Annotated in this window: 50 protein-coding genes and 1 pseudogene (1 of these 51 running past the window's edge); 19 read left to right on the top strand and 32 right to left on the bottom strand. The window is 40.2% G+C overall.

From position 1 onward, the window contains the following. Both AAEU30_RS17880 and AAEU30_RS17875 read left to right on the top strand, forming a co-directional pair. Positions 1–148, top strand: the 3' portion of a protein-coding gene (locus tag AAEU30_RS17880; protein WP_421961698.1) for a LysR family transcriptional regulator. 731 nt of this gene lie to the left of the window's left edge; 148 of the gene's 879 nt are visible here — the last part of the coding sequence; the start codon falls outside the window, past its left edge; it ends in the stop codon at positions 146–148. 157 nt (positions 149–305) lie between these two features. Next, positions 306–782, top strand: coding sequence for a hypothetical protein (locus tag AAEU30_RS17875; RefSeq protein WP_421961697.1), 477 nt, complete (start codon positions 306–308; stop codon positions 780–782). A 55-nt stretch (positions 783–837) separates the two neighbouring features. Here the strand turns inward: AAEU30_RS17875 and msrA are convergent, their stop codons facing one another. Continuing rightward, the gene (msrA, locus tag AAEU30_RS17870) at positions 838–2,112 is read right to left on the bottom strand and encodes a peptide-methionine (S)-S-oxide reductase MsrA (RefSeq protein ID WP_421961746.1); all 1,275 of its coding nucleotides are present in this window, start codon (positions 2,110–2,112) and stop codon (positions 838–840) included. Between the two features lie 191 nt (positions 2,113–2,303). Here msrA and AAEU30_RS17865 point away from each other — a divergent pair, with 191 nt between their 5' ends. The 5 genes from AAEU30_RS17865 (at position 2,304) to AAEU30_RS17845 (ending at position 8,348) form a co-directional block, all read left to right on the top strand. After that, the gene (locus AAEU30_RS17865) at positions 2,304–3,821 is read left to right on the top strand and encodes a leucyl aminopeptidase (protein ID WP_421961696.1); all 1,518 of its coding nucleotides are present in this window, start codon (positions 2,304–2,306) and stop codon (positions 3,819–3,821) included. Between the two features lie 177 nt (positions 3,822–3,998). After that, on the top strand, positions 3,999–4,658 hold the full coding sequence (gene pxpB, locus AAEU30_RS17860) for a 5-oxoprolinase subunit PxpB (RefSeq protein ID WP_421961695.1): 660 nt from the start codon (positions 3,999–4,001) through the stop codon (positions 4,656–4,658). Positions 4,659–4,660: 2 nt separating this feature from the next. After that, on the top strand, positions 4,661–5,593 hold the full coding sequence (locus tag AAEU30_RS17855; protein WP_421961694.1) for a 5-oxoprolinase subunit C family protein: 933 nt from the start codon (positions 4,661–4,663) through the stop codon (positions 5,591–5,593). A 273-nt stretch (positions 5,594–5,866) separates the two neighbouring features. Continuing rightward, a complete protein-coding gene (gene asnB, locus AAEU30_RS17850) occupies positions 5,867–7,537 on the top strand; it encodes an asparagine synthase B (protein WP_421961693.1) in 1,671 nt (556 codons plus the stop codon). A gap of 55 nt (positions 7,538–7,592) precedes the next feature. Continuing rightward, entirely contained in the window at positions 7,593–8,348 is a 756-nt protein-coding gene (locus AAEU30_RS17845) for a PhzF family phenazine biosynthesis protein (RefSeq protein WP_421961692.1), read from the top strand. On the opposite strand, the gene egtD is transcribed toward AAEU30_RS17845, so the two are convergent. Together egtD and egtB are read right to left on the bottom strand one after the other, a co-directional pair. Then, positions 8,345–9,322, bottom strand: coding sequence for an L-histidine N(alpha)-methyltransferase (gene egtD / locus AAEU30_RS17840; RefSeq protein WP_421961691.1), 978 nt, complete (start codon positions 9,320–9,322; stop codon positions 8,345–8,347). The two genes, AAEU30_RS17845 and egtD, sit on opposite strands and share 4 nt — an antisense overlap. Beyond that, a complete protein-coding gene (gene egtB, locus AAEU30_RS17835) occupies positions 9,319–10,515 on the bottom strand; it encodes an ergothioneine biosynthesis protein EgtB (RefSeq protein ID WP_421961690.1) in 1,197 nt (398 codons plus the stop codon). The genes egtD and egtB overlap by 4 nt, the downstream gene beginning before the upstream one ends. Positions 10,516–10,861: 346 nt before the next feature. On the opposite strand from egtB, the gene AAEU30_RS17830 reads away from it, so the two are divergent. Next, the gene (locus AAEU30_RS17830; protein WP_421961689.1) at positions 10,862–12,436 is read left to right on the top strand and encodes a BCCT family transporter; all 1,575 of its coding nucleotides are present in this window, start codon (positions 10,862–10,864) and stop codon (positions 12,434–12,436) included. Positions 12,437–12,478: 42 nt separating this feature from the next. On the opposite strand, the gene AAEU30_RS17825 is transcribed toward AAEU30_RS17830, so the two are convergent. From AAEU30_RS17825 to sdhC, 12 genes are all read right to left on the bottom strand, one after another. Next, positions 12,479–13,180 (bottom strand): 3'-5' exonuclease, encoded by a 702-nt coding sequence (locus tag AAEU30_RS17825; protein WP_421961688.1) that lies wholly within the window; start codon positions 13,178–13,180, stop codon positions 12,479–12,481. Position 13,181: 1 nt separating this feature from the next. After that, the gene (locus tag AAEU30_RS17820) at positions 13,182–15,080 is read right to left on the bottom strand and encodes a DUF294 nucleotidyltransferase-like domain-containing protein (protein WP_421961687.1); all 1,899 of its coding nucleotides are present in this window, start codon (positions 15,078–15,080) and stop codon (positions 13,182–13,184) included. Positions 15,081–15,169: 89 nt separating this feature from the next. Beyond that, positions 15,170–18,247, bottom strand: a complete 3,078-nt coding sequence (locus AAEU30_RS17815; protein WP_421961686.1) for an efflux RND transporter permease subunit — start codon at positions 18,245–18,247, stop codon at positions 15,170–15,172. Between the two features lie 2 nt (positions 18,248–18,249). Then, positions 18,250–19,266 (bottom strand): efflux RND transporter periplasmic adaptor subunit, encoded by a 1,017-nt coding sequence (locus AAEU30_RS17810; RefSeq protein WP_421961685.1) that lies wholly within the window; start codon positions 19,264–19,266, stop codon positions 18,250–18,252. A 273-nt stretch (positions 19,267–19,539) separates the two neighbouring features. Further along, positions 19,540–20,412 carry a succinate--CoA ligase subunit alpha gene (gene sucD, locus AAEU30_RS17805; protein ID WP_394190831.1) on the bottom strand — a complete coding sequence of 291 codons (873 nt, stop codon included), beginning with the start codon at positions 20,410–20,412 and terminating at the stop codon, positions 19,540–19,542. Then, positions 20,412–21,578, bottom strand: a complete 1,167-nt coding sequence (gene sucC / locus AAEU30_RS17800; RefSeq protein WP_421961684.1) for an ADP-forming succinate--CoA ligase subunit beta — start codon at positions 21,576–21,578, stop codon at positions 20,412–20,414. Before sucC ends, sucD begins: the two co-directional genes overlap by 1 nt. A 177-nt stretch (positions 21,579–21,755) precedes the next feature. After that, positions 21,756–23,276: a 2-oxoglutarate dehydrogenase complex dihydrolipoyllysine-residue succinyltransferase gene (gene odhB, locus AAEU30_RS17795; protein WP_421961683.1), complete on the bottom strand. Its 1,521-nt coding sequence runs from the start codon at positions 23,274–23,276 to the stop codon at positions 21,756–21,758. Positions 23,277–23,279: 3 nt separating this feature from the next. Beyond that, positions 23,280–26,099, bottom strand: coding sequence for a 2-oxoglutarate dehydrogenase E1 component (locus AAEU30_RS17790; RefSeq protein ID WP_421961682.1), 2,820 nt, complete (start codon positions 26,097–26,099; stop codon positions 23,280–23,282). Between the two features lie 89 nt (positions 26,100–26,188). Continuing rightward, the gene (locus tag AAEU30_RS17785) at positions 26,189–26,905 is read right to left on the bottom strand and encodes a succinate dehydrogenase iron-sulfur subunit (protein ID WP_087534154.1); all 717 of its coding nucleotides are present in this window, start codon (positions 26,903–26,905) and stop codon (positions 26,189–26,191) included. Between the two features lie 10 nt (positions 26,906–26,915). After that, positions 26,916–28,688 (bottom strand): succinate dehydrogenase flavoprotein subunit, encoded by a 1,773-nt coding sequence (sdhA, locus tag AAEU30_RS17780; protein ID WP_421961681.1) that lies wholly within the window; start codon positions 28,686–28,688, stop codon positions 26,916–26,918. Next, positions 28,689–29,036, bottom strand: coding sequence for a succinate dehydrogenase, hydrophobic membrane anchor protein (gene sdhD / locus AAEU30_RS17775; RefSeq protein ID WP_421961680.1), 348 nt, complete (start codon positions 29,034–29,036; stop codon positions 28,689–28,691). It lies immediately after the preceding gene. Further along, positions 29,027–29,404 carry a succinate dehydrogenase, cytochrome b556 subunit gene (gene sdhC / locus AAEU30_RS17770; protein ID WP_087534157.1) on the bottom strand — a complete coding sequence of 126 codons (378 nt, stop codon included), beginning with the start codon at positions 29,402–29,404 and terminating at the stop codon, positions 29,027–29,029. Before sdhC ends, sdhD begins: the two co-directional genes overlap by 10 nt. Positions 29,405–29,817: 413 nt before the next feature. On the opposite strand from sdhC, the gene AAEU30_RS17765 reads away from it, so the two are divergent. From AAEU30_RS17765 to AAEU30_RS17755, 3 genes are all read left to right on the top strand, one after another. Beyond that, complete coding sequence (locus AAEU30_RS17765) at positions 29,818–31,104, top strand: citrate synthase (protein WP_087534158.1); 1,287 nt, start codon at positions 29,818–29,820, stop codon at positions 31,102–31,104. 110 nt (positions 31,105–31,214) lie between these two features. Further along, positions 31,215–32,429 (top strand): aminotransferase class V-fold PLP-dependent enzyme, encoded by a 1,215-nt coding sequence (locus tag AAEU30_RS17760; protein ID WP_421961679.1) that lies wholly within the window; start codon positions 31,215–31,217, stop codon positions 32,427–32,429. A 13-nt stretch (positions 32,430–32,442) separates the two neighbouring features. Next, positions 32,443–32,859 (top strand): SufE family protein, encoded by a 417-nt coding sequence (locus tag AAEU30_RS17755; protein WP_087534160.1) that lies wholly within the window; start codon positions 32,443–32,445, stop codon positions 32,857–32,859. Here the strand turns inward: AAEU30_RS17755 and tcdA are convergent. From tcdA to AAEU30_RS17720, 7 genes are read right to left on the bottom strand one after another with little or no spacing between them, the layout of a single operon-like run. Then, entirely contained in the window at positions 32,856–33,656 is an 801-nt protein-coding gene (tcdA, locus tag AAEU30_RS17750; protein ID WP_421961678.1) for a tRNA cyclic N6-threonylcarbamoyladenosine(37) synthase TcdA, read from the bottom strand. The two genes, AAEU30_RS17755 and tcdA, sit on opposite strands and share 4 nt — an antisense overlap. Then, the gene (locus tag AAEU30_RS17745; protein ID WP_421961677.1) at positions 33,657–34,331 is read right to left on the bottom strand and encodes a TIGR01621 family pseudouridine synthase; all 675 of its coding nucleotides are present in this window, start codon (positions 34,329–34,331) and stop codon (positions 33,657–33,659) included. It abuts the gene before it with no gap. Continuing rightward, positions 34,324–35,097 carry a 3-deoxy-manno-octulosonate cytidylyltransferase gene (gene kdsB, locus AAEU30_RS17740; protein WP_421961676.1) on the bottom strand — a complete coding sequence of 258 codons (774 nt, stop codon included), beginning with the start codon at positions 35,095–35,097 and terminating at the stop codon, positions 34,324–34,326. Before kdsB ends, AAEU30_RS17745 begins: the two co-directional genes overlap by 8 nt. Beyond that, complete coding sequence (locus AAEU30_RS17735) at positions 35,085–35,282, bottom strand: Trm112 family protein (RefSeq protein ID WP_421961675.1); 198 nt, start codon at positions 35,280–35,282, stop codon at positions 35,085–35,087. The genes kdsB and AAEU30_RS17735 overlap by 13 nt, the downstream gene beginning before the upstream one ends. Beyond that, complete coding sequence (lpxK, locus tag AAEU30_RS17730; RefSeq protein ID WP_421961745.1) at positions 35,272–36,252, bottom strand: tetraacyldisaccharide 4'-kinase; 981 nt, start codon at positions 36,250–36,252, stop codon at positions 35,272–35,274. Before lpxK ends, AAEU30_RS17735 begins: the two co-directional genes overlap by 11 nt. Next, positions 36,249–37,994 (bottom strand): lipid A export permease/ATP-binding protein MsbA, encoded by a 1,746-nt coding sequence (gene msbA / locus AAEU30_RS17725; RefSeq protein WP_421961674.1) that lies wholly within the window; start codon positions 37,992–37,994, stop codon positions 36,249–36,251. Before msbA ends, lpxK begins: the two co-directional genes overlap by 4 nt. A gap of 58 nt (positions 37,995–38,052) precedes the next feature. Continuing rightward, positions 38,053–40,275, bottom strand: coding sequence for a DNA internalization-related competence protein ComEC/Rec2 (locus AAEU30_RS17720; RefSeq protein WP_421961744.1), 2,223 nt, complete (start codon positions 40,273–40,275; stop codon positions 38,053–38,055). A 21-nt stretch (positions 40,276–40,296) separates the two neighbouring features. Between AAEU30_RS17720 and AAEU30_RS17715 the strand changes: the two genes are divergently transcribed. Next, positions 40,297–40,809 (top strand): DUF2062 domain-containing protein, encoded by a 513-nt coding sequence (locus AAEU30_RS17715; protein WP_421961673.1) that lies wholly within the window; start codon positions 40,297–40,299, stop codon positions 40,807–40,809. A 113-nt stretch (positions 40,810–40,922) separates the two neighbouring features. Here the strand turns inward: AAEU30_RS17715 and gnd are convergent, their stop codons facing one another. Further along, entirely contained in the window at positions 40,923–42,296 is a 1,374-nt protein-coding gene (gene gnd, locus AAEU30_RS17710; RefSeq protein WP_421961672.1) for an NADP-dependent phosphogluconate dehydrogenase, read from the bottom strand. Between the two features lie 368 nt (positions 42,297–42,664). On the opposite strand from gnd, the gene pyk reads away from it, so the two are divergent. Beyond that, positions 42,665–44,101, top strand: a complete 1,437-nt coding sequence (gene pyk / locus AAEU30_RS17705; protein WP_421961671.1) for a pyruvate kinase — start codon at positions 42,665–42,667, stop codon at positions 44,099–44,101. Between the two features lie 106 nt (positions 44,102–44,207). Here the strand turns inward: pyk and AAEU30_RS17700 are convergent, their stop codons facing one another. The 6 genes from AAEU30_RS17700 to thrS all read right to left on the bottom strand — a co-directional run bounded on the left by AAEU30_RS17700 (position 44,208) and on the right by thrS (position 49,585). Next, positions 44,208–45,032 (bottom strand): LytR/AlgR family response regulator transcription factor, encoded by an 825-nt coding sequence (locus AAEU30_RS17700; RefSeq protein ID WP_421961670.1) that lies wholly within the window; start codon positions 45,030–45,032, stop codon positions 44,208–44,210. Further along, entirely contained in the window at positions 45,029–46,102 is a 1,074-nt protein-coding gene (locus AAEU30_RS17695; RefSeq protein WP_421961669.1) for a sensor histidine kinase, read from the bottom strand. Before AAEU30_RS17695 ends, AAEU30_RS17700 begins: the two co-directional genes overlap by 4 nt. A 162-nt stretch (positions 46,103–46,264) precedes the next feature. After that, positions 46,265–46,627 (bottom strand): 50S ribosomal protein L20, encoded by a 363-nt coding sequence (rplT, locus tag AAEU30_RS17690; protein WP_008110477.1) that lies wholly within the window; start codon positions 46,625–46,627, stop codon positions 46,265–46,267. Between the two features lie 15 nt (positions 46,628–46,642). Further along, positions 46,643–46,843 carry a 50S ribosomal protein L35 gene (gene rpmI, locus AAEU30_RS17685; RefSeq protein ID WP_004587840.1) on the bottom strand — a complete coding sequence of 67 codons (201 nt, stop codon included), beginning with the start codon at positions 46,841–46,843 and terminating at the stop codon, positions 46,643–46,645. A 211-nt stretch (positions 46,844–47,054) separates the two neighbouring features. Continuing rightward, positions 47,055–47,615, bottom strand: a complete 561-nt coding sequence (gene infC / locus AAEU30_RS17680) for a translation initiation factor IF-3 (protein ID WP_087534172.1) — start codon at positions 47,613–47,615, stop codon at positions 47,055–47,057. Between the two features lie 59 nt (positions 47,616–47,674). Then, the gene (gene thrS, locus AAEU30_RS17675) at positions 47,675–49,585 is read right to left on the bottom strand and encodes a threonine--tRNA ligase (RefSeq protein WP_421961668.1); all 1,911 of its coding nucleotides are present in this window, start codon (positions 49,583–49,585) and stop codon (positions 47,675–47,677) included. A gap of 258 nt (positions 49,586–49,843) precedes the next feature. Here thrS and AAEU30_RS17670 point away from each other — a divergent pair, with 258 nt between their 5' ends. The 3 genes from AAEU30_RS17670 (at position 49,844) to AAEU30_RS17660 (ending at position 53,300) form a co-directional block, all read left to right on the top strand. Continuing rightward, the gene (locus tag AAEU30_RS17670) at positions 49,844–50,857 is read left to right on the top strand and encodes an endonuclease/exonuclease/phosphatase family protein (RefSeq protein WP_421961667.1); all 1,014 of its coding nucleotides are present in this window, start codon (positions 49,844–49,846) and stop codon (positions 50,855–50,857) included. Positions 50,858–50,921: 64 nt separating this feature from the next. Then, positions 50,922–51,368 (top strand): DUF3010 family protein, encoded by a 447-nt coding sequence (locus AAEU30_RS17665; protein ID WP_087534174.1) that lies wholly within the window; start codon positions 50,922–50,924, stop codon positions 51,366–51,368. A gap of 195 nt (positions 51,369–51,563) precedes the next feature. Further along, on the top strand, positions 51,564–53,300 hold the full coding sequence (locus tag AAEU30_RS17660; protein WP_421961666.1) for an AMP-binding protein: 1,737 nt from the start codon (positions 51,564–51,566) through the stop codon (positions 53,298–53,300). Positions 53,301–53,496: 196 nt separating this feature from the next. On the opposite strand, the gene AAEU30_RS17655 is transcribed toward AAEU30_RS17660, so the two are convergent. Continuing rightward, positions 53,497–53,751, bottom strand: coding sequence for a MetJ regulator of methionine regulon (locus tag AAEU30_RS17655; protein WP_421961665.1), 255 nt, complete (start codon positions 53,749–53,751; stop codon positions 53,497–53,499). 101 nt (positions 53,752–53,852) lie between these two features. Next, entirely contained in the window at positions 53,853–54,371 is a 519-nt protein-coding gene (locus AAEU30_RS17650) for a GNAT family N-acetyltransferase (RefSeq protein WP_421961664.1), read from the bottom strand. 79 nt (positions 54,372–54,450) lie between these two features. Here AAEU30_RS17650 and AAEU30_RS17645 point away from each other — a divergent pair, with 79 nt between their 5' ends. Both AAEU30_RS17645 and bktB read left to right on the top strand, forming a co-directional pair. Further along, positions 54,451–54,660 (top strand): hypothetical protein, encoded by a 210-nt coding sequence (locus tag AAEU30_RS17645; protein WP_421961663.1) that lies wholly within the window; start codon positions 54,451–54,453, stop codon positions 54,658–54,660. Positions 54,661–55,043: 383 nt separating this feature from the next. Then, a pseudogene (bktB, locus tag AAEU30_RS17640) lies at positions 55,044–56,233 on the top strand (beta-ketothiolase BktB). Between the two features lie 110 nt (positions 56,234–56,343). Here the strand turns inward: bktB and AAEU30_RS17635 are convergent. After that, complete coding sequence (locus AAEU30_RS17635) at positions 56,344–56,796, bottom strand: hypothetical protein (RefSeq protein WP_421961662.1); 453 nt, start codon at positions 56,794–56,796, stop codon at positions 56,344–56,346. 426 nt (positions 56,797–57,222) lie between these two features. Between AAEU30_RS17635 and AAEU30_RS17630 the strand changes: the two genes are divergently transcribed. Next, on the top strand, positions 57,223–57,339 hold the full coding sequence (locus AAEU30_RS17630) for a group II intron maturase-specific domain-containing protein (protein ID WP_421961661.1): 117 nt from the start codon (positions 57,223–57,225) through the stop codon (positions 57,337–57,339). Positions 57,340–57,671: the final 332 nt, after the last annotated feature.

Raw genomic sequence — 57,671 nt, 5'->3', positions numbered from 1 at the left:
CGAAGAAGAGTGGCTGTTTAACTTCACAAACTTACCGCTTAAAACTAAAGATAAGTATTACTTGGTTCATCACGAACCTAGCGAGTCTAATGCTTCACTAGAGCTATTTATTAAATGGCTGCTAGATACATACAAACATTTAAAATAATTATTTATACAGCAACTCAGGGGTTGCTGTTCACTGTCTTACATACGTAAATAAATTTCACTTATAAGGTGTCTTTTTATCGTTTGTACCGCTCGCCAGCTCTGACTAAAGTTAACGTGTTCATTATGAACAACCAAATAACTCAGAGGAAATTATCATGTTAAATATACTAACAAAGCGAATTTTAGTTGCGACACTATTAACATCATCTACAGCGGTACTTGCTGATCAAACAGACTATAAATTAATGGTTATTGATAATGAAGTATCTGCGAGCGCACTTTCAAATGGTGAAATGATGGCGTTGACTAAAGATAACGAAGTTATCAAGAACGACCCTAATCGCTCTTATGAGATCCCTTTTAATAGCTGTGCTGCGAATGTAAAGTTAAGCAACTACGCTGATGCTGAAACCCTATGTACTCAAGCAATCACTTTACTTAAATCAAGTAAAGTACCAAGCTATAAGCGTAATGAGCTAACCTCGTTTGCTTTAAGTAACCGTGGGGTTGCCCGTATTATGTCAAACAATGAGACAGCAGCAATTTCAGACTTTTATGAAGCTAACCAAATGTCTAACAATGATTTAGTTAACCATAACTTAAATCGTGCTAAACAAAACTTAGCGTTATAAATGCGTTGTTCTTAATGCGGCACACTTAAGATGTTCTGTGTGCCGTTCACTTTAATTAGCTATCAGCTCTGGCAGCAAATTCTAATACCGTTGCATTTATACAATACCTGTCTTGACCATTAGGGCCTTCCCCTGGAAACATATGCCCCAGATGTATCCCCGTTGATTTAGATTTGATTTCGATTCGCTGCATACCGTAGCTGTTATCTTCATGTTCAGTGACACTGTCTTTAATTGGGTGTGTAAAAGAAAGCCAACCTGTACCTGATTTAAATCTATCACGAGTATCAAATAATGGTTCGCCACTTAGCTTATCGATAAACTGGCCATCCGGTGTGTTTTTAAAAATATCGTATTGTTTACAAAAAGGGCTATCAGTGCGTGCATTAAAAGCAACACGATACGCTTCACTATCTCCTAATTTAAATGCCCCCAATGCTTTATAAAATTCAGTATTTGTCACATACCCTTGGCGGCCAAATACTTCTTTACCATTTTCTAAAAATAAGATGGTAGGCGTTGCCCACGTAGGAGATTTAATAGTAAGGCCTGTTAGCTGATCAGCTTTTCTATAACTCAAAGGTATTGTGCCTTTGTAGTCATTTGTCACTTCTTTTTTTAACTTTTCACAGTAAGGGCAATAATCATGCGAATCAATGATCACAATCTGCTTACCTGCTAACAGCGCTTTATTATCCACTTCACTTTTTGGCTGCGTTGAGAAAACCACACCTGTAGAGTGATCAGGGCAATATCCATTTGGATTTTTTGCTATGTAGTCCTGATGATACTCCTCAGCGGGGTAAAACTTATCCAGCGGTTTTATCACTGTTTTGATTGAGTCGAAGCCTGCTGCCGTTAATTTAAGTTGATACTGTGCTTTTAATTGATTTGCTATATCAAGTTGTGTTGCATTACTGGTTAATATAATAGAGCGGTATTGCGTGCCAATATCATTGCCTTGACGATTAAGCTGCGTTGGATCGTGGCTTTCAAAATAACGCTTAAGTAAATCATCGGCCGTTAACATATTGCTGTTAAAGGTAACTTTGACAACTTCAGCGTAATTATTATCATCAAAGCGTTTAGATGAAGCTGTTATATTCCTATAAGTGGCTTTAAAGCCATGGCCATCAGCGTAGCCCGAAACAGCATCTATGACACCGGGCATTGCTTCATAGCGCTTTTCAGCTCCCCAAAAACACCCAGAACCTAATACCAGTGTTTGAACATGCATGCTGGCTTGAACATTTTTACTCGTTGTTTTTTCATCGCTCGCTAAAGCATATACACCAATGCTTGCACTCACTAGTGCAGTGCAAAGCATCATTGATAACGGTTGTTTGAACATACAAAACTCCTAAAATGCGTTATTAATCTACTAGACCTATCAATTGACGTATTAATTTCAGCCTTAACGCTTCAAACCTTATATCTGTCGTGTTTAACTTAAAGTTTGAGCCCAGATAAGGTAAAAAGTCTTTTTATTTTAACTTTTGATATTAAAACTGGGTGTTAAACATGAAAAACGTTTTTAAAGCTTCTGCAATTGCCTTAGCACTTGCAATAAGTACGCAAGTAACCGCGGCAGAGATTAACTTTTCGACAAAGATTAACAATAAAGCACAAACATTAGTGGTTTTTTATAGCCAAGATGCCAATAACAGTGCATTTAATGACATTGATAAACAGTTCAAAAATCAACTTTCTCACACTATCGATATTAAGCAATTTGATGGTAAATACGGCGATATATTGGAAGTTATTCCAACTAACTCACGTAAGCACCAACGGGTTTTCATCGTTGGTACAGGCAAGCTACAACAACTAGACAAATCAACCATAGCTAAACTGGGTGGCAATGTTCATGCGACGCTACTACAAAACAAAGTTGAATCTGCAAGCATCGTATTTGATAGCGTAAAAGGTGCTATTAGTAACCCTGAGCTTGCTGCTAATTTTGCCCACGGTGCAAATTTACGAGATCACCGCTTCGAGAAATACAAACAAACGCCAAACACTGTCACTGTAAGCTACTACTTTGATGTAGATGACAAGAAACAGACCAACAACACTTACTCTACCTTACAAAGCATAGAACAAGGCGTATTTTTAGCCCGTGATCTGACTTCTGAAGTAGCAACACAAATGACGCCCGTTGCGTTTGCAAAAGCAGCAAAAGAATTAGAAGCACTCGGTGTTGAAATTACCGTTTTAGAACCAAAAGAATTGAAAGAACTCGGTATGGGTGCGCTTGAAGCAGTTGGCCGTGGTAGTGAACAAGGTGCACGATTAGTTGTAGCACATTACAAAGGCTCAAACACAACGCCCATTGCATTAGTTGGTAAAGGGATCACTTTTGATTCTGGTGGTTATAGCATCAAAACTGGCGCATCAATTGCTCGCATGAAATCGGATATGGCGGGTGCCGCCGCTGTGCTTGGTACCGTTAAAGCAATGGCTTTAGCTAAAGCGGATAAAAATGTCGTGGCCGTTATGGGCATGGCGGCTAATATGGTGTCACAATTTGCTGTAGCCCCTGGCGATGTTGTACGCACTGCTGAAGGCCTCAGCGTTGAAATAGTCAACACTGATGCTGAAGGACGCTTAGTGTTAAGTGATGCCATGTGGTATGCACGTAAACATTTTAATCCTGAAATCATGATTGATGTTGCCACTCTAACAGGTTCAAAAATCAAAGCTGTTGGCAATGATTACGCTGGCGTTTTTTCACAAGACGATACGCTTATTTCACAGCTTACTTTAGCGGGTAAACAGGTAAACGAAAACCTATGGCGCCTGCCTTTAGGCTACAAAAGCACGTTAAGTTCTGACATTGCAGATCTTAAGAACCTAGGTTCAAGCGGACCAGGTGCTACAACGGCAGCGAGCTTTTTAGAGCACTTTGCTGGTGAAACTCGTTGGGTACACATAGATATTGCTGGTAATGCACTTGCGACTAAAGGCAAAGATGAAATCTCACCTGGCGGCACAGGCTTTGGTGTGCGACTTTTAAGTGAGTGGCTGTTGAGTAATTAAGCTTTTATAATTAAGCCTTAAATATACGGTGCATAAGTACAGTCGTTTACTTGTGCACCTACTTAAATTTGCTTTGTATTTACATAGAGCGCCTATTATTCTAGTCGCATAGGTGTAAACATTTTTAATTGAGTGTGGTAGCTTGACGTTATTAATAACTAAAAACAATAATCGTCAATGGACTTAAAAACAACGACATCAGTTGTAATCCTCAGTAGCAATAGTCTATTTTTGGATGCAACACATTTATCTGAAGACACACTAACGATTCAAAAAAAAATCTGGGCTTTAGCTGCTAAGTGCAAAGCAAGCAATGCGTTTATAGATGTAGTACCCGCTATGAACTCCCTGTGCGTATATTTACACAACTCAGATGAACTAGTGCATTGGCAAAATGAGCTAACAAATTGGTGGCAAGACATTGATACCATGCAACATCAAGGCACACATCATAAAGTTATTACTCATTATGGCGGTGAGCATGGACCGGATCTCGACTTTGTTGCGAAAGCACATAATTTAACCACTCAGGACGTTATACAACTACATAGTAATGCGCGCTATCAAGTACTATTTTTAGGTTTTCAACCTGGCTTTGTATATTTAGATGGCTTAGCTGAGCAACTACATACCCCACGCAGAGATAATCCACGTACTAAAGTGCCAAAAGGGTCTGTGGCAATAGGTGCTAATCAAACAGGCATCTACCCTGCTGACTCCCCTGGCGGCTGGCACATAATAGGTCATACTGATTTCAACTTATTTGATTACCTTAATAACCCACCAAGTGTTATACAACCTGGTGATACCTTATCGTTTGTTAGTGCGGAGTCTTAATCATGATCACAGTTATTAAACCGGGTTTATTAATGAGTATCCAAGATAAAGGACGTACAGGCTTTCGCCATTTAGGTGTTGCTCAATCTGGTGTAATAGATAGCTATGCGATGGTAATAGCCAATCGATTACTTGGCAATGCTGATAACAATGCAGTGATCGAAATTACCCTAGGGTTGGCTCAACTCAAATTCGAGTGCGATACTGTAATTGCTTTGATTGGCACTGATATGAAAGCTCATTTAGACGATACAGCTATATACCCTGGTTGGACGTACACTGTTAAAAAGGGGCAAACCATCCGCTTTGCAGCCGCACGTAATGGCTTTAGGGCTTATTTAGCCTGCAAAGGCGGCATTCAAAGTGACAAAATAATGAGTTCTCGCTCAACTGATTTAGCAGCAGGGTTTGGCGGTGCCACTGGCCACGCTCTTAAAGAACATGACACCCTCGCAATTAAACCATTTACAGAACACTGGCCTAAACTAGGTGCTATTTCACCAGCAAAACGTGAAGTGATCCGAATACACCCAAGTATTCATAAAGAATTATTAACACAGCACGTTATCAATGAATTTAGCAGTAAAAAATGGCACGTAACGCCACAGAGTAACCGAATGGGGGTTCGTTTGAATACTCAATCACAGTCATTATCACACAGTCATTCATTACCTTCACTTGCTGTTGCACCGGGGTCAATTCAACTGCCTCCTAATGGTGAGCCAATTGTATTATTAAATGATGGCCAAACGACAGGTGGTTATCCACTACTTGGCACAGTCATTGAAGCTGATCTATTTCTATTTGCACAATTAAAACCAGGCGATAGCATTCGCTTTGAATACGTAGATATAGCCACAGCTAATAAAGCAAAAGCAAAATTAGATGCTCACCTTGCTCAGCTATCTCTAGCACTTGAAAATGCAAAACATTAACGCACCAAAAAGGAGCACTCGAGCTTTAATCCTGTGAGAATTAACCCTATAACAGAATGGATTAGTGGTTATTTGTGTTTTTCATTGCATTAAAAGAAATCGTTAACAAGCTTCAGTGGCCACTTTGGTGCAATGAAGATCATGGTGGTGCATAAATTATTCTAAAAATATTGTAAAAGCTATGTGACTTAGTTAAATATTTCTGTTAAAACAAAGGTTCGCAATTAGGCAAAGCCTGCCTAATTGCACACATGATAGGAATGAGGAGTTACTATGTGTTCAATTTTCGGTGTATTAGACATAAAGTCTGATGCCACACAGTTGCGTAGTCAAGCAATTGAAATGTCAAAGTTATTACGACACCGGGGGCCAGATTGGTCAGGTGTATATTCATCAGAAAAAGCGATTTTAGTGCATGAGCGTTTAGCCATTGTTGGCGTATCAAGCGGTGCTCAACCACTTTATAACCCTGAGAAAACACATATTTTAGCGGTTAACGGTGAAATTTATAATCACAAAGAATTAGCTGCAAATTTAGAGACTGATTTTACCTTTCAAACGCAGTCTGATTGCGAAGTCATTCTGGCGCTTTATAAACAAAAAGGCCCTGAATTTTTAGATGATTTAAATGGTATTTTTGCTTTTTGTTTATACGATGAAGAGCAAGATGCGTATCTTATAGGTCGTGACCACATTGGTATAATTCCACTTTATACGGGTCATGATGAGCACGGTAATTTTTATGTTGCTTCTGAATTAAAAGCATTATCACCAATTTGTAAAAGTATTCAGGAGTTTCCTCCTGGTCATTACCTATATAGTAAAGATGGTGAACTTAAACCATATTATAAGCGCGACTGGGAATCATTTGAAGCTGTTAAAGATAATAGCGCTCAAGCTCAAGATGTGAAAGATGCATTAGAAAGTGCCGTTAAACGCCAACTAATGTGCGATGTCCCTTATGGGGTATTACTCTCTGGTGGCCTAGACTCATCAGTTATCTCAGCAATCACACAAAACTTTGCTGCTAAACGTATTGAAGATAATGACGAAAGTGATGCATGGTGGCCCAAATTACATTCTTTTTCTGTTGGTCTAGAAGGCTCACCAGATTTAGCAGCAGCACAAAAAGTAGCTGATATGATTGGTACAATTCACCACCCTATTCACTTTACTATTCAAGAAGGGATCGATGCGTTAAAAGAAGTTATTTATCATATCGAAACATACGATGTAACAACTATTAGAGCATCAACACCGATGTATTTAATGGCACGACAAATTAAAGCCATGGGTATTAAAATGGTACTTTCAGGTGAAGGTGCTGATGAGCTATTTGGTGGTTATTTGTATTTCCACAAAGCACCAAATGCACAGGAATTTCATGAAGAGTTAAACCGCAAAGTATCAAAGCTGCATATGTTTGACTGTTTACGTGCGAATAAATCAATGGCCGCTTGGGGTGTGGAAGCACGTGTGCCATTCCTTGATAAAGAGTTTGTTGATGTTGCTATGCGTATCAACCCTGAAGCTAAAATGTGTAAAGACGGAAAAATTGAAAAACACATTCTGCGCGAAGGTTTTGATGGCTACTTGCCTGATGAAGTTTTATGGCGTCAAAAAGAACAATTCTCTGACGGCGTTGGTTACAGTTGGATTGACACTTTAAAAGAGTATGTTGCTGAGCAAGTAAGCGACCAAGATTTAGCAAATGCTAAATTTAAATACCCTATTAATACACCTGATTCAAAAGAAGCGTATTTTTATCGCTCAATTTTTGAGTCTCACTTCCCAGGTGACGCGGCTGCTAAATGTGTTCCGCACGGAAAATCAGTTGCCTGCTCTACTCCTGAGGCATTAGCATGGGATGCATCATTTCAAAATAATGCAGATCCATCAGGACGTGCGGCGGGTATCCATAACGATGCCTATACACAAAAATAATAAACCTCACGGTCTATTAAATTTACCCCAGTACAAAACAAGGCGTTTTGTGCTGGTGGCTCAGCAACAAACTGTTTTTGCCCACTCTAACACTAAAAAAGCGGGCTCATCAGCACTGATTGTGTTACATCAGCCAGGGCTAAGCGCTTACATGATGCAGCAAATTGCGCGCACGTCACAGCAATCTGCGACTGTTTTTATAAATGTAAGATATAGCACGCAAGTTCTTTGCCCTATTCGCTGGTTTAATCAAAATAATGAAATTAAACGCTGTGGTCATGGGACTTTAGCGGCAGCATTATTTTTGCAGCAGTATCAAGGTTATTGTCCTCGCCAATTTATAAGTCTAAGCGGTGAAACTTTTAAAATAACCTATAAATTAAAACAATTACGGCTGAGTATGGCGAAAATAGCTAGCAAAGAAGTTGCTCCGCATAAAGCTGTCGTAAAGGCAATTGATAGTGCTATTTTACGCAGCTACGCTAGTGCAGAAGAAGGTGGCTACACCACCATTGTTGTAGATGAAAGCCAGCCACTATGTACACGTTCGATATTAATCAAACCGCTGTTATCGGTCGCAACGGCTCTCATCGTGTTGCAACAAGATAGCAAAACACAGCAATGGTATTTTAGATACTTCGCTCCTTATTACGGTATAGACGAAGACCAAGCAACGGGTTCAGCCGTAAGCATCATAACCCCCATCATTAAGCAATTAACAAAACAAACTAATGGCGCCCTCATTCAAGCATCTAAAAATGGTGCACGGTTAAACTATCACTTAGCCTGTCAAAGTGTACTGCTATATTAATTCTGTGGTCGTAATAAGCACAATGCAAAATAATTATTGCAGTCTTGCCACGTGTGCTCCAGTGTTAAATTAGCTTGTGCGGCTAATTGAGCAAACGAGTCAACTGTATACTTATGTGAATTTTCAGTGTGTATGCTTTCACCTTGAGCAAATTCAAACAAATGATTATTGATGACAACACTTTGCTCACATTGACTCACCAAATGCATTTCAATTCGGCTGTGTTGTTCGTTAAATCTGGATTGATGGTTAAAGCCTGACAAATTAAACGTGCCATTGAGCTCATTATTAATACGTTGTAGTAAATTTTTATTAAACTGCGCCGTCACCTCGGCTTTATCATCATAGGCTTCTAACAGTACCTGACGTTCTTTAACTAAATCTATGCCTATTAACACATAGCCGTTTAAACCACATAAACGATGGAAGTTTTTCATTATCTCAATCGCTTTAATAGGTGCAAAGTTTCCAAGAGTTGAACCTGGAAAATAAACTAGATTGGTTTGGTTATCTAAAGCAGTATCTTTGGTTAACTGCTTTACCATTTGGCTATGCGTAAAATCCCCCAGTAAGGGGGAAATAACCAATTCAGGAAATAAAGGCGATAAATGCGCGAGCGAGTAGTTAAGCATTTCTTTTGAAATTTCAAACGGAACGAACGTCTTTACATTGGCTAGATGGGCAAGTAAATACGCCACTTTTTTTCCTGAGCCACAACCGGGCTCTATGATTGATAAATTTTCTGGCAACATTTTCGCAATGTCGTGGGAATATTGCTCTAAAATAGCCAGCTCAGTACGGGTGACATAATATTCACTTAACGTGGTAATTTGTTCAAATAATGCTGCGCCTCTATCATCATAAAAATATTTACACGGCAATGACTTTTGTTGTTGACTTAGGCCATCCAACACATCATTTAAAAAGCTTTCATCTGTTATATGCTGTTCGCTAACGACCTTTAACTGGCTCATACTTTATCCCTCGCTAACCTAATTCCACTTTGCATCCACGCTTGGTGTGGATAATAAAAATTTCTATATGTGGTGCGTAAATGGCCATTAGGAGTTAATGCACAACCGCCTCTAAGCACCATTTGATTATTCATAAATTTACCGTTGTACTCACCGGCAACTCCCGCAATCGGTTTAAAGCCCGGATAAGGTAAATAAGCACTGTTTGTCCATTGCCAACAGCTGTCATGTAACTGAACTAACTCTGGGCAATGTTGTTGTGCAGCATGCTCCCATTCAAACTCGGTGGGCAATCTTGCGTTGGCAAAACAGGCATACGCTGACGATTCATAAAAGCTAACATGGCTGACAGGTAAGTCCATCGCTAAGGGTTGCAGGCCATATAAAGTAAATTCGTACCACTGGTCATCAATACAATGCCAGTATAAAGGGCATCTTGCATGTGTGCTTTGTAATAAAGCCCATCCATCACTAAGCCAATATTTAGGCTGTTGGTAGCCCTGCTCGTTGATAAACGCTAAATATTCACCATTGGTAACTAAGCGATTAGCCACACTAAATGGTTGCAGTAAAACTTGATGTGTTGGCTGTTCATTATCGTAGGAAAATCCACAGCCTTGTGTTGCCCCAATTTCAGTAATACTTTGCTCAAAATCAATATAATGAATGCTTTTTACAGGTGAACTATCAGCTATTTTACAGTCGATGTGTTGATAGGCTGGAAATGATGGATTAATCGATAAGTTATACTTTATATCCATGAGCATCAACTCTTGATGCTGCTGTTCATGGTTTAAGCCAAGTTCCAGTAATTCATTTAGGGTATTATTGATCAACAATAATGTCTGTAATGCATCGTCAACATACGCTCGATATTCAAGTACAGTCTCTAAACTTGGCCGAGAAAGTCCCCCTCTATTTGCGCGACTAAATTGCTCACCAATGCCATTATAATAAGAGTTAAATAATACGGAGAAACACTCATCAAACACCTTGTAGTTGTTCATATGTGGTAACAATAAGAAAGTTTCGAAAAACCACGTGGTATGAGCAAGGTGCCATTTCATCGGGCTGACATCACTCATCGCTTGAACCTGACAGTCCTCCGCACTCAATGGCGCAATAAGCGATAAAGAATCTTGTCTCACTTTTTTATAGTACGCGATTAATGATTGTGTACTGTTTGCGGTCATATCATCCCTCATTTACCTATTGACTTACTATAGTCTAACTTTAGTTAAAACACATTGAAGTGACACTTAGATGAAATATTAATTAGACTTATATGTTTATTGATTTAAATACATTTATTTTTATGCGTTGCCATGACAGCCAGATACTGATCCTGTAAGCTATTAACTACCGTAATGGCTATAATTCAGCACTTTAGCGACTTTACATTTACAATTTTTCGTTTGCTTCTACACTTTAGCAAGTAACCTAACACTAATTTTTAGTTAGTCTTCGAAATAATATCTTGGTGGGTCAAAGCTGAATAAACCATTAAAATAAACGGAAATACAACAAAAGAGGTTTTTCATGAGTGATAATCATGACAAATATAGTATCGATAATACGGACTACACGGTAGGCCAAGACAATATCCAAAAATGGGGGTTTGACGTACATAACCCTGTTTTTGGCACTAGCGCTGGCTTAATTTTAATTTTTTTAATTGCGGTGTTAGTGAGTGATCCTGACTCAGCAAAAGCAAGTCTCGATGGGATCAAGTTAAGCATATTAAATAACTTTGATAGTTTTTTAATGTGGTCTGCTAACATTTTTTTATTATTTTGTATCGGCCTTATTTTTTCACCGTACGGTAAAATTCGCCTTGGCGGTGTAAATGCACGTCCTACTCACTCTCGCCTCTCCTGGATGGCAATGCTATTTGCAGCAGGTATGGGGATCGGCTTGATGTTTTGGGGGGTTGCAGAGCCCGTTGCTTACTTTACAGGCTGGTACGAAACTCCATTAAATGTGACTCCTAATACCCCAGAGGCAGCTAAATTGGCGATGGGCGCCACTATGTTCCATTGGGGTCTACATCCGTGGGCTATCTATGCTGTTGTTGCCTTATCTCTTGCCTTTTTTACTTATAACAAAGGGTTACCCCTTTCTATACGTTCGATTTTTTATCCTATATTAGGTGATAGAACGTGGGGCTGGCCCGGCCACCTAATTGATATTTTAGCAGTACTGGCCACCTTATTTGGTTTAGCTACTTCTCTGGGGCTCGGAGCACAACAAGCATCTGCCGGTATTAACCATGTATTTGGTATTGAATCTGGTGTTGGTTTACAAATTATAGTAATTGCTGTAGTAACATTATTAGCAATAATTTCTGTGGTACGTGGAATTGATGGTGGTGTGAAATTATTAAGTAATATTAATATGTTAATCGCCTTTGCTTTGATGGCATTTGTTTGTTTAGTTGGCTTTGCTGCTGCAATGGGTAATATTCCGACCACGATAATGGGTTATGTTGAAAACATTGTGCCATTAAGTAACCCACATGGCCGTGAAGATGAAACTTGGATGCACGGTTGGACTGTATTCTATTGGGCTTGGTGGATTTCATGGTCCCCGTTTGTTGGTATGTTCATTGCACGTGTATCAGAAGGTCGTACAATTCGTGAATTCTTAATTGCCGTGTTATTAATTCCAACACTGGTTACGATACTTTGGATGTCTATCTATGGCGGTATTGCAATTGACCAAGTAGTCAGTGGTGTTGGTAAGCTTGGTACAGATGGTTTAACGCAAGTCCCTCTTGCCATGTTTGAAATGTTTGACGAACTCCCATTAGGCAAATTACTGTCTTTCACTGCTGTAGTGTTAGTCTTGGTGTTCTTTATTACCTCATCTGATTCCGGTTCATTGGTTATCGACTCAATCACCGCGGGTGGTAAAGTTGATGCGCCAGTACCACAACGTATTTTCTGGGCATCAATTGAAGGAGCAATTGCCGCAACGTTACTGTGGATTGGCGGAACACAAGCAATGGAGGCACTGCAAGCCGGTGCTGTTTCTACAGGCTTGCCATTTACCGTGGTTTTATTACTTATGTGCGTGAGTTTATTGTTAGGCCTTAGAACTGAGCCTAGAAGCTAAGTGTAACTAAAATATAATGACGCCGCTTTTTAGCGGCGTTTTTTATATCCATAAATTACCAAGAGGTGTGTCTTGGCGATAATGATGGGCTAATTGTGCTTGTAATAATTCGGCGGTAGCTAACGCATCATTCAGCGCATTGTGATTTTGGTACGCCGGCAATGAATAGCGCGTTCGTGAGTTAGCCAACCTAACAGAGTCTAGTTTAGTATTAAATAGCCGTCCAATTAGTCCCTGCCTTGCTTTTAATGCTCGTCTCTCTAATTCAAGAGTGTCAATCACCGCAAACTCAAGTCCTTCCCCTAACCGAGCTTTCATTGCTTGATATAAAAAGTGTCGTTCAATTGGGGCAAAATGGACCACTATTACTTTGCCTTTAAGTGCATTTAATAACGGCGTAATAATCTCTGAAAAATCTGGCGCGTTAATTAACTCTGAATGAGTGATACCGTGAATAACAATGGACTCTTCGGCTAGTTTTTGTTGCGGCTTTACCAACCAATGTTGACTGTCTCGACAATATATACGGCGGCTATCAAAGGGGATCAAGCCCACACTGACTATATCATCAGAACCATAATTTAGACCGGTCGTTTCAAAATCTAGCGCCACTAAAGGAACATCACTTATAGGCTTAGTTTCGTCAACAACTACATCTTGATAATAAGCTTGAATACAGTGGTTTTGCGCTTCATTTTGTAGCTGTACATACCGCTCACGCCAATCGACTTTATTCGCTACCATGCTATTTAATACCTGAGTTAGCAGAATATTTAAATTTAAGAAAGTTTTGCGCTTTATCTAAAATTGCAAAGGCTTCCTTTAAATTGCGCTGTTCAAATGGAGATAACAGATGCGGCTCTAAGTCGTTATCTGGTTCCTCATTGAGCTGCTCTATTTGCCAAGCTTGGTGGCGAATACGTACCATGGCTATATATTCTAAGGCGTCACGTAAATCTTGCGCTTTCCCATCCGGTAACAGTTTTGCATCAATAATATCTTCTAAACGCTCAAACGAGTTTTGTTTACGTGATCCCACAGCCAATGCATGCACGCGGATAACATCAGACAGCGGTGCTGTACCGCGACGCTTTAAGTTCATTGAGCGTTTATGCTGGCCATTATGTTCAAGTACAAAGTCCTTAAAAAAACCTAATGGCGGTGTGCGATTACGTGCATTAGCGGCCATGTTTGCTAAAAAACGTTTATTATTACGCCCTTCTTTAGCGATAAAGCGTTGCAGTTCTTGCGCCCATTTTACTTTTCCGTGTACACCATCTAAATCAAAAAATATCGCGCTATTGAGCAAAGCTTGTGGTTTTGGCTCAGCAATCCAATTGGTAAATTGCTGTTGCCACTGCTCTTTTGTTAAGCGCCATTTTCTAAACGAGGCCATTATTTCACCGTCGCAATATTTATAACCACACAATGCTAGGCCATCACACACTAAATCAGCCAGTTTTTGGAAATAGTCATCGTGTTTGTCTTCATCAAAGCTATTATCAAGAATAATTGCGTTATCTTGATCTGTCACAATAAGCTGTTCATCTCGAGCCATAGAACCTAAAGCAATAAAACAATAAGGCACAGGCGGTGGACCAAGCTGCTCTTCTGCTAGAGTTAATAAACGTTGTTTGAAGGTTCGACCAATAACAGCCATTGCAGTGCCGATCATATGAGAATTTGCATCTTCATTCACCATACGAACAAATACATTGGGTAATTGTCGTGCATAATAAGCAAGATCTTCAACAGAAGGCTGAGCTAAGATCCCTCTGACGAGTAACAAGCTACTTTGGGACTCATAACGAAGTATATCGGACAATGAAATAACACCAATCGGCTTTTTCTTTACGACCACAGGTAAATGGTGGATATTGTCTCTTAACATGGCAAGCACCGCTTCAAACACATATGCATTACTGTCGAGCAGTATCAGATCCCTTTGCATAATTTGTTGAGCAGGCTGCGCATAATCTAAACCAAGAGCGATAACTTTACTGCGTAAATCACGGTCAGTAATAATACCCACTACTTGTCCATCATCGTCTTCGGGGTCATCACTAATTGGTTTATCTACATCAGTAACGAGGACCGAAGAAACCGATTCGTCCGTCATAGTTTGGGCTACATGTTGTATGCTGGCATCTTTTGCAACAGTCACCACATCTCTGTGCAATAATGATTTTACTTTTGCAGTAGTTAAATCATTACCATCAGCTTGCTCTACGATTGCCTGATGAAGCCTTACTGTGCCATTGGCTTCAAAGTAATCTGCAAACGCTTCATATTTATCACAATATTCAGTGAAAATATCAATGTTAATACAATACAGTAAAGTATCTTCGAGCGCTTTAGCCGGGTAACGAACTTTACGGTTCATTAATAATCCCATTTGGCCAAATATCCCACCGATAGTGAGTCGGTTATCCAGCTCTCCATCTCGACGATACGTTTCTACAGCACCGCTGCGTATTACGTATAAATCACTTATATCGTCACCATATTGGTGGATAATTGTTTCTGCGCGATAATAAGAAACTTCTACTTGGCAGGCAATATGATTTAAAGCATCTTCAGGTAAATCATCAAATGGGGCATACTCACTGAGGAAACTGGCTATATCAACATGTTCGGCTTGCATTAGACTGTCCGTTTTAAAGCATTTTGTTGATTGTGAGCCTAATCGGCTATTTTTTCAAAGAAAAATAGCCGATCACATGCTTAAAGTTTTTAGGCTTGCTCTAACTCCTGGGCTAACTGTTTCGTTTCATCACCACGAGGCTTAGTAAAACGCGCTAAACCAAGGTAAATAACCGGCGTTAGATACAAGGTAAATAATACCGCTAACGCTAAACCACCAAAGACAACCCAGCCTATTGCGTTACGAGCCTCGGCGCCTGCACCACTAGACATAATAAGCGGTAATGCTCCTAGCAATGTTGAGATCAAGGTCATTGTGATTGGTCTTAATCTCACTAATGCAGCCTGTTCCACCGCCTTTCTAACTGTCATGCCTTGATCCCGTAACTGATCAGCAAACTCAACAAGTAAAATCGCATTTTTTGCGATAAGCCCTATCAGCATAACTAAGCCAATTTGTGAATAAATGTTGAGGGAAGTGCCTGTTAAATACAAGGCAAGTATCGCTGAAGTAATACCAAATGGCACTGTTATCATCACCACAACAGCACTATTTACATTTTCAAATTGCGCTGCTAATACTAAAAATACAATTAATAAAGCCAGCACATAGGTCATGAGCACTTCATTAGAGGTTTCTTCAAAAGTTAATGCTTCACCTTTAAACGCAAGACTAATCCCGCTAGGTAATGATTGCTCTGAGATATCACGTAATTGCGTAACAAGCTCAGCAATACTCATATCCGTTGGCAGTTCCATATCAAGCTCAATAGCACGGCGTTGAGCATGACGCTCAAGCTCTGCTGCAACCCCTTCTTCTGTTATATGCGCAACACTGCTTAACGGAACTAATTGGTTGTTTCTCGCACTGACATATAAATTGGCTAAATCATTTGGATCACGAATAGTCTGGTTTTGCGCTTGCAATATAATAGGCACAGATTGATCGCCAATATTTAAATCAGCAATGTCATCTCCATTAATAGCAGCACGTAATGTTATGGCAATATCACTCAGTGCAACCCCAAGCTCTTCTGCTCGTCGTCTATCGATGTTCACCCTTAATTGTGGTTGCGATGGCTGATAAGAAACACGTACTGAACCTACACCCGGTAATGCTTGCTCAATCTGCGCGGCAAAGTCCTGTGCAGCAGCAAAAATACGTTTATAATCTTGCCCCAATAAAGCGAGCTCAATGCCCCCACCTTGGCCACGTAGATTTAAGCTATTAGAGCCATTAGGCCGACCAGCAGCGCCAGGAATAGCACCGAGTGGTTCACGAATTTTATCGATAATTTCTTGCTGTGTAAAATGACGCTCATCCCAATGCTTTAATGGAACGGTTATAAAAACAATATTTGGATCCCATTGACCCACCACTGTATAAATAGATTCAATCTCACCACTTTCAACATAAGGGAGTAGAATATCTTCCATTTTAATAGCTTGGCGGTCCATAAAGTTAAGGCCGACGCCATCTGGACCTCGAGAGAAGATTCTGATTTTTCCGCGATCTTCACTTGGCAATAATTCATTGTCTAAATTTAAATAAAGTGCACCAGAGCCCGCTGCGACCAATAAGGATGCAACAAACGTCAACCATGCGTGATCAAGCACCCAGTGAATAGTTTTAGAGTAAATACTCGCAAGCCAATGACCAAATTTTGCAAATGGGTGCCAGCCCCCCTGCTTTAATTTAAGTTTAGAAGTCAGCGCAGGCACTAAAGATAACGCAACAAAACTAGAAATGATCACTGCGCCGGCTAACACACCACCAAACTCTCTAAATAAACGCCCTGCTGTAGAAGGTAAAAACGCAATGGGCACGAACACCGCCGCCAATACGGCTGTTGTTGCAATAACAGCAAAAAATACTTCTCGCGTTCCAACCACAGCCGCTGCACGACGGCCAAGACCTAAACCCCGTTGCCGCTGAATATTTTCACTGACCACAATGGCATCATCCACAATCAAACCAGTAGCTAGCACAAGGGCTAATAAAGTAAGAATATTAATTGAAAAACCAAGCGCCCAAATTAATGCTAAAGAGCCCACTAAAGCAACAGGAATGGCAAAAGCAGGTACTAAGGTTGCACGCCACGAACCAATAAATACCCATAGCGTAATTATCACCAGCAAAATGGTTAATATTAATGAACTGATCACTTCATCTACTGAGCTACGAATAAACTGCGCGTCGTCAGACGTGAGAGTAAATTCAAGTTCAGGAAATCGAACTTGCATTTTTTCAAGCAACCTAAGGACTTCATCTGAAATTTCGATAGTATTTGATTGCGCTTGGCGTATGACTTCCATCCCTATTACTGGCTTGCCATTTAAACGTACCATAGAGCGTGGATCAGCAGGACCAAAATACACCGCGGCTATATCACCAATGCGAGTATCTTCTCGTATTATGATATCTGCAACTTGTTCAGCCGTAATAGAGGTAGCATCTGCGCGTACAATAACTTGCTGATCCGTAGATTTTAAACTACCGGCAGGTACATCAAACGGCGCTTGGCGCAGGACTTCTGCAACATCAGGGACGGTTAAATTAAAACTGGTTAGCTTAAGTGGGTCTAAACGCACCCTCAAAACACGTTGGCGATCGCCATTTAATCGTACGTCAGCCACGCCAGGTATGGTTAAAAATTGTGGCGCTAAATCAACCTCGACCAATTCTGTTAAAGCTTCAAGGGATAATGATTCGCTCGAAACCGTTAACGATACAACAGCTTCGGCGTCGTTATCTGCTTTAATAATTGATACCCGCTCGACTTCTTCAGGAAGCTCTCGCTGTACACGTGCAACAGACTCACGCGTTTCATTTGCTGCATCATCTAAATTGATACCCGGTCTAAATTCAACAACAATACGTGCGTTACCTTCCTCACTTTGCGCACGAATGGTTTTAACCCCACTGACTCGGGCAACAGCCCCTTCAAGCTTACCTGTGACCTCAGTATCTACGGTCTCAGGTGAGCCCCCCGGAAACGAAGCAGAGACAGTAATCCTAGGGGTATCAACATCTGGTAATTCCCTGACTTCGACACCTGCAATTGCAGCTATACCGGCAATTATAATTAATAAATTAAGGACAACAATTAAAACAGGCCGACGTATTGCCATTGAAGGCAAATCTTGCATCATAGGTTGCTGTTTCATAGCTACTCCTGAGTGTGTGCAAGTGGCGATTGAAAGCTAAGCGCTTGTTGTGCTCGTAAACGCTGCACACCTTCAACAACTAAAATATCGTCTTTCCCTAGTGACCCTGATACTAATAAGCGCCCTGCAAGACGTTGTTCAATTTTAACATCTACCCGTGTTGCTTTATTATCAACGCTTGTCCATACATAGGGTCCTGTTGCGCCCCACAATAAAGCGGCTTCTGGTACAGCAGCAAAACGTTGCCCTAGGACCTCAATGTGAACACGAAAGCTCATCCCAGGTAAAAACTCATTACTTAAATTATCTAGTTTTACTTTGACCCGTAGAGTACGTGTTTGCGGGTCAATTCGAGAATCTAAATACGCAATTTCAGCATCCATTGACTGGCTGCTTTGCCATGGTAAAACATGCACACTGCCCTTGTTTCTTAACATACTAATAGCAGATTCAGGTGCATTAAAATTAATATACAACGCGCGAGTATCATCAATAGTAGCGATTGCTGTTTGCGGTGTGATCCGATCACCTACCTCAATATCAGTAAGGCCCATAATGCCATCAAAAGGGGCACGTACTTGGCGGTCTTCAAACTCGGTTTCGGCTTGAGTAACAGTCACTTTAGCAAGTTCAGTTATTGTTTTAGCATCGTCTAAATCACTTTGAGGTACAGCTCCTTTTGCATGACTTTGCATTAATCGAGTTTGAATTCGTTGGCTATCGGCTAATTTTATTCTCGCTTCTTGCAACGCGGCTTTTTGTCTGCGTGAATCTAACTCGAGTAATACTTGTCCTGCTGTGACTTTATCGCCAGGCTTAAAATGAACCGAGGTCACTTTGTCACCGACGGCTGGATACAGGGTAACCGATCGGATTGCTTCAGCATTTCCGACTGCTTGTACTTGCTCTTTTGCTCGCTCCATAGTGACATGCTCAGCAATAACATTAGCGCTAAATGCTTGTGTACTAATACCAGAAAAAGTACAAAAGACAATAAATAAAAGAACTCGAAATATCAAAACATCACCTAATTAATTATTATTTCCATTTTGTACGAAGTGTAACAGCTCTATGGTCAATAAATAGGTTAGTACGATTAAATAGCAAAACGATGAGTTGAAATAAAAAGTTGGTTTATTTAGGTACAGGTTATAAATGGGTTTTATTTACAAAAGGAATAAATGAAAAAGTAAACAAGAGTGCTAACCGGGTAATAAAACCAGCATGTGAAAAGATGAGCATTAAAAAGGCCCACTTTAAGTGAGCCTTTTCGTTAAAGAATAACTAGGTTATTACCAACCTGTTTTTTCTTTAAGAGCTTTACCGATATCAGCAAGTGAACGTACAGTTTGTACGCCAGCAGCTTCTAATGCAGCAAATTTTTCATCAGCAGTACCTTTACCGCCAGCAATGATTGCGCCAGCGTGACCCATACGCTTACCTTCTGGTGCAGTAACACCAGCAATGTAAGAAACAACAGGCTTAGTTACGTTTGCTTTGATGTACTCTGCAGCTTCTTCTTCTGCAGTACCACCGATTTCACCAATCATTACGATTGCTTCAGTTTGTGGATCTTTTTCGAACATTTCTAAAACGTCGATAAAGTTAGTACCAGGGATTGGGTCGCCACCAATACCGACACACGTAGACTGACCAAAACCAGCATCAGTAGTTTGCTTAACCGCTTCGTACGTAAGAGTACCAGAACGAGAAACAATACCTACTTTACCAGGTTTGTGGATATGACCAGGCATGATACCAATCTTAGTTTCGCCCGGAGTGATAACACCTGGACAGTTAGGACCGATCATACGAACACCAGTGTTATCAAGCTTAACTTTAACGTCAACCATGTCTAGTGTAGGAATACCTTCAGTGATACAAACAATTAGTTCGATGCCAGCATCGATAGCTTCTAAGATTGCATCTTTACAGAAAGGTGCTGGTACATAGATTACTGAAGCTGTAGCGCCAGTTTCTTGTACTGCATCACGTACTGTGTTGAATACTGGAAGACCAAGGTGCGTTTGACCGCCTTTACCTGGGCTAACACCACCAACCATTTGTGTACCGTACTCAAGCGCTTGCTCTGAGTGGAAAGTACCTTGGCCACCAGTGAAACCTTGACAGATAACTTTTGTATCTTTATTGATTAATACAGACATTATTTGCCCTCCGCAGCAGCTACAACTTTCTCAGCAGCATCTGTTAGTGATTCAGCAGCGATGATGTTAAGGTCAGATTTAGCAAGTACTTCACGACCAAGCTCAGCGTTAGTACCTTCTAAACGTACAACAACAGGAACACTAACACCTACTTCTTTAACTGCACCAATGATACCTTCAGCGATCATGTCACAACGTACGATACCGCCAAAGATGTTAACTAAAACAGCTTTAACATTGTCGTCAGAAAGAATGATTTTGAATGCTTCAGAAACACGTTCTTTAGTCGCGCCGCCACCAACATCTAGGAAGTTAGCTGGCTTGCCGCCGTGTAGGTTTACGATGTCCATAGTACCCATCGCAAGGCCCGCACCGTTAACCATACAACCTACGTTACCGTCTAGCGCTACGTAGTTAAGCTCAAAGCTTGCTGCATGTGCTTCACGTGCATCTTCTTGAGATGGATCGTGGAACTCACGGATTTTTGGTTGACGGTAAAGTGCATTACCATCGATACCGATTTTACCATCAAGACAGTGAAGGTTACCTTCGTCTGTGATTACTAACGGGTTGATTTCTAAAAGTGCGAAATCGAAATCGTTGAACATGTTGCCAAGACCCATAAAGATCTTAACGAATTGCTTCATTTGTGTTGGGTTAAGACCCAATTTGAAACCTAGTTCACGTGCTTGGTAAGCTTGAGGACCTACTAATGGATCGATCTCAGCTTTGTGGATAAGCTCTGGTGTTTCTTCTGCAACAGTTTCAATTTCAACACCGCCTTCTGTAGACGCCATGAAAACAACTTTGCGAGAAGCACGGTCAACTACTGCACCTAGGTACAATTCGTTGGCGATATCAGTGCAGCTTTCTACTAAAATTTTAGCAACAGGCTGACCATTCTCGTCTGTTTGGTAAGTAACTAAGTTTTTACCTAACCAGTTTGCAGCAAACTCTTTTACTTCGTCGATAGTTTTAACTAGCTTTACACCGCCAGCTTTACCACGTCCACCTGCGTGAACCTGAGTTTTAACAACCCACATATCGCCGCCAATTTTTTCAGCAGCTGCTGCAGCTTCTTCAGGTGTATCGCAAGCGAAACCTTGAGAAACTGGTAAACCATATTCGGCAAAAAGTTGTTTTGCCTGATACTCATGCAAATTCATGATGCTTTATCCAATTTTTTATACTAAAAGAGCTGAATATTTATGCAAATAGACAGCTATCCCAAATTGCGCACTTAGTATAGATCCCAAGGCTTAACATGAAAACCCCAGTTAGACCAAAGGCGCAAAAAAAAAGCTGTGAATGTACATTCACAGCTTAGATTTTATACAACTAGATTAAACATCTAGCAATAAGCGAGTTGGATCTTCAAGTAACTCTTTAATTGTCACTAAGAAGCCAACAGATTCTTTACCATCAATTTGGCGGTGATCATAAGACAGCGCCAAATACATCATTGGAAGAATTTCAACTTTACCATTTACAGCCATAGGACGTTCTTGGATTTTGTGCATACCCAAAATTGAAGACTGCGGTAAGTTAATGATAGGTGTAGAAAGTAATGAACCAAATACACCACCATTAGTAATTGTGAAGTTACCACCAGTCATATCGTCAAGCGAAAGCTTACCGTCACGACCTTTAAGTGCTAATTCACGAATACCTTTTTCTATTTCAGCAACAGACAGCTTATCGCAATCTTTAAGTACTGGTGTTACTAGACCACGTGGCGTAGAAACAGCAATGCTGATATCAAAATAGTTATGGTATACGATATCGTCGCCATCAATTGAAGCATTTACTTCAGGGAAACGCTTAAGTGCTTCAGTTACCGCTTTCACATAAAAAGACATGAAACCTAAACGGATACCGTGGCGCTTTTCGAATACTTCTTGATACTGCTTACGAAGGTCCATAATTGGCTTCATATTAACTTCGTTAAACGTCGTTAACATTGCAGTCGAGTTTTTCGCTTCAAGAAGACGATTAGCAATCGTTTTGCGTAAACGTGTCATTGGTACACGTTTTTGAGTACGATCACCCATAGGTGCAGCTGGAGCAGCAGCTTCAGATTTCTTAGCTGATGGTGCAGGTGCTTTTAAGAATGTATCTACATCTTCTTTAGTGACACGGCCGTTTTTGCCAGTCCCTTTGATTTTAGACGCATCTAGGCCTTTTTCAGCAATTAAACGACGAACAGATGGTGTTAATACATCTGAGCTGTCGCTAGAATCTGCAGCAGGTGCAGATTCTTCTTTTGCTGCAGGCGCTGCTGGAGCACCACCGGCTTTAACTTTACCAATTACTTGCTCACCAAGTACTGTATCACCTTCATCATGGATGATCTCACCCATAACACCGTCTTCTTGAGCAACAACTTCAAGAACAACTTTGTCAGTTTCAATGTCAACTAAGTTTTGGTCGCGAGAAACCGCGTCACCTGGTTGAACGTGCCAAGTAGCTACTGTCGCGTCTGCGACTGATTCTGGAAGTACAGGTACTTTAATGTCCACTTCTTTACCTTCTGATGCTGGAGCTGATGGCGCCTCTTTTGGCGCGCTTTCTTGTTTGTCTGAAGCAGGTGCGTCGGCTTTAGCTTCTTCGCTTGGCGCTGCTGCATCAGCATCACCAATTAGACCGATAACTTGGTCACCAAGTACCGTAGCACCTTCTTCTTGTGAAATTTCAGTGATCACACCGTCGTTAGGTGCAACAACTTCTAAAACAACTTTATCTGTTTCAATATCTACTAAGTTTTGGTCACGGCTTACTTTGTCGCCAACACTTACATGCCATGTTGCAACGGAAGCATCAGCAACCGACTCAGGAAGAACAGGAACTTTAATTTCTGTGCTCATTGCTTATCCTTTATTTTCAATAGTAAGCGCATCTGCAACGAGCGCTTGTTGTTCTTTAGTATGCACTGACATGTAACCACATGCCGGTGATGCTGACGCTTTACGCCCTGCGTATTTAAGCTTAGCACCCTGAGGAATTGCTTCTACAAAGTGATGTTGAGAACAATACCAAGCACCTTGGTTTTGCGGCTCTTCTTGACACCAAACAAAATCTGTCACATGTTGGTAACGCGACATAATCGCATCCATTTCATCATGCGGGAACGGGTATAATTGTTCAACACGCACAATGGCAATGTTATCAATTTCTTGCTTGCGACGTTCTTGTAGTAATTCGTAATATACTTTACCACTACAAAATACAACACGTTCAACCTTAGCCGCATCAATATCATCGATTTCGTCAATCATATTGTGATAAACACCTTCAGCAAGGTCTTCCAAGCTTGATGTTGCTAATGGATGACGTAACAGAGATTTAGGTGTCATAACAATCAGAGGGCGACGCAGTGGTCTAACTGATTGGCGACGAAGCATAGCGTATACTTGTGCAGGTGTTGAAGGTACACATACTTGCATGTTGTGATCAGCACACAGCTGTAAAAAGCGCTCAAGACGTGCCGAGCTATGCTCCGGACCTTGACCTTCATAACCATGTGGAAGCAAGATTGTCAGACCACATAAACGGCCCCACTTTTGCTCACCAGAGCTTAAGAATTGGTCAAATACGACTTGTGCACCGTTGGCGAAATCACCAAACTGTGCTTCCCATAGTACTAATGACGTTGGCTCTGCTGTTGCATAACCATATTCAAACGCTACAACAGCTTCTTCTGACAACACAGAGTCGAAAACTTGGAATGTACCTTGGTCTTCACTTAAGTGTTGCAACGGTGTGTAAGTTGCACCATCACTTTGGCTATGAACAACAGCATGACGATGGAAGAAAGTCCCACGCCCTGAGTCTTGACCCGTTAAGCGTATATCAGTGCCTTCAGTTGCAATTGTTGCATAAGCAAGTGTTTCAGCCATCCCCCAATCTAATGCTTTTTCACCTGCGGCCATTAATTTACGATCGTCGTAAATCTTTTTAACACGTGATTGCGCTTTATATTGCTCTGGGTAGTTAGCTACTTTTTCGCCTAGTTCTTTTAGTTTTTCAACTGAAACACTGGCGTCGTAATCAACACTCCATTCATGACCTACATATTTAGCCCAATCAGATGAATGTGAAGTTTCAGGTTGAATCTCTTCAACAACACAATTGCCATCGTCTAAACCATTACGGTAGTCATCAGCAAGTGCTTTGATTTCACTTTCAGTAAACGAGCCTTCAGCCATTAGTTGATCGGCATAGATCAAACGTGGAACTGGGTGTTTTTTGATTTTTTGGTACATGATCGGTTGAGTCGCATTTGGCTCATCCGCTTCGTTATGGCCATGACGGCGATAACATACTAAGTCAATAACCACATCACGTTTAAATTTATTTCTAAAATCAAGGGCGATTTGCGTTACAAATGCAACCGCTTCAGGATCATCAGAATTTACGTGGAAGATTGGTGACTGAACCATTTTTGCGATGTCGGTACAGTAATCTGTAGAACGCACATCGTCTTGTTTGCTTGTTGTAAAACCAACTTGGTTATTTACAACAATACGAATACTACCACCACAACTAAACGCATTAGTTTGCGATAAGTTGAAAGTTTCTTGTACAACACCTTGACCAGCAACAGCCGAATCACCATGAATTGTGATCGGTAATGCTTTTGAGCCCGTAGAATCATTTAAACGGTCTAAACGAGCACGTACAGAACCCATAACAACAGGGTTTACGATTTCAAGGTGAGACGGGTTAAATGCAAGCGCCATGTGTACATTGCCACCAGAAGTCGCAAAGTCAGACGAATAACCCATGTGGTATTTAACATCACCAGAGCTTAGCGTCTCTTTGTGCTTACCAGCAAACTCATCAAATAACTCTGATGGGTTTTTACCAAGTACGTTAACAAGCACATTTAAGCGACCACGGTGAGCCATACCAATAACGGCTTCTTGTTGGCCACTTTCACCTGCACGGTGAATAAGCTCTTTAAGCATTGGAACTAGCGCATCACCACCTTCAAGTGAGAAACGTTTTGCACCCGGGAATTTAGCGCCTAAATACTTTTCAAGACCATCTGCTGCGGTAAGACCTTTAAGGATACGCAACTTTTCTTCTTTACTGAATGTTGGTCGTGATTGCACCGATTCTAAACGTTGTTGTAACCAACGTTTTTCTTCAGTTGATGTGATGTGCATATACTCAGCACCTACAGAACCACAATATGTAGTTTTGAGTGCCTGATATAAATCACCTAAAGGCATGGTATCGCGGCCTACGGCAAACGATCCCACGTTAAATTCACGGTCAAAATCAGCTTTAGATAAGTCATGGAATTCTAATTCTAAGTCTCGAACGCGTTCACGCTGCCATATACCTAATGGGTCTAGGTTGGCATTTTGGTGACCACGGAAACGGAAAGCATTTATAAGCTGGAGAACTTTAACCTGTTTAGGGTCACCGCTTCCACCTTCTGCTACCACTACTTCTCTATGCTTGTTTTTAGCAAGCGCCGCAAACTGTGAACGAACTTCTGAATGCTTTACGTCAACATCCACACCATCAACTTTTGGTAATTGTTCGAACACTTCTCGCCATTCTTCTGGCACAGAAGTCGCATCGTCTAAATACGCTTCATAAAGCTCTTCTACATAAGCAACGTTACCGCCGTTTAAATGTGAAGATTCTAGCCATGCCTTCATCACACCTTCGTGCATTTATAAGCCCTTTTCTTTAGCGCAGAAATTAATTGTTATATAACAAGATGGCTAATCTGAATTAGCCATCTTACATTTACACAATACTATTAAACCGAACGGTTTAGTAACATTGATTTGATTTGTCCAATTGCTTTGGTCGGGTTAAGACCTTTAGGACAAACGCTAACACAGTTCATGATACTGTGACAACGGAACACGCTGAACGCATCGTCTAAATCAGCTAAACGTTCTTCAGTTGCAGTATCTCGGCTATCAGCCAAGAAACGATAAGCATGAAGAAGGCCTGCTGGACCTATGAACTTGTCTGGATTCCACCAGAACGAAGGACACGATGTTGAACAACATGCACACAAAATACACTCGTAAAGACCATCTAACTTATCACGTTCTTCAATAGTTTGAAGACGCTCACCCGCCGCTGGCGTGTCATTTATTAAATACGGTTTTACTTTTTCGTATTGAGTGTAGAACTGACTCATGTCAATAACAAGGTCACGTACCACAGGTAAACCTGGAAGCGGACGAATTACAATTTTACCTTTGCCATTTTTTTGTAGCGTAGATAAAGGAGTAATACATGCTAAACCATTTTTACCATTCATGTTGACGCCATCAGAGCCACACACACCTTCACGGCATGAACGACGGAAAGAAAGTGTTGGATCTTGCTCTTTTAATAATAAAAGTGCGTCCAATACCATCATGTCGTGGCCTTCTTCCGTTTGCAAAGTATATTCTTGCATACGTGGGGCATTATCAACATCTGGATTGTAACGATAAACAGAAAATTGTACTTGTGCCATCGTCTCGCTCCTAGTATGTACGTGCTTTAGGTGGAAATGCTTCGCGCAGTTTTGGCGCATAGTTTACATCACGCTTACTCATTTCATCCGTATTAGGGTTGAAGATTGAGTGACATAACCAATTCGTGTCATCACGATCTGGGAAGTCAAAGCGAGAGTGTGCACCACGGCTTTCTGTACGGAAGTTTGCAGCTACTGCAGTTGAGTAAGCTGTTTCCATAAGGTTATCTAGCTCTAGACATTCGATACGTGCAGTATTGAAATCTGATGATTTATCATCAAGACGCGCATGCTGTAAGCGTTCACGAATTTCTTTAAGCTCTTGTAGACCTGACGCCATAGAGTCACCTTCACGGAATACCGAGAAGTTAAGCTGCATACATTGTTGTAGGTCTTTCTTAATTTGTACTGGGTCTTCACCTTGACCTGGCGTTGAGTTTTCCCAACGATTGAAGCGAGCAAGTGACGCTTCTAGGTCAGAATCAGAAGCATTCTTAGATACTTCTACATCATTTAGGTAAGTACCAAGGAAGTTACCAGCAGCACGGCCAAATACCACTAAATCAAGTAGTGAGTTACCACCTAAGCGGTTTGCACCGTGTACAGATACACACGCAATCTCACCAACTGCAAATAAGCCTTCAACTACTGTTTCGTTACCATTAGCATCGATTTGTAGTGCTTGACCATTTACGTTAGTTGGCACGCCACCCATCATATAGTGACAAGTAGGAATTACTGGAATTGGCTCTTTAGCTGGGTCAACGTGTGCGAATGTTTTAGCAAGGTCACACACGCCTGGAAGACGTAGGTTAAGCGTTTCTTCACCAAGGTGATCAAGCTTAAGTTTAATATGAGGACCCCAAGGACCATCACAACCACGACCTTCACGAATCTCTGTCATCATTGAACGGGCAACAACATCACGTGACGCTAAATCTTTGGCATTAGGTGCATAACGCTCCATGAAACGTTCGCCATCTTTATTTAAAAGATAACCACCTTCACCACGACAACCTTCTGTTACAAGTGTACCAGCACCAGCAATACCCGTTGGGTGGAACTGCCACATTTCCATGTCTTGCATAGAAATACCGGCACGAGTTGCCATACCAACACCGTCACCGGTGTTAATGTGTGCATTAGTGGTTGATGCGAAGATACGACCTGCACCACCTGTAGCTAATACAACCGCTTTAGACTTGAAGTAAACAACTTCGCCTGTCTCAATTTCGATTGCAGTACAACCAACAACATTACCTTCGTCATTTTTAACTAAATCTAGCGCATACCACTCAGAGAATACGTTAGTTTTGTTTTTAACATTTTGTTGGTAAAGAAGGTGTAATAATGCGTGACCAGTACGGTCAGCTGCTGCTGCAGTACGTGCAGCTTGTTCACCACCGAAGTTTTTCGATTGACCACCGAAAGGACGTTGGTAAACACGGCCATTTTCAAAACGAGAAAATGGTAGACCCATATTTTCAAGTTCAGTAATAGCTTCAGGGCCTGTATTACACATATATTCGATAGCGTCTTGGTCACCGATAAAATCGGAACCTTTAACAGTATCGTACATGTGCCATTCCCAGTTATCTTCGTGTGAGTTACCCAGAGCAACTGTGATACCACCTTGTGCAGACACAGTGTGAGAACGCGTTGGGAAAACTTTAGAGATAAGTGCACAGGTTTTGCCTGATTCAGTGATTGCAAGTGCAGCGCGCATACCCGCACCACCTGCGCCAATCACGACGGCATCAAATTCACGAACAGAATATTTCACTTAAACACCCCATAAAACGATTAGACCAATAGCTACGTATGCTGCTGCCATAAGGTTTAAAACAAACCCTAAAACTGCACGCAACTTTGCGCATTTAACATAGTCTGTTAGTACTTGCCAAAGGCCAATACGGGTGTGAACCATAATGCAAACCAGAGTTATGAGAGTAAACCCTTTCATTGCTAGGTTTGAAAACAGGCTTTGCCATGCTTCGTAAGTGACTTCAGGCGTCGCTAAAAAATAGCCAATAATAAAAATCGCATACGCGGTAATTACTAGTGCCGTGGTACGTAATGAGACAAAATCTTGTACACCATCACGTTTAAGAGTTGCTTGATTTAAAACCATATCCAAACTCCTGCTAGTACAGAAGCAACAACGCCAAGTGCCATAGCAATTTTAGCGCTGAAGTTACCTGATTCAAGTTCTTCCCAATGTCCCATATCCATAATGATATGACGAATACCGCCAATAAGGTGGTATGCCAATACAGAAATGGTGCCCCAAGCTATAAATTTGGCAATGAATCCGCTAAACAGACCCTTGACGAATTCAAAACCTTCAGCAGAAGAAAGAGACTCAGACCAAGCCCAAATGACAAACGTTAAAGCAAAAAATAATGCAACACCGGTGACGCGGTGAAAAATTGATGCTTTAGCCGTTGCCGGCATAGATATAGTTGTTAGATCTAGATTTACAGGTCTTTGCTTTTTCACAGTTACTTGCCCATCTTGCCCACATAGGGGCTCATCTACTTGTTTTTCTAAAACCCACTAAAAAATAATTTTTTTAATGGAACTATCTAAGTAAACCCTTTTAATACGAGTAAAGTTCACATTTATGCAAAAGTTACATGTAAAAATAACATTTACCTACAGACAATACGGTATAAAACCTTTGGTAGTATATATAGCCAAAGGTCTTTTTACAATTCTTGTTTAGTTAGAGACGTTTGCGAATTAGCCAATGGTATAATATTTAATCCTCGCAGAATATTTATTATACATTTGTGCATAATGTTTATAAAAATTGACTTTAACCCCCTCTTTCACGTTAAAATGAAAAGAATGTGCTTAAACAGATTCAGAACATAACAATCAGAGTTGTTATCTTAATAGGAGATAAATAGATGGCGGATAAAAAAGCCACAGTCCATATTGATGGTCTAGATCCAATCGAACTTCCGATTTACCAAGGTACTGCAGGTCAAGATGTCATTGACGTACGTACCCTAGGTTCACATGGCCACTTCACTTATGACCCAGGTTTCATGTCGACCGGTTCTTGCGAATCTTCAATCACATACATTGACGGTGGCAAAGGTATCTTGCTTCACCGTGGTTACCCGATTGAACAGTTAGCTGAAGGTTCAGATTACATTGAGCTATGTTACTTACTATTAAACGGTGAGTTACCAACTAAAGACCAATACACTGAATTTGCAAAACAAATTACTCACAGCACCATGCTAGATGAGAAAATTGCTAACTTTTTCCAAGGTTTCCGTTTTGATGCTCACCCAATGGCGATGCTTTGTGGTGTTGTTGGTGCTTTATCTTCTTTTTACCATGAAGATCTTGATATTACAGATGCAAATCAACGTAAAACAAGCGCAATCAAGTTAGTTGCAAAACTACCTACTATTGCAGCTATGGCTTACAAAACGAACATTGGTCAACCATTCGTTTACCCACGTAACGACTTAAGCTATGCAGAAAACTTCTTACATATGATGTTCTCTGTACCAGCTGAAGAATACAAAGTTAACCCAGTAACAGCAAAAGCAATGGATAAAATCTTCATGCTTCACGCTGACCACGAACAAAATGCTTCAACATCAACTGTTCGTCTTGCTGGTTCTTCAGGTGCTAACCCGTATGCATGTATCGCTGCAGGTATTGCATCTCTTTGGGGCCCTGCTCACGGCGGCGCTAACGAAGCATGCTTAAACATGTTAGAAGAAATTGGCTCTGTTGATCGTATCGACGAATATGTAGCTAAAGCAAAAGATAAAGCAGACCCGTTCCGCTTAATGGGCTTTGGTCACCGTGTTTACAAAAACTTCGATCCACGTGCAACAGTAATGCGTCAAACATGTCACGAAGTATTAGAAGAGCTTAATATTCAAGATCCACTGCTTGATATTGCTATGAAGCTTGAGCAAATTGCACTTGAAGACCCATACTTTGTTGAGAAGAAACTTTACCCTAACGTAGATTTCTACTCAGGTATCATCTTAAAAGCAATCGGTATCCCTACTAGCATGTTCACTGTAATTTTTGCAATGGCACGTACTGTAGGTTGGATCACACACTGGGATGAGATGCTTTCTCAACCTGGTCATAAGATCAGCCGTCCACGTCAGCTTTATACTGGTCACACACATCGTGATTACGTATCTACAGACAAGCGTTAATTTTTATTAATGCTAAAAAGGCCGCTTTTGCGGCCTTTTTTGTGTTTAATAGTTGAGAATTATATTAAAGCTATTACAATCCCTGCTACTTTTTATTGTTTGGCTTTTGTATGTTTGCTGTTGAAAAAATTCGTGCTGATTTTCCCATTTTAACTCAACAGGTAAACAATCAACCCTTAGTTTATTTAGACTCTGCTGCAACGTCACAAAAGCCCCAGTCAGTAATTACCGCGACAGAACAGTTTTACTCACAGCAAAATGCGAATGTTCATAGAGGTCGCCATTCACTGAGTGAACAAGCAACCATAGCCTACGAACAAACGCGTGATAAAGTTGCTCAATATTTCAATGTGCAAAGCCGCGAAATTGTTTGGACTAAAGGCGCCACAGAAGCACTTAATCTCATTGCCAATGGCTTAATTGAGCAACTTGATAAAAATTCAAGTATCGTAATTACCCCGTTTGAACATCATGCAAACATAGTCCCATGGCAACAATTAGCACTTAAAACCGGTGCAAAATTACACGTATTACCGCTTGAAGCAGATGCAACATTGAATATTGCAGCCTGTGTTGAATTTTTAAAAAAAGTAAAGCCAAGTGTACTTACAGTCACTCATGCATCAAATGCTCTGGGAAATATAACAAACCTAAGCCCGTTACTCAGTGCTGTGAAAGAATTTAACACCATCACTGTTGTTGATGGTGCTCAAGGTGCCATGCACCTACAGCCTGATTTAAATAAGCTCGACTGTGACTTTTATGTATTTTCTGCACACAAAATGCTAGGCCCAACCGGCGTTGGTGGCTTGTATGGTAAATATGAACGTTTAAATGCCTTACAACCCTATCAAACTGGTGGGGAAATGATAGAAACTGTCAGTTTGTTACAAAGCACATTTCGCAATGCACCTGCTAAATTTGAAGCCGGTACACCTAATATTGCAGGTGTAATCGGTTTTTCTGCCGCACTAGATTACCTCGCAGCGCTTGATAAGAATGCAGCCTACGACTATGAACAACTGCTATTTAACTATGCGGTTAGTAAATTAAATGATATCAATGGCATCACAATTTACAGTAATTTAGAACATAATATTGGCACCATTTGTTTTAATTACAAAGACGAACACCCATTTGATATTGCGACCTTACTTGATGGATTTGGTGTTGCCGTTCGCAGCGGTCATCATTGTACCCAACCTTTAATGGCACATTTAGGAATTAATGGCAGTGTACGAGCAAGCTTTTGCTTTTATAATACTCACCAAGATATTGATATTTTCATCAACGCACTGCACGAATGCATCGCTTTATTAGATTAAAAGTAGATAAGCAATGAATAAAACGTTTAAAGAACTCGCTCATACACTAAATAATTCCCCCGCATGGCAACAAAAATACCGTGAGATCATGCTACTTGGTAAACAATTACCGACAATGCCTGACGTTTTAAAAACATCAGATGCACTTGTACCCGGTTGTGAGAGTAAAGTTTGGCTATATTTAGAGTTTGATCTGCAAGAAAACTGTTTAGTTATTATTGGGGATTCAGATACACGTATTGTAAAAGGACTGCTTGCGCTCATATTATCTTTATATAATGGCTTAACACCGAGTCAAGTGTTAGCCATTAATGCATTTGAAGAGTTTGAAAAGCTTGGTTTAATAAGCCACTTAAGCCCTTCACGAGGTAATGGTATTAAAGCCATTGTCGAACGTATTCAAGCAATGGCTGAACAAAAGTCGCTTTAAGCTTTAGCTAATCGCTGCTTTTTATCTAGATATTTACGAACCGCTTTGGCTGCTACAAAAAAGCCAAAGCTTCCTGTGATCATAGTCACTGAACCAAAACCGTTATTACAATCCATATTCATCGAACCATCTGCGTTTTGTTTTGCGTGGCACACACTGCCATCTGAACCTGGGTAAACTAATTGCTCTGTAGAATAAACACAATCAATATTAAATTTACGCTTGGGGTTGCTACTAAAATTGTACTGTTTGCGTAAAATATAACGAACCTTAGCAAGCAGCGGATCTTGGGTTGATTTTGCTACATCACCAAATGTTATTTGACTTGGATCCGTTTGCCCGCCTGCACCACCGGTAGTAATTATAGGCAGTTTATTACGCTTACAATGAGCAATAAGTGCCGCTTTTTCTTTGACTGCATCAATACAATCAATTACATAATCAAAACCTTGGATATGCTCGCGAATATTATCCACTGTAATAAAATCATCAATGACTTCAATTTCACATTCAGGATTAATAAGCTGACAGCGTGCTTTCATTGCATCAACTTTAGCCTCACCAACAGTGCCTGTTAGCGCATGAATTTGGCGATTTACATTAGTTGCACATATATCATCAAGGTCTATCAGCGTTAGTTTACCAACACCTGTTCGTGCTAATGCTTCTGCAGTCCAACTGCCGACACCACCGATACCAATAACACAAAAGTGCGCATTTTGAAGCCATGCGAATTGTTGATGTCCATATAAGCGTTTTATTCCACCAAAACGAATATCTGTTACAGAGTCTGTCATTTACCAATCCAAGTTCCATGGCTGTTGCCATGTGTGAAAGTTATCATGTTTAATTAATTGCCCATAAAGGGCGTCGCTATTTGGTTCGCAAATAAACTTAAATCGCTCATTTTGCCAGGTAAAGCACAGTGCATAAGCATGCAAATAGGTACGCTGGCATTCAGTGCCACCATACAATGCATCACCTAAAATCGGCGCGGCAATGCTTTTTAGTGCAACGCGCAATTGATGTGTTTTACCTGAGTACGGTTTTAAAATATACCCGCGTAAATTAGCAGCTACACTGAATGAATAAAACCGTGTGATCGCTGGGTTAGTATGGGTTTTCAAAAGCTTAAAACTACTGCGTCGAGATTTAGCCATATCCCCTTTTATCCAGCCTTGCTTTTTCTTTGGCTTCACATCTGACAAAGCCAAATAAAACTTATCAACCTCATGCGCGGTAAAAAGTCGAGTAAACTGAGCAGCAGCTTGACTGCTTCGCGCTAATATAATTAACCCTGAGGTAACTTTATCTAATCGATGGACGGCAAATAATTTTTCACCCAGTTGCTGCTCAGCTAAAACCACAAAGCCAGGCCCTTCTTCACTATGGAAGTTGAGCCCTGCCGGTTTTTCAATAATATAAAAGTCATTATGTTCAGTAATGACTGTTAAAGGTAACGGCTTATTCACGCAAAGAATTACTTTTTAAATAATGCACTACGCGAGCTAAATCTTCAGGGGTATCGATACCTGCATGAGGTGTAACGTGTGCTTGCTCAATTTTAATCTGATGACCATGATAAAGTACACGTAACTGTTCTAAAGACTCTAATTGTTCCAGTGGTGAAGGACTAAGTTCAATGTACTGTTTAATAAACCCTGCGCGATAAGCATATATACCGACATGACGTTGGTAGTTTGCTTTATTTACAAGATCATTTTTAGCTGAATTCATCATGTTAGCGCGATCAAAAGGAATACTCGCACGGGAAAAATAAAGCGCATTTTTATGAACATCACTCACAACTTTTACAGCATTTGGGTTAAATACTTCTTCAATGTCTTCAATTGCAACACTCAATGTAGCCATTGGTGCAGCCGAATTAGCTAACAATGCAGCAACTTGACTAACATTTTCGCCTGCAAGTAATGGCTCATCACCCTGTACATTCACTACGATGGTGTCATCGCTGAGGTTAAGTAAATCCATTACTTCTGCTAAGCGCTCTGTTCCAGACTGATGATCTTCACGTGTCATTAATACATCACTAGTGAACGAATTGACCGCCTCGAAAACCTTTTGATGATCGGTTGCAATAACAACCTTACTTGCGCCGGACGCAAGTGCCTTTTCATACACGTGCTGGATCATCGGCTTACCACAAATATCCGCAAGGGGCTTGCCTGGTAATCGGGTCGATGCGTAACGCGCAGGAATGACAACTACGAATTCCACTTTTCTACCTCTTCTTGGCTTAGCTCTCTCGCTTCGTTTTCAAGCAATACAGGAATGTCATCAACAACTGGGTAAGCTAACTTTGCTGCCGTGCTGATTAATTCATTATTTTCTTTGTCTAGGCATAATTTACCCTTACACACTGGGCAAGCGATAATTTCAAGTAATTTTGTATCAAAGGCCATCGAGGATCCCTTTTTCTTTGAGTAATAGATTGAGTTTATTAATTACCGCGCTTGATGGCTTTGCATCAACGGGTAAAAAGTACCAATTTGGTTTAGCAAAAACGCGGCATTTTACCGCATCCTTCTCTGTCATAATGACAACTTCATCGCTATATTTTTCAAAATCAGCTGCTGTATAAGCATAATGATCACGATAATGAGCCGTAGAAAGTAACTTAACACCCGAGCGTTGCAGTGTATTTTCAAATCGCGTTGGGTTTCCAATTGCACTTATTGCATGGCCGCTATGTAGTTTACTTTGCACCTTTTCACCCGTGGCCACATTTAATAACGCCGATGCTTGTAATTGATAATTAAAGTTATCAGCACCTCCGTTTTCTATGACTAAATCAACCGTTTTTAAACGTTTTTTAGTTTCTCGCAGTGGGCCTGCTGGCATCAAAAAACCATTGCCAAAGCGGCGCTCGCTATCCACTATGCAACACTCTATATCGCGACCCATTTTATAATGCTGCATGCCGTCATCGGAGATAATGACATCTAAATCGTATTTTGCATTTAACAGCTTTATATTGGCTTTTCGATCAGGGCCCACAACAACAGGACAGCCTAATCGGCGCTGAATAAGTACAGGCTCATCCCCAGCTTGCGCTGTTGTACTTGAACTATCAACAATTAAAGGGTAAATCTGTGAAGAACCACCGTAACCGCGACTAATAACGGCAACGTTTAAATCGTTCTGTTGTAAATATTGAGCAAGCCAAATAACAAACGGTGTTTTACCATTACCACCCACACTAATATTACCCACGACAATGACTGGTACTTCGCCTTTGAATTGCTCCAATAGACCAATTTTGTAGCATAAGCTACGCAGAGTTGAAATCAACCAAAAAAGTCCGCTCAATGGCAACAGTAATAAAGTTAAAAAGCTAAAGCTTTTATACCAGCTTTGTTCTATTTTATTCACCATTGCTCACCAAACTGCATTTTGCATAGAGCAGCATAAGTGCCGTCATTTTCAAGTAGTGCCTGATGATCGCCACTTTCAATAACTTGACCGTTATCAATTACGTAAATACGGTCACTTTTTTCGATTGTTGAAAGGCGGTGTGCAATAACAATGGATGTTTTATCTTTCATTAATTGATCGAGCGCTTGTTGTATCAGCTTTTCAGATTCAGTATCAAGGGCTGATGTAGCTTCATCTAAAATCAAAATAGGTGCATCTTTCAAGATTGCACGAGCAATAGCGATACGTTGGCGTTGCCCACCTGAAAGCATCACCCCATTTTCACCCACCATGGTATTTAAACCATCAGGTAAATCTTTTACAAATTCCCAAACGTGGGCTTGTTTGGCAACGGCTAACAGCTCATCGTCAGTTAATGTACGTGTAATGCCATAGCTAATGTTATTAGCGATAGTATCGTTGAATAACACCACCTGTTGCGACACTAGCGCAAACTGTCGTCGTAAATCTGTCAGTTTATAATCGCTCAGCGCAATGCCGTCTAATAATATTTCGCTAGGTGCTTGTAAGTCATAATAACGCGGTAGTAAATTGGAGATAGTTGACTTACCTGAGCCTGAACGTCCCACTAAAGCAATACTTTCTCCTGCTTTAATAGTCAGTGATAAATCGCGAAGTACTGGCTCTTCTTTTGTTGGGTAATTAAAGGTCACATTTTTAACTTCGATTAGCCCTTTCACTTTATCAACGTTTACTGTGCCGGTATCTTTTTCTACGTCTTCATCCAGTACTAAAAAAATACTTTGTGCTGCAGAAATACCACGCTGTAAATCGCTGTTCACGTTAGCGAGTTGCTTTAGTGGGCGTAACAACATCATCATCGATGAAATAAGCACAACAAAATCACCAGAGCTGATAGTGTCGATCATCGATGGCATCGATACAACAAATAAAATAACCGCCATCGCACTGGCCGCTAATATTTGAATCACTGAGACACTCAGCGCTTTAGTCGCATCCATTTTAATGCGTTGCTGGCGATTGTGATTATTGATAGTAGCAAACTGATCAATTTCTTGTTTTTGGCCACCAAAGCCATGTATTACTTTATGACCACTGAGCATTTGTTCAGAGCTACGGGTCACTTGCCCCATCGCTGATTGTATATTTTTAGATATATGACGAAATCGTTTTGACACCACGCTGACAATAACCGCCACTAATGGAATGATGATCAAAAATATTAACGACAGCTTCCAACTGGTGTAGAACATCACTGTAAGTAAAAACACCACAAATGCGCCTTCACGCACCACGATTAACATAGCTTTTGTAATCGCTTGTTGTACTTGCTCAGTATCAAAAGTGATTTTAGATATTAAATCGCCAGTAGAATTTTTGTCATGAAAAGAGACAGGTAAATGTAGGATATGCTCAAATAATTGTTGTCGCAATGAACGCACCACTTGCGAGCCTACATAACTCAAGCAATATGATGACATGTAATTGAAAAACCCACGACCAAACACAAGTGCAACCACAACAAATGGTGCATATTTTAGTACGTCACTATTACGCTCATTTAAGCCCTGATCAATAAAGGGTTTCATTAGTTGAATAAATAAAGCATCCATGGCTGAATAGCCAATCATGCCCACTACAGCTAAAATTGCGATACTCTTATAATCACCCACGTAGGTTAATAAGCGCTTGTAGATTTGCGATGTAGTTTGATCCATAACACTCTCTAATTCATAGTCTGTGACTATTGTAGCCTTCAGCAACATAAAACTAAACTCAATCTTTTAGAAACCAATAACTTTGTGCACGTGCGTATTCAATTTTATATTCATTTTGATAAAATTTGATACTTATTTGACCATGTTCAGCCGTTGAATATTGTTGTACATGTTTTTTTAGATAGCGTTTTACAACCTCTTCATGGGGTAAACCCCACTGCCCTTTATAGGATGTTGAATGCAATACAACATCTGGGCTTACGGCAGCAATAAATTCGTCGCTTGATGATGTTTTACTTCCGTGATGAGGGCTTAACAGTATGGTGCTTTTTAACTGTTCGTTTTGCTTGATTAATTCATGCTCCCGTTGCATCGTAATATCTCCAGGTAACAACACACTGAATGCACCATCTGAAATATGGATCACGCATGAGTTATCATTATTCGAAGTAAAGCTCCCTAAGTTTTTGCTCACTGTAAAAACTAAACCTTGGAACATAAACTGTTTAGCTAAACACACTTGCTCAGGCCCGTTTGGTTGTAATAAATTAAATGTTGCTAAATACCCCTGTGCTAACCATGGTCTTAGCCCCCCAGCATGATCTTTGTCCATATGACTTACCACAGAATGCTCAACTGTAATGGCGTTGTTTTGAATGTGGGGTAATAAAGTAGAATTAACACGCGTATATTGATTAAAATAGATAGGCCCTAAATCATATACAAAGCCTTTGTTATTTTTACTTATCAATACCATAGTGCCGTGACCCACATCAAACACATTAAGTTGCCAATCAGGCTTAGTTTGCAAAAGGGTATCAACTAGCGCTATACACACGGGGATCAACGCTAGTAGCCTTTTTGTGGGCAACATGTAGAACATAATTCCAGTAAGGTAAAGTGCCTGCACTAACACCAAACTCAATGAATGCGAGCCGAGCCAGCGGTAATCACTTGGTATATACAAAAGAGCATTGAAACACAGAGTTAGGAGTGGGTCTAACGTTTGAATAACCGGCTCAATGCTGATGAAAATACTGAGCGAGCTAAGCATCACTAAGCTCGGCATGATAACAAAACTCAATAAAGGGATTGCAATCAAGTTAACGACTAAACCGATTAAGCTAACTCCATTAAAAAAATATAAAGATAATGGCAGCAAACCTATAAATAGCGCACATTGTATAACAGTTAAGTTTTTTAATAACGCGATAAACCCACCACGAAAACTCGACAATCTATTTAAAATTAAAAAAATAATCGCAACGGCACAAAATGAAAAATATAGCCCAGGATTTAGCAAGCTAAATGGATCAATTGCTAAGGTAAGTACCAATGCATATAATAGACTCTGCCACTTTAAAGCTTGCTTAGAATAAAAATAGACGAGCAAATAACAGCCCAGCATAATTAACGCACGCGTAGCGGAAACTAGAAAGTCACTTAAGTACACATAACAAAACGCTAAACTGAACCCACCGACACTATAAATCAGCGAAAGATTTACGGTTTGATTTATTACCCTTATAAATAGGCGAACTATGTGTTTAGTAATAAAATAGCCAATGCCAAACATTAGACTGATATGTAAACCTGAAATAGCTAAAAGATGACTTAAGCCAAACTGTTGCAAGGTTTGCTTTTGATCATACGACATTAAGCCCCTATCACCTGTCAGAAGAGCATAATAAAGCCAGTTCATTTGAGTGTTTTGATATGTGCTGTTAATAAAATCACGGTATGCTGTAATACTACTGAGTTTGTAAGACTTTATTATTTGTAGAGACGCAGATGTTTGTTTTGCTTTAAAAAACAACCGCTGACTAAACGCGTAACGCTCTCTATCAAAGCCATTAAAATTTTTTTGACTGCGAAACTTAGTTAATTTAAGCCGAGTCGTTACCCTGTCACCTATACTGATGTTTGTATCAGCTTTTAGACTCACTAAAGCATGCGGTGCTTTAAAACTAAGTATACTTTGTGGATTATGAAGTTTGGCTTTTAAATAATAGTTATCACGCTTAGAAATAATCTCAACAACGTCAAATGTCACAAGCTTTGATTGATTTTCATCCGTATCGGGATATGAAATAGTATAAAAACATAAAAAATGTACCCAAACACAAAGAATACCGCAAATAAAACCTAACAATACAGACAAAAACGGCTTAAAATAAACGCTTCCTATCACAAGAGATAATGTGAAAAGAGTAAACACAAGGGTCTGATAATAAAAAACGGTTGTAACACAACCTATAACAAACCCAATGCTTAACCACACTGATGTAAATGGTTGCTTTAAATGGCTAAGAAAACGATCCAACGGTTTTTACCCGATCACAATACGATTAAACAGCATAAATTTTTACAAATTTTTGGCCGTTTACTCCACGATGCCAATTTGTGGCATCTTAATCGACGCTCCGCGCGAGGTGCATTTTCTGTCGGTTTATTTTTTGCTTTCATCCCTGTTCCTTTTCAAATGGTATTAGCTGCAGCCCTTGCTATTCCATTACGTGTTAATCTACCTATATCAGTTGCCGTTGTGTGGATCACTAACCCATTGACAATGCCGCCTATTTTTTATTGTTCATACTTAGTTGGCACCATCGCTCTAGGGCAGCCAGAGCAACACTTTGCTTTTGAGCCAAGTTGGCAATGGTTCATCGAAAGTCTAACCACAATAGGCCCTGCGTTTTTAGTGGGCTCTTTAATATGTGCTACAGCCGCTTCGTTAATTGGCTATTTTGGTATCGATTTACTTTGGCGTCGCTCAGTACGCAAGGCGTGGTTAAATCGCCACAAAAAAGACTAATTTAGTAACTATAGTCAAACTCCCCGTTTGTACCAAATATAGAACAAGATCAAAAAAGCCAGCTAATTTAGCTGGCTTTTTAGTAGGCTCTTGATGTAAGAGTTTTAATACATTTAACGTACTTTAGCGTCTATCTCGACTAAATCAGTTAAATGACATACTTCTCCACCATGAGTTTTAATACCATGTTCACCAAAGTAATCACGTTGCGCTTGAACTAAATGACCATTACTAGGTGTCGTAAGCGTTGCAAAATAAGTCTGTGTAGAACTTAACACTGGAAATGCTAAGCCTGTCATCATTGCTTGACCTGTGATCTTACGTAATGAAGTAGCTTCTTTTCCTAGTGTGTCAATAAACTCAACACCTTGTGCGATATTATCTAAGTAATCGGCACGAATAATACAGCCAGCACGCCATGTTTGTAGCGTTTTCGATAAGTCGACTTTCCACTGATGCGCCCTTGACGCTCCCTTGATTAAAGCAAGACCTTGGCGATAAGCAAGTAAACTAGCCAGTAAAAATGCTTCTTTAAGCTCTTCTAAATCAAGTTCAACCTCAGTAGTAGATTTAGCCGCATAAGTCATTTCTTTTGCCGCATGGGTATCACATGTGTTTGTTAAATGACGCGCTTGTACAGCAGCAACTAACGATGGAACTGCAATGCCTAATTCTAAAGCGTTTTGTGCAGTCCAAAGACCTGTGCCTTTAGCACCCACTTTATTATCAATTAAATCTACTAATGATTCATCTTTATCAGTTTCTAAAGATAGGATATGGCTAGAGATAGATAATAAATAGCTGTTTAAGTCGCCTTCTGCCCATTGCTCAAAAATAGCTGCTACTTCTTTTGGTGAACGGTTCGTTCCTAAACGAAGCAACTGATACATTTCAGCAATAAGTTGCATTAACGCATATTCAATACCATTATGAACCATCTTCACAAAGTGGCCGCTTGCTGATTGACCTACTCGAGCAAAACATGACTCACCTTTGTAACTGGCAGCCACTTTTTCAAACCATGGCTCGACACGTTCCCAACCGCCCTCGGAACCACTGGCCATCATAGCAGGCCCGTGACGCGCACCTTCGGCACCGCCAGAAATTCCCATAGTGGCAAACTCAAATTTATTTTGATATTTTAACTTGCGAGTTATGCCATCTTTGTAGTTACTGTTACCACAATCAACAATAATATCGTTACAATCAACACCAGCTTCTACTAGTTCAGTACACACTTTATCAACCAATTCACCTGCAGGTACTAACAGTAAAATTGAACGAGGTGCTGTTAACCTTTTAACCATGTCATTTAAATCAGACACAATATGCAGACGATCCGCCATGCCTTGAGATTTAGCACAACTTAATAACTCTTCGCCCGCATCGGGGTTTTTATCATAAGCTACGAGTGTCAGCCCTTTTTCTATCAGGTTTAGAGCCAGATTTTTACCCATAACGCCTAACCCTACTAATGCAACTTGCATTTAGTGTCCTCCTCGGTAACAACTATTGGTTAGTAAATGAAAATAATACCGCGCGCATTATACCCAAGCCGCTCAAAAATGCGAGCCTGAGTTAAAGTAACCGCTCTAAATACACGCCTAGGTATTATATCAAACAACGCGCATCACAGGGATTATTTAACATCAATTAGAACATTGACTGACGCTGACACCGGTGTCATAATGTCGTAATATTAATTTTGTATAAATATTGGCAGCAATTAAATAACACTTTGTTTATATAACGTGTTCACACTGCCTTAAAACTCCATATTTGTGTATAAATACAAATATTTAAAAACGAATATAACCGTCAACCTGCTTACCTTGTAAGCCTACAGGAGAATTTGATGCTTAGACGCACAAAAATAGTCGCTACCCTTGGACCTGCAACCGATCGTGATAACAACCTAGAAAAAATAATCCGTGCTGGTGCAAACGTGGTGCGTTTGAACTTCTCACATGGCGTAGCTCAAGATCATAAAGACCGCGCTCAAGCTGTTCGTGATATCGCAAAAAATTTAGGCAAGCACATCGCAATTTTAGCCGATTTACAAGGCCCTAAAATTCGTGTCTCTACTTTCAAAGAAGGTAAAGTGACTTTAGATGTTGGTGCTAAGTTTATCCTTGATGCAAAAATGGAAAAAGGCGAAGGCGATGTTAATGCCGTTGGTATCGATTATAAAGAATTGCCACAAGATGTATCACCAGGTGACCTACTTTTATTAAACGATGGTTTAATTCAATTAACAGTAGAAAGTGTTGAAGGCCACCTAGTGCATACTTCGGTTACCGTTGGCGGTGTTTTATCTAACAATAAAGGTATCAACCGTTTAGGTGGTGGTTTAACAGCCCCTGCATTTACTGAAAAAGATAAAGAAGATTTACTTACAGCCGCTGAAATCGATGTTGATTACATCGCCGTATCATTCCCACGCAGTGGTGATGACATGCGTTATGTGCGATCACTTGCTGAAGCTGCGGGTTCTAAAGCACAATTACTTGCTAAAATTGAACGTGCTGAAGCTGTTGAAACTGTTGAAGCCGTTGATGACATAGTACTTGCTTCAGATGCAGTCATGGTTGCACGTGGTGATTTAGGGGTTGAAATTGGTGATGCTGCGCTTATGGGTAAGCAAAAGCTGATTATACGTCGTGCCCGTTCGTTAAACCGTACCGTTGTTACAGCAACACAAATGATGGAATCAATGATTGATAATCCAATGCCAACGCGTGCTGAGGTTATGGATGTTGCAAACGCGGTACTTGATGGCACTGATGCGGTAATGCTTTCAGCTGAAACTGCTGCCGGTGATTACCCTGAAGAAACTGTTGCAACTATGGCACGTGTTTGTTTAGGTGCTGAGTCACAAAAAGAAACACACGTATCAAAACACCGTTTAGACAGCCGTTTTTCTTCAAATGCTGAATCAATCGCATTATCTGCAATGTACGCTGCTAATCACTTAGATTCAGTAAAAGCTATCGTAACATTAACAGAATCTGGCAGCACAGCTAAGCTTATGTCACGTATTAGTTCTGGCTTGCCAATCTTCTCACTGTCTCGTCATGCAAGCACATTAGGACAAACAGCACTGTACCGTGGTGTTTACCCTGTGTTTTTTGATTCAACACAATGTGAAAAAGATAACATGGTAAAAGATGCACTTAATACCTTAGTTGAAGCTGGTTCACTTAAATCTGGTGACACAGTAATCATAACTCATGGTGATGCAATGGAAACTGTAGGTGCAACTAACACCATGAAAATAGTAACAGTGGCTTAATTAGCCACTTCAACTATTAGTTCAAGTATAAAAACGCGAGCACATAAATGCTCGCGTTTTTTATTAACTAAGAATCGCGCTATAAACTAACTTGCTTTGAGTAATACTAACTTGCTAATGCAGCTTTTACTTTATCACGATAACTTCGGCTCACTTTTAGCTCTTGCCCGTTATCTAACACTAACAAGTACTCACCACTTACTTGAGTCACCAATTTACTGATCTGCTTTGTATTAACAATAGCGCTGCGGTGAACCCGCACAAATAATTGTGGATCTAACTCTTGCTCTAACTCTTTCATGGTCTTACGTAGTATGTGAGTCTGGCCATCTTGGCAGTGCAAACACATATAATCACCCGCCGCATCAACCCATTGAATAGTCGCTACAGGAACACGAATAATTTCACCCTGCTCTTTTACAGCTAATGATTCTGGGTAACGTTTATCTGACAAGGTATCGCCAGTTGCTAATTTCTTTAAAATTTCTTCGCAATTGTTACCGGTTATTCCCGCTACAAAACTCGCTAATTTCTTTTTATGGGCGTTGTCTTGCTGCGTTTTTAAGTAGGTATGCACTTTTTCTACCGCCTGTTTTAGTCTGTTGTCATCGACTGGTTTAAGAATATAATCTAAAGCATGTATTTCAAATGCTTTGACCGCGAACTGATCAAATGCCGTAACGAATACAATAGCAGGTAATGCTCTAACGCTTTCACTGAGTGCGCGTGCAACCTCAAAACCATTCATACCTGGCATTTGAATATCTAAAAAAACTAAATCTATTTGCCCTGCTTGGCATTCGTCAATGGCTTCTTGGCCTGTACTGCACAGCTTAACGACTTCTATATCGTCAAACTCTTCAAGCCTTACCGCTAAACCTCTACGGGCTAACGGTTCATCATCGACAATCAGGGTTTTAATCTTGCTCATTTCTTAACAGCCTTTTCAAACGGAACGCGCAGATTCACTTTTAATCCACTTGGCGTATTGTGTGATAACACAAACGAATAGTTATTCTCATACAAGGTTTTCAAACGGTCTTTGGTGTTTGCAACACCCACCCCCTGTGAATTAACCAGTTGACCATTGAGTAACTCAGTACCTGGTCCATTATCGCCTACTTCCAATAATAGTTCATTAGCAAAAACTTGTGCTTTGATGTCAATTTCGCCTCCCTCAGATAGGTGAGCAATGGCATATTTAATTGCATTTTCGATGATCGGTTGCAATATTAAACTTGGCACCAATGCATGCTTTGCCTCATCGCTAACATCTATATTTACTTTTAAACGCTCATCAAAGCGCACTCGCTCTATTTCAAGATACAGCATTAGCGCATGTAATTCTTGCTCAAGGGGTACTTTTTTAATCGGGTCGGTATTGAGTGTATAACGTAAAAAGTCACTCAATTTTGATACCATCAAGTTGGCATCTTTATTTTCTTTTACAAGTATAAGTGTTGATATAGCATTAAGCGTATTAAACAAAAAATGAGGGTTAAGTTGATAGCGCAGCATTTTCAGTTGTGCTTCATGAGCCATTGTGGTGGCTTTTAGCGCTTTTTGGCGTTCACTTTGTAATAACTGGTAGTATTTAATACCAAAATATAACCCGCTCCAACACAAAATGATGTAAACCGAATCAAGCCCTTGTTGGAAATAATAAAACCACTCATTGGGTCTATAGCCATGGCGGTATATTTCCCATAAGTTAAACTTTTGCACAACCGCCCACAATGTACCGGTAACGTATGATGCACTAAATACCACTAACATCAGTATCCAAGGCGATGCATTCCATGCCTTGCGATACATATAACGAAGTGGCACAGTCATTAAACAACCCGCGTACGCATTTAGCACAATAACAAAAACGTATATATCGCGCATTTCAAATACTTTGGAGCCAATGTAATTTACCAGCGCATAACCAATCCAACCGGCTACTTGTAATACCCAGAAAAAACGTTGACGGTTATCGACTAATGATTGCCAATTCAAAATTTATCTTTACCTCAATTATTTGTAATTATTATATCGGTTTAGCAAGGTGATAATCACTACTTCTTGTCTTGCTTTTCAAGAGGCTTACCGCAAAAATATTTTCTTACAGGCACAAAAAAAGGAGCCTCAGGCTCCTTTTCAATACTTATATGTAAAAGCTTAAGCTGCCGCTAGGCCTTCTTTTGCTTTTGCAACAAGCGCTGCGAATGCAACTTGGTCATAAACAGCGATATCTGCAAGGATCTTACGATCGATTTCTACAGAAGTCTTTTTAAGACCATTGATAAAACGGCTGTAAGACAGACCATTTTGACGTGAAGCAGCATTGATACGTGCAATCCATAATTGACGGAAAGTACGTTTCTTAGCACGACGGTCACGGTAAGCGTATTGACCCGCTTTTGTAACAGCCTGGAAAGCTACGCGGTAAACACGTGAACGTGCTCCGTAGTAACCTTTTGCTTGTTTTAAAACTTTTTTGTGACGTGCACGTGCGACAACGCCGCGTTTAACTCTTGCCATTTCTAAAAACCCCTATTAAGCGAATGGTAACATACGTGAAACTAGACCATGGTCATTTTTATGAACCATCATCTTAGGACGTAGGTGTAACTTACGCTTAGAAGTTTTCTTAGTCAGAATGTGACGAAGATGCGCTTGTTTACGCTTGAAACCGCCAGAAGCAGTTTTCTTGAAACGCTTAGCAGCGCCTCTGTGACTTTTTAGCTTATAAGCCATTGCAATAACTCCAAATGTATTGCTTTAAAATTAGTAAGCAGGCGTGAGATATATTGCTATAGCTCCACTTTTAGGCCTAACTTACTGCCATATTCCGGTGAAAACTCAACATGAATGCCGCAGTTTTACTTTAAAACCGGTTAACTCAGGTGAATACTTACATATTACTTGGTGACCTGAGCTAAATTCGGTGCGTATCTTAGCTCGTTTATTACTTTTTAGCAATAGGAGACATCATCATAACCATTTGACGTCCCTCAACACGATTTGGGAAAGACTCAACTTGTGCAAGTTCTTCTAAATCAGCTTTAATACGGTTTAGTAGTTCGATACCAATTTCTTGGTGCGCCATTTCACGGCCACGGAAACGAATAGTGATTTTAGCTTTATCACCCGCTTCTAAGAACTTACGTAAGTTACGAAGCTTAACCTGATAATCACCCTCATCCGTACCTGGACGGAATTTGATTTCTTTTATCTGGATTTGCTTTTGTTTCTTCTTCTGTTCTTTTAGTTCTTTGCTTTTTTCAAAGATGAACTTACCGTAATCCATGACCTTACACACAGGCGGCTCAGCATTTGGGCTGATCTCTACTAGATCAACACCTGCTTCATCAGCCATAGCTTGCGCATCTCTTAATGTTTGAATGCCAGCTTGCTCGCCGTCGATGTCGATTAAACGAACTTCTTTAGCTGTAATTTCATCGTTGATACGATTTTTTTGAGCTGTTTGTTGCCCTTTCTTGCCGCCTCTAATGGTACGTTCCTCCAAGAATATCAAATAATAAGTGTGCAGTTTGCAGTTGTGTTAATGCCCTGCACACCGGATTTTTATTGTCGATGTTTAATTTCTTCGCTAATTTTAGCGACGAAGTCATCAACATTAAATTTGCCCAGGTCTTCACCTGTGCGAGTACGTACTGCCACTTCTTGTTGTTCAACTTCTTTATCGCCAACAACAAGTAAGTAAGGAATACGTTTTAATGTATGTTCTCGGATTTTAAAGCCAATCTTCTCATTTCTCAAGTCAGCAGCGGCTCTAATTCCAAGTTTATTTAATTTTTGTACAATTTCGTGCACATAATCCGCTTGTTTATCGGTGATATTCATAATCACCACTTGCTTAGGCGCAAGCCACGTTGGGAATAAACCTGCATATTCTTCAGTCAAAATACCAATAAAGCGTTCAATTGACCCTAAAATAGCACGGTGAATCATTACCGGTGTACGACGTTCGTTGTTTTCAGCAACATAGGTAGCACCTAAACGACCCGGTAATGCAAAATCTAGTTGCACTGTACCACACTGCCACGCTCTGTCTAAGCAATCGTACAAAGTAAATTCAATTTTCGGACCGTAGAAGGCACCTTCACCCGGTAAATAATCAAATTCAATGTCATTTGCTTTAAGTGCATCAGCCAGCGCTTGCTCGGCTTTATCCCAAATTTCGTCTTCGCCGATACGCTTTTCAGGGCGAGTCGAAAGCTTAACAACTATTTTTTCAAAGCCAAACGTTTCGTACGTGTCATAAACCATTTTGATACATGATGATACTTCATCCATCACTTGGTCTTCTGTACAGAAAACGTGGGCATCATCTTGAGTAAAGCCACGTACACGCATTAGTCCGTGTAATGCACCTGACGGTTCATTACGGTGACAACAACCAAACTCTGCCATACGCAGTGGTAAGTCGCGGTAAGATTTTAAACCTTGATTAAAAATCTGCACATGACCTGGGCAGTTCATTGGCTTGATTGCATACTCACGCTTTTCAGACTCAGTGGTAAACATCGCATCTGAATATTTATCCCAGTGACCTGATTTTTCCCATAACGAGCGGTCCATCATCATTGGACCTTTTACTTCTTCGTACTGGTACTCACGTAGTTTTTCACGTACAAACTCTTCAAGCTCACGGTAAATGCTCCAACCATCGTTGTGCCAAAATACCATGCCTGGCGCTTCTTCTTGCCAGTGCCATAAATCAAGTGCTTTACCAATACGACGGTGATCACGTTTTTCAGCTTCTTCTAAGCGTTTTAAATATGCTTTGAGTTGTTTTTTATCGCCCCAAGCGGTGCCATAAATACGTTGTAGCATTTTGTTTTCTGAATCACCACGCCAATAAGCACCTGCCACTTTCATAATTTTGAAGTGTTGGCAGAATTTCATATTTGGTACGTGTGGGCCACGGCACATATCAACATATTCTTCATGATGATACAGGCCTGGGCGGTCATCTTTGGCGATATTCTCGTCTAAGATTTCAATTTTGTATGTTTCGCCGCGCGCTTCAAATGCATCGCGCGCTTCTTGCCAGCTGACGGTTTTTTTCACTACGTCGTAGTTTGTTTTAGCAAGTTGTAACATGCGCTTTTCAATGGCATCTAAGTCTTCTTGACTTAGTGAGTGTTCCATATCGATATCATAGTAAAAACCATTATCGATTGTTGGGCCAATTGCCATTTTTGCTTCAGGGAATAACTGTTTAACAGCATGACCTATTAAGTGAGCACATGAGTGACGAATGATCTCTAACCCATCATCGTCTTTAGCGGTGATTATTTCTAAGCGTGAATCTTCAGAAATTAAATCGCATGCATCAACACGGTCGCCATTAACACGACCAGCAATGGTCGCTTTTGCAAGGCCTGGGCCGATATCATTTGCTACATCAAGAGTACTAACTGGGTTTTCAAAACTACGCTGACTGCCGTCAGGGAGGGTAATAACTGGCATTATAAATCCTTTGTACAGTGGTGACGCCTACAATGCATCACATGTATTTAAATAAATTAAAAATAAGTAACTCCACAACGCTTTTACGAATAAGCATTGTTATCGTTAACCATTTACGGTTAATGCACCTGTTGAGTCTTGCTAAGTGCAGCACTATTGTCGCGCCTGAAACAGTGAAATACAAGTATTTACAGCGACAAATTGACAAATAAGCCGCGCATTTCATACTTAGACTAATTTTTGCTGTGAGAAATCATTATGAGTCGCCGAAAATCCTTACGTATCGCAAGCCTCAATTTACTAAACTTTACAGCCCCGCCCTATTCTTTTTACCAATTACATGAACGCTATAACGCAACACAATGGCGGCAAAAGCAAACGTTTATAAGTGATTTTTTAAGTAACAGTCAGGCTGATATTGTGGCTTTTCAAGAAGTATTCAGTATTAAACCCTTGGAAACTTTATGCAAAGAGCACGGCTTTGATTATTTTACCACCGTAGCCACACCTCAAAGCGATAACCTTTACCCACAAGTATTATTTAATCCTGTAGTCGCTATTGCAGCAAAGTTCCCAATGCTACAGTGCCAAGCTCTTAGCCCTTGTCCTGAGCTGCTGGAATACCTTAATAATCAAAATGAATTTAAATTTAATCGCACACCCATTAAGTGCTATGTTGAACTAGAAGGACTTGGAAAAGTGTACTTTTATGTGGTGCACTTTAAATCACAACGGGTTAATTCCATGGCCCATATGTTAAACATCCACAACCAAGATGACCCTCTACTCAATTTATTACAGCAAACAGTGGGTATGATGCAATCGCAAATTTCTCGCTCACTAGAGGCATCAATTATCTATTACGATGCTCTTAAAACCCAACGAGAACAAAACTGTGCAACAATCGTTATTGGTGACTTTAATGACTCTATAGATAGCCCTGCTCTATCATTTATGACACAAGGCTTTCATCCTATCAGTTGCGAGCCATGTAAAGAGTTAGCACAACCGGTTGTAGGCTTAACTGATGCGTTTAATTTAAGTGAGCAGCATCGGCAAAACAAAACCCGAGCACCGAGCCACTATTATCGTGGCAGAGCAAACGTACTTGATTACATTCTGTTATCTGGTCACTTTAATACCCACTGTGCGTTATCAAATATAACTTCATTAAACTATTTAAGTTTTAACGACCACTTAAAACCAGATCAAATAGCAGAAGATATTTGCTCAAGCGACCACGGTGGAATTGGCATAGAAATCATTTATTAAATGCACTGCTTTTAATAAAGTTAATTGATATAATGACAGTAACTAGATTTTTAGAGAAAAACTAATGAGAACATGCGGTGTAGAAATAACAGGTAGCGACGTACTCCTGTGTATTTTAAGTAAAGACAACGACGTATTTGATATTCGTGATGTACGCCAAACACGCTTTACCCTTGGTAACGGCAATGACACAGAGATCATGCGTAAATTTCAATTTGATTTTGCTAAATTAATGCAAGATTACCAAATTGATTCTGTCGCCATTCGTGAGCGCCAGCCTAAAGGTAAATTCGCAGGTAGTGCGAAAGGCTTCAAAATGGAAACTGCAATCCAGCTAATTGAAAACCTTGACGTTCAAGTTTTTAGCCCGACCACAATTAAAGAGCAGCTAAAACGTAACCCTGTGCCTATTGATTTTGAAGATACTGGCCTAAAAAAATACCAAGAAAATGCATTTATTAACGCCTATGTTTATATTATGCGTAAAACATACCGTAGTGATGATGTATAAAAAATAGCTAAATCTTTTTTACAATCTATCCATTAAAACGCGAGAGAATAAGCCACTTACAGAGTGTTTTGTTCCTCGCGTTTTTTATTTTTAACAAATAATAATTGAGACATTGGTCTTAATCGACTTTTATTTGTCGACAATTTGTGCTTTTCTAACATTGTACACTCTCACACAATGACATGGAGCACACACATGCAAGTAAGTAAAGTCGCCACTGAATCTGGCTCAGTTACACAGAATAGTTTACCGTTACAGCATAGCTACTATAAAGGATCACAGTCGTCTCCTTTAATTAATCAAACAATAGGTGACTACCTTGATCATATTGTCGACAATAACCCAAATCACCCAGCCATAGTTGTAAGCCATCAAAATGTTCGACTCAGCTATAAAGAATACCAACAGCAAATTAATCAGTTAGCACAAGGTTTACTGGCTTTAGGTGTGAAACCTGGTGACAGAGTTGGTATTTGGTCTCCTAACAACCTTGAGTGGTCTTTAACCCAATTTGCTACAGCGAAAATTGGCGCAATCATGGTGTGCATCAATCCAGCATTTCGACCAAACGAACTACAATATGCGCTCAATACTGTCGAGTGTTCAACGCTTATTACGGCGTCCAGTTTTAAAGCAAGCAATTACCTTGCAATGCTTAACGAACTCATCCCTGAGCTTGAAAACACCGACGCCGGAAAAACAAATAGCCATAACCTGCCTCATCTTAAAAATATAATCCGTATTGGCAACGAGTCAGCTCCGGGTATGTTCAGTTTTGCAGATGTCTTATCAATGCCGACCTCTGCGCATAAATATGAACTAGACGCTATTGCAGCAACTCTTAATGCTGATCAGGATATCAATATCCAATTTACATCAGGCACAACAGGTAATCCTAAAGGGGCCACGCTTACGCACAAGAATATTCTTAACAATGGTTTTTTAATGGCCGAGGCGATGAAGCTAACAGCAAAAGACAAGCTTTGTATTCCAGTGCCTTTGTATCACTGCTTTGGTATGGTATTGGGTAATTTAGTTTGTATTAGTAAAGGCGCCACCGCAGTCTTCCCAAGTGACTCATTTGATGCAAAAACCACACTCGATATTGTTGAAAAAGAACGCTGCACGGCACTGCATGGTGTGCCAACTATGTTTATTGCAGAACTTGAGCATAAAGACTTTGCTAATTACGACCTGTCTAGCTTACGCACTGGTGTTATGGCAGGGTCAACCTGCCCTGAGCAGGTCATGCGTAAAGTACACACATTAATGCATATGAAAGAGGTAGTGATTGGCTATGGGCAAACAGAATGCAGTCCTATAAACAATGTCACCGAAACAGACTCTCCGCTAGAAAAACAAGTAAGTACAGTAGGCCGTGCCTTAGCCCACACAGAAGTTAAAATTATTAATGAAGTCGGTGAAATTCAACAAATTGGTCTCCCTGGTGAAGTATGCAGTAGAGGCGCAGGAATTATGCGTTGCTACTGGAACGATGAAGAGAAAACAGCAGCGACTATTGATAATGAAGGCTGGTTACACTCTGGCGATCTAGGGGTCATGGATGAAGAAGGCTTTGTTACCATTGTAGGGCGAATTAAAGACATGATTATTCGCGGTGGTGAAAACATTTATCCGCGGGAAATCGAGGAAGTACTCTATACGTACCCAGGTATACAAGATGCCGCTATATTTGGCATTAGTGATGAAAAATATGGTGAAGAAGTCTGTGCTTGGATCCAACCAAGTGAAAGCGCTGTGCTAAATGAGGAGGCTATTCGTTTATTTTTAAAAGATAAACTCGCTTACTTCAAAATCCCAAAACATATCCGGTTTGTTGATGAGTATCCTATGACAGTAACCGGGAAGCTACAAAAGTTTAAAATGCGTGAGCAAATGCAACAAGATATCAAAGAAGCTGCTTTTTCTTAAGAATCCCCCTGCTAAATTAGGCATTAGGGTCATATAATTATTTCAGCCTTTTAAGCATTATTATAGAGGAGCTTTAATTAGCTCCTTAAATTTTTATATTCGACACACCGAAACTCTATTGGCCGCATTAAACTTATAAATAACGATATATCTCAGTCTAATAAAGTCACTATGCTGGTAATTACTATTTCATCCATTAAATGTTAAAACCAAGTACAAAAAGTATCACGCCCATGTATATTGCTATTGCACAGATAGCTTCTGTAAAGATCTCGCGAGCACATAAATCAAGGGTACCTTCAAATACACCAGTAAGAACCTTACCAAGACCACCAGTGAGGCGGTAATTATTTAAATCCACATTACCATTGTCATCACTGAGCAAACGTAAATAACCAAACAGAATACTAAGGCATGCTAAAACAAGAATAACTAACCTGAATGTTTCCATAAACTGACCACCAACAAATGATAACTAGCTAGTAATACCTAAGTTATAGTCTATTAAAGCAAATATTCATTCTATCACTAAGTTTTTAGGTACGAATTAATTTAGCTGTTAAATGAGCCTGCTCCACAGGTCTTAATAGCGAAGCGCCAAGTATCATCGTCGACTTGCTGAAAGCCAATTTTAGTTAACAACTGTATAGATTTGCAGTTAGCAGCTGCGACTCGAGCAAAAATTGTCGCAATAGGGTTTTCCAACCAATTCGTGTAACCCTGCTTATTGATCAGGTTAATTAAAACCTCATACATATAGCCTTGATTCCAATATTGGTGAGATAATTCAAAACCTAACCAAGCTTGCGCATCATTTATATCGTAAAAACCAACACTGCCCATGAGGCAATCATCTAAATTATTTGAAATAGCTAAACGCAAGCCTGCTTGATTGTAATAACTTGATAAGTCATTTTGGATCATTTGCTTAACCTCCTCTCTGCTAAGAGGCAACGCGTAATCGTTATATTGTGCGACTTGGGGTTGCGTTAAAATAGCTAAAAGTGCTGGAGCATGTTTATGGGCAACTAAACTAAGAGAGACTCGTTCTAAAAGTACAGGGTTTTGCATAGTAAAAAGGGTTAATAAACTTTATCAAAGCTAATTATTACCTTAAGATAGCCAACTAACAAGTATTAAGGTAGCTGCCATGACTGAAGAATTTAAAGTTATACAACCAACAACAACTGTATACTGCCCAAAAAGAGGTGAAGGCTGGACACTAACAGGCATTACCAGTATCGACGAATTCACTTCGGTGATGTTTGACGGTGTACGTTACACCCTCCCCGCAAGAGAAATTATTGAAGAACTGTTACCAAACCAAGCAGCAAGAGCTGACGACAACACTTCTAATTAGTTCACTGAGCACTTGCTGATGCATTTGCTAGACTATTAAAGAGTGTGTAAAAAAGATTAAAGTAGCAGTTTAGAATTACTCGATAAGCTGCCTTCGCCACTTTATTTAAAGTGTTTATCAGTTTGCAGCTATACAATTATATATAATCCCCCCTGCTTTCTACACGCTAGTAGCAATGGTAGCAATAACCAAAGTCAATATAATAGACCGCTTAGTAATTTTACTCATTTTTATACTCCAATATGTGTTTTGGATACACAACCAATACTGTTGGTTAGTAATCAGCGAACAAATTCCTTTCCTTTTGTTTAAAGGTAAATTGTGCTTTTATTAATGCCCTAAACCGTGTTTATACACATCGCTAATTTAAAAAAGTAAAAACAATGACAACAAACAACAACAGCGTAGTAATTGTAAGTGCGGTACGAACCGCCATCGGTAGCTTTGGCGGCAGTCTTAAAAATTTCACGCCTGCTGAACTAGGCACGCTATGCGCAAAAGAAGCCATAACCAGATCTAAACTCTCACCAGATCAAATTGGTGCTTGTATTGTTGGTAAAGTGATTCACAATGGGCCAAAGGACGCGTATCTCTCAAGAGTTATAGGCTTAGATGCAGGGCTACCAATTAGCAGCCATGCAGTTACGCTAAATCGCTTATGTGGCTCTGGCTTGGAGGCTATAATACAAGCTGCGCAGCAAATTCAATTGGGAGATGTAGATGCTGCTTTAGCAGGTGGTGCAGAAAGCATGAGTAGCTCAAGTTTTACCCTGACCAGCAATCGCTGGGGGCAAAAAATGGGTGACAGTATAATGATTGATGAGCTCACAACCACATTACAAGACCCTGGGATAACAACCCAATGGGCATAACCGCTGAAAACATTGCCGATAGATACACCATAACGCGTGAACAACAGGACGAGTATGCCGCACAAAGCCATCATAAAGCCGCTAAAGCCATTAGCGCAGGCCACTTTGAAGAGCAAATTGTGCCTGTAGAAATAAAAACACGTAAAGGCACACACATTTTTGATACCGACGAGCACGTACGCGCCGATACCTCAAGTGAAAAGCTTGCCACACTAAAACCGTATTTCAAACACGATGGTACAGTGACTGCCGCTACCTCATCAGGCATCAATGATGGCGCAGCCATGTTAGTACTTATGTCAGAGCAAAAAGCCATTCAACAAGGTTTAAAGCCACTTGGGCGTTTAATTGGTTATGCCCGAGCAGGCGTTAATCCTACTTTGATGGGTATCGGCCCTATTCCTGCGGTACAACAACTCATGGCAAAAGCAGGCTTAACCATTGAGCAAATGGATGTCATTGAATCAAACGAAGCCTTTGCAGCACAAGCGCTTTGCGTGGCTAACGAGCTTAATTTTCCTGCTGATAAAGTAAACCCAAATGGCGGCGCAATTGCACTTGGCCACCCAGTTGGGGCAACCGGCGCAATATTATCTACCAAATGCCTGTACGAGCTTAAACGTATTAATGGTAAATATGGGTTAGTCACTATGTGTATTGGCGGGGGCCAAGGCATAGCTGCTATTTTTGAAGCGCTATAAATAATTAGCCAATTAAAACTTCATTATTGTGTCACTTTTGAGCCAACAGCGTGAAATGATGGCTCATAAAGTCGTCGCTTTAATTTGAAGTCTAGGTTTGGCTCTGCAGTTTATCTATTGAGCATATTCACACGTAAATTGGACCAGCTCTGGTAAGTACCAACAGAATATAACATACCGATAAATAAGCATATTGATGAACTGACTAGCCAAAAAACAATGCTATTTTCGGGGAACATAGGCATTAATATAATAAATGAAACACCACGTAAAATATAAATAGAGGAGATAAGAACTAAAGCGGTTCTAACAAGTGGAAGTTTACTGATAACCCTTGCGCCAGATAACCCGTAAACAGACCAAATAAAAAGGATTAAAACTAATACGGATGTAACGATGGCTGGATATGATTCACCTGCTTCCGCCATTTTAGCCATTTGCTCACCCGCACCAAAAAAACGATACCACTGCCCACCAAATATAATGCAACCTAAATGAGCTAAAGCAGCTATTGCACTAAATAAAGCGCCAAACATGAGTGGTTTATTAATATTTGAATCCATCAACATACGTCCTGTATATGCCTAACGAGCCTGTAAAATAACTCGTTTTTAATTTGTTTTTATTGATGCATTAACCATAGCCGAGTTCCTATTTTGATTCAATCGGTTACTTCTGTTTTACATAAAATATCAAAAGAGGATTTGCTGTTGTTTTAATGAACGTTTTGGAAAGTATTGCAGGTGTTTGATTGGCTTATTTGAGGTAATAAAGGCTACCTTTATTAATATATCGTTTTTTAACATATCAATATTTTCCTTCAAGTTCATTTACTGCTCATTCCCTTATTTTTGTGCAAAAAACCTTTAATTGTATTATGCACAAAGAGGTTAAGAGACGCAGCGCTTTAGAGTAATACAGATTCTAGACCAAAAAATTTACGCGACTGGGTATACTACTACCTAAGAGCCAAGACTTATCAGCTAACATTGGATTTAGATCACTGGATCCGCCGTAGGGTAAGAATGTGCTACTGGCGGCAATGGCGCTCTTTACAAAGGAATAACACGCACCAAAGTACGCAGTTTAATGAAATTGGGTGTTAGCGAACGACTCGCCATAGCCTGTGGTATCACTAGCAAGAGCCCTTGTCGAAGTTCAAAAACAAAAGCAATGAAACTACAATGACACCTAAAACTACAATGACACCCAATTTAAATTATTCAAATAGCACTACAAAATTAAAATTTAAATGCTGAATGTACGCACATATCACTTTGTGAAACTAGCTTATGTTTCAAAATAAGTAAATTTCGTTGTAAAACTTAAATAACAGACATGAAAATACCTGCGTTATGCAGTGAAAGTACTTCTTATGGGGATTTCGCTCTATCCGAATAACTTTTCACAGTTACTCATGTTTGTTCGCCGTTTGCGG

This window comes from Pseudoalteromonas mucoides (genome assembly GCF_049257175.1).
Classification (GTDB): domain Bacteria; phylum Pseudomonadota; class Gammaproteobacteria; order Enterobacterales; family Alteromonadaceae; genus Pseudoalteromonas.
The sequence above is the reverse complement of the archived record's forward strand: the minus strand, read 5'-3'. Positions and strand labels throughout refer to the sequence as shown.

Excerpts from the sequence above, each read along its gene's own strand:
- AAEU30_RS17875 (WP_421961697.1), top strand. The coding sequence starts at position 306 with ATGTTAAATATACTAACAAAGCGAATTTTAGTTGCGACACTATTAACA.
- msrA (WP_421961746.1), bottom strand. The coding sequence starts at position 2,112 with ATGATGCTTTGCACTGCACTAGTGAGTGCAAGCATTGGTGTATATGCT.
- AAEU30_RS17865 (WP_421961696.1), top strand. The coding sequence starts at position 2,304 with ATGAAAAACGTTTTTAAAGCTTCTGCAATTGCCTTAGCACTTGCAATA.
- pxpB (WP_421961695.1), top strand. The coding sequence starts at position 3,999 with ATGGACTTAAAAACAACGACATCAGTTGTAATCCTCAGTAGCAATAGT.
- AAEU30_RS17855 (WP_421961694.1), top strand. The coding sequence starts at position 4,661 with ATGATCACAGTTATTAAACCGGGTTTATTAATGAGTATCCAAGATAAA.
- asnB (WP_421961693.1), top strand. The coding sequence starts at position 5,867 with ATGTGTTCAATTTTCGGTGTATTAGACATAAAGTCTGATGCCACACAG.
- egtD (WP_421961691.1), bottom strand. The coding sequence starts at position 9,322 with ATGAGCCAGTTAAAGGTCGTTAGCGAACAGCATATAACAGATGAAAGC.
- egtB (WP_421961690.1), bottom strand. The coding sequence starts at position 10,515 with ATGACCGCAAACAGTACACAATCATTAATCGCGTACTATAAAAAAGTG.
- AAEU30_RS17830 (WP_421961689.1), top strand. The coding sequence starts at position 10,862 with ATGAGTGATAATCATGACAAATATAGTATCGATAATACGGACTACACG.
- AAEU30_RS17825 (WP_421961688.1), bottom strand. The coding sequence starts at position 13,180 with ATGGTAGCGAATAAAGTCGATTGGCGTGAGCGGTATGTACAGCTACAA.
- AAEU30_RS17820 (WP_421961687.1), bottom strand. The coding sequence starts at position 15,080 with ATGCAAGCCGAACATGTTGATATAGCCAGTTTCCTCAGTGAGTATGCC.
- AAEU30_RS17815 (WP_421961686.1), bottom strand. The coding sequence starts at position 18,247 with ATGAAACAGCAACCTATGATGCAAGATTTGCCTTCAATGGCAATACGT.
- sucD (WP_394190831.1), bottom strand. The coding sequence starts at position 20,412 with ATGTCTGTATTAATCAATAAAGATACAAAAGTTATCTGTCAAGGTTTC.
- sucC (WP_421961684.1), bottom strand. The coding sequence starts at position 21,578 with ATGAATTTGCATGAGTATCAGGCAAAACAACTTTTTGCCGAATATGGT.
- odhB (WP_421961683.1), bottom strand. The coding sequence starts at position 23,276 with ATGAGCACAGAAATTAAAGTTCCTGTTCTTCCTGAGTCGGTTGCTGAT.
- AAEU30_RS17790 (WP_421961682.1), bottom strand. The coding sequence starts at position 26,099 with ATGCACGAAGGTGTGATGAAGGCATGGCTAGAATCTTCACATTTAAAC.
- AAEU30_RS17785 (WP_087534154.1), bottom strand. The coding sequence starts at position 26,905 with ATGGCACAAGTACAATTTTCTGTTTATCGTTACAATCCAGATGTTGAT.
- sdhD (WP_421961680.1), bottom strand. The coding sequence starts at position 29,036 with ATGGTTTTAAATCAAGCAACTCTTAAACGTGATGGTGTACAAGATTTT.
- AAEU30_RS17765 (WP_087534158.1), top strand. The coding sequence starts at position 29,818 with ATGGCGGATAAAAAAGCCACAGTCCATATTGATGGTCTAGATCCAATC.
- AAEU30_RS17760 (WP_421961679.1), top strand. The coding sequence starts at position 31,215 with ATGTTTGCTGTTGAAAAAATTCGTGCTGATTTTCCCATTTTAACTCAA.
- AAEU30_RS17755 (WP_087534160.1), top strand. The coding sequence starts at position 32,443 with ATGAATAAAACGTTTAAAGAACTCGCTCATACACTAAATAATTCCCCC.
- tcdA (WP_421961678.1), bottom strand. The coding sequence starts at position 33,656 with ATGACAGACTCTGTAACAGATATTCGTTTTGGTGGAATAAAACGCTTA.
- AAEU30_RS17735 (WP_421961675.1), bottom strand. The coding sequence starts at position 35,282 with ATGGCCTTTGATACAAAATTACTTGAAATTATCGCTTGCCCAGTGTGT.
- msbA (WP_421961674.1), bottom strand. The coding sequence starts at position 37,994 with ATGGATCAAACTACATCGCAAATCTACAAGCGCTTATTAACCTACGTG.
- AAEU30_RS17715 (WP_421961673.1), top strand. The coding sequence starts at position 40,297 with ATGGCTAAGAAAACGATCCAACGGTTTTTACCCGATCACAATACGATT.
- gnd (WP_421961672.1), bottom strand. The coding sequence starts at position 42,296 with ATGCAAGTTGCATTAGTAGGGTTAGGCGTTATGGGTAAAAATCTGGCT.
- pyk (WP_421961671.1), top strand. The coding sequence starts at position 42,665 with ATGCTTAGACGCACAAAAATAGTCGCTACCCTTGGACCTGCAACCGAT.
- AAEU30_RS17700 (WP_421961670.1), bottom strand. The coding sequence starts at position 45,032 with ATGAGCAAGATTAAAACCCTGATTGTCGATGATGAACCGTTAGCCCGT.
- rplT (WP_008110477.1), bottom strand. The coding sequence starts at position 46,627 with ATGGCAAGAGTTAAACGCGGCGTTGTCGCACGTGCACGTCACAAAAAA.
- rpmI (WP_004587840.1), bottom strand. The coding sequence starts at position 46,843 with ATGGCTTATAAGCTAAAAAGTCACAGAGGCGCTGCTAAGCGTTTCAAG.
- thrS (WP_421961668.1), bottom strand. The coding sequence starts at position 49,585 with ATGCCAGTTATTACCCTCCCTGACGGCAGTCAGCGTAGTTTTGAAAAC.
- AAEU30_RS17670 (WP_421961667.1), top strand. The coding sequence starts at position 49,844 with ATGAGTCGCCGAAAATCCTTACGTATCGCAAGCCTCAATTTACTAAAC.
- AAEU30_RS17665 (WP_087534174.1), top strand. The coding sequence starts at position 50,922 with ATGAGAACATGCGGTGTAGAAATAACAGGTAGCGACGTACTCCTGTGT.
- AAEU30_RS17660 (WP_421961666.1), top strand. The coding sequence starts at position 51,564 with ATGCAAGTAAGTAAAGTCGCCACTGAATCTGGCTCAGTTACACAGAAT.
- AAEU30_RS17655 (WP_421961665.1), bottom strand. The coding sequence starts at position 53,751 with ATGGAAACATTCAGGTTAGTTATTCTTGTTTTAGCATGCCTTAGTATT.
- AAEU30_RS17650 (WP_421961664.1), bottom strand. The coding sequence starts at position 54,371 with ATGCAAAACCCTGTACTTTTAGAACGAGTCTCTCTTAGTTTAGTTGCC.
- AAEU30_RS17645 (WP_421961663.1), top strand. The coding sequence starts at position 54,451 with ATGACTGAAGAATTTAAAGTTATACAACCAACAACAACTGTATACTGC.
- AAEU30_RS17635 (WP_421961662.1), bottom strand. The coding sequence starts at position 56,796 with ATGGATTCAAATATTAATAAACCACTCATGTTTGGCGCTTTATTTAGT.